The sequence below is a fragment of the Cryobacterium flavum genome (assembly GCF_900103805.1).
GTDB classification, from domain to species: domain Bacteria; phylum Actinomycetota; class Actinomycetes; order Actinomycetales; family Microbacteriaceae; genus Cryobacterium; species Cryobacterium flavum.
Map to the genome: position 1 here is coordinate 1 of NZ_FNIB01000005.1, position 57,074 is coordinate 57,074.

Sequence of the window (57,074 nt, forward strand, 5' to 3'; positions counted from 1 at the left end):
GATTCGGCTGCACTGCCACATGCTGCGCAAAACGAAAGCGATGGACCTTTACAAACAGGGCATCCCGTTGCCGATCATCATGCAACTCCTCGGCCACGAAAGCATGAGCACCACCTCCGCGTTCTACGCCTTCGCCACTCTTGACATGATGACCGCGGCAATGAACGCCGCCACTCCTGAAATCAACATCGCCGACAACACCTGGCTCAGCGAGGAGAAACTGCAAATGCTCTACACACTCCGCTGATCGACGGAGACGCTAATCCGATAAAACAAACGCCGTTCCCTGCAAACAACCAGCATCAACACGGTTCCTCGGCTTAACGTCATCCTCGGCATAATCGCTGTTAAGCCGAATTCGGCTTAACTCCGACCGCGGATCGCAATTCCGGTCTAACGCCTTCGTCCGGGTGCTAAAGAACAACGGCATCACTGGATCGATGGGCCGGGTCGGCGCATGTGGCGACAACGCCGCGATGGAATCGTTCTTCGCGTTGCTGCAGAAGAACGTCCTCGACCGGCAGCGCTGGGCTACCCGGGACGAACTCCGCCTGGCGATGGTCGTGTGGATCGAGCGGACCTACCACCGAAAGCGTCGGCAACGCCGCCTCGGAAAACTCACCCCGATCGAGTTTGAGACAATAAACATGGCCCTCAAGGCCACCTGAAACCACTAACCCCCAGAGTCAACTGAACTCGGGGCAGTCCCCTTCGCCGGATTGTTAGGCGCTGGTGAGGGCTGTTTGCTCCCTCATGTTGTAGGTGCCGGTCTCAACCCAGATGGTGTTGTGGATGATGCGGTCCATGATGGCGTCGGCGTGAACACCGGAGCCGAGGCGCTGGTGCCAGTCCTTCTGCTGATACTGGGTGCAGAACACCGTTGAGCTCTCCCCATAGCGGCGCTCCATCAGCTCCAGCAGCATTGTCCGCATCGATTCGGTCGGGCGATCGAGCAGCCACTCATCAATGACGAGCAGAGTGAATGAGGCGTATTTGCGCAGGAACTTCCCGGCGCCGCCAGGGGTGTCTTGGGCAGCGACCCAAGCTTCCTCGAGATCGGGCATCCGGACGTAGTGTGCGCGGATGCGATGCTCGCAGGCGCGTTTGGCGATCGCGCAGCCCAGATACGACTTCCCCGACCCGGTGAACCCCTGGAAGACGACGTTCTGCTGCCGATTCACGAACGAGCACGTCCCGAGCTGGGTCAGCAGTTGCCGATTCAGGCCCCGCTCGTCGAGCAGGTCGATGCTGCGCAGATCCGCGTTGGGATAGCGCAGCCCTGCCCGCCGGATCAGCCCGGAGACCTTGGCGTGCGTGAAGGTGGAGTAGGCGTCATCGACGACCAGCCGGACGCGCTCTTCAAACGACAAGCTGATGCTGAGGGTTTCGTCTTGGGTGTCGATCGCCTCCAGCAGCTCGCCGGCGTTCATCTCCCGCAACTTGCGTTTGGTCTCGGTATCGAGCCGACTCACCGAATTCCTCCGGCGTAGTAGGCGCTGCCTCTCACGTATCCGCCATCATTAGCTTCCGGTTTGTCGGGGACGTGGCCGGTTTTGTCTTGCCCGGTGTCCAGGATCGGCCGCAGGTGCGCATACCGCGGAGAGCGGATCGGTCCCTGCAACGCCAGCGCGCAGGCGGCCTCGACCCGGGTCGGAGAGAACCGGCGTGACAGTCGAAGCACCGCCAGGGCGGGGTCGTAGCCGGCTTCCTCGATGGAGGCGGCTTCGAAGATCTTCCCGATCACCGTCACGGCCGATGGTCCCATCCGCGCCGCCCATTCCTCGATCCGGGCCCGGTCCCAGGCTTGGAAGCTGCGCCCTGCGGGCAGGTCCGCGTCGTTGGTCTGATACTGGTTCGTGGCGCTGGCCGGCAGCAGCAGGTGACTGGTCAGGCGCTCGTCGTTCCGATAGACCTCCAGCATCGTGTCCGTGATGCGAAGGTTAACGTAGCCGCCGATATGGCTGAAGGGAACGGAGTAGAAGTTCCTCGCCCAGACCACATGTGCGTTCTTATTCACCTTGCGTTTGTAGGACCACGTGCTGATCTCGAACGGGGCCGCTGGCAGCGGTTGCATCAGCGGCTTCTCCTCGGTAGTGAAGACGCTCAGCCTGGACCCGTCCCGTTTCTGGAACGGCTGCCGGTTGTAAGCATCGATCTGCTCACCGATCCGGACCCGCAACTGCGGCAGCGACGTGAACTGCTCCTGCCGGAGCCCAGCGATGACCCAGGTCGCGACATGAGAGACCGTGTTCTCGACGCTCGCCTTGTCCTTCTTATCCCGAATTCGGGATAAGAAAGACTATCCCGAGGATTCTGTTATCCCGAGTATCGGCCGCGATGCCTTTGCGGTCGCGGCCTGAGCGCCCACTTGCTCGGGATAATCACTTCAGCCCAGCGAGCTGTAGCATGAGGTCGTCGCCTCCCGTCCAGAGCGGTGCGAGGTCGGGTGTTGCGCTGCCTGCTTTCTGGATTGCTTCGCGGACCATCCGGTTATCGGCCGACGCGTAGACGCTCGTGGTCGCGATATTCGCGTGACCGAGGAACTCCTTGATGTGGGGAAGCGGAACTCCGGCGCGCAGCATCTGTATGGCGCGGGCGTGCCGAAGCTGGTGGGCATGGATCTTCTCTGGGAGTTCCGAACACTGTTGTCGTGCTGCGGTGGCGTGTTTGTTGAGTAGGTAGGTGATGTTGTCCTGGCTCATCTGGTGGCGGCGGCCTGCCCGGGCAGTGAAGAACAGCTTGCCTGCGATGTCTGTGGTGCTGGGGTGGAACTCGCTTAGGTATTGATCGAGATGCCGTGCGGTTTTGTCCATTAGGGGAACGGTTCTGCTTTTGCGTCCTTTGCCCGTAAGCGTCACCCGGGCGGCGCCGATCGTGGTGTCGATATCCGCAGGGGTCAGGTCCAATATTTCCTGGATCCGTGCGGCTACGTCGAAGGTGAGCAGGATGAGGGTCGTGTCCCGGCGGCCGCGGCTGGTGTCCTGACCGGGGTCGCGGATGAGCGCGTCGACGGCGGGCATGCTCAGCCCGTCCGGTGCTCGCGTTGATGTTCTGGCGGGTCTGACCTGAGTGACGTCGAGCCAGATCGATACCAGAGCGGGATCCTCGCCGGCGCAATACGACAGGAACGACTTTATTGCCGCCAGGCGCTGATTCGCGGATGAGGCACCAAGATGCTGGCTGTCGAGCAGCCAGGTGAGAAAGGCGGTGATGGTAGAGCGGTTGATTACCTCGAAGCTGACCTCGGCCAGGGAGAGGTGCTGCGACTGGCGAAGGTAGTCGAGCAGTGCGTTCAAGGCGGTTTTGTAGGAGCGGATCGTGTGGGGGCTGAGCTGGCGGGACCGGGGCAGGTGGATGGTCAGCCAAGAACGCACTAGGCCGAAGAACTCATCGGAGGCCATCGGATGCCTCCAAAAGATCAGATTCGATACTGGTGTTGGCGATCCGGCGCAGGTCGACGTGGAAGTCCGCGGCGAGGTGAAAGTAGTACCAGGTGTCCTCCGTGTTAGCGTGCCCGAGGTGCAGGCTCAGGTAAGCGACCAACGCTTCCGGATCTTTTCCGGCGAGCACCCACCGGTTGATGTTTTCGATGACGTGGGCGTGGCGGAGGTCGTAAACGCGCGGCGGAGAACCGGCGCTGGACACGATGTGCGGGGCGGCGGCGGCCAACAGCTGCTGGAACCAATAGTCGATCGTGCACTGGCTGTAGCAGTTTCCGTAACGGTTCGGGAAGAACGGCATCCGATCCGGATAGTGGGCACTGATCGTCGCGTCATAGGTTCGGCAATATTCGTGCAGGCCCGACGACATATAGACGATGCGGTCCTTGTGCCCTTTGGACTGCCGAATACTGACGGTGCCGCGAACCAGGTCAACGTCGTTGCAGCGCAACGTCCGAGCTTCGCTCGGCCGAAGTCCCAGGCAGTAGATCATGCGGAAAATCACCGGGATAATCGCTTCCCGCCTGCCGCCATAACCGGTGGTTTGGAGGTTATCGGCGGCGTTGAAGAGGGACCGCAACTGCGCGTGGGAGTAGATGTGCGGGCGGTAGCGGATTTGTTTGGCAGGGATCCCCGACGGAATGACGAAGGCGGCCAGACCGAGGGCGCCCATGTGTTTGGCCAGTTGCCGGATCGGGGTGATCCGCCGCATCTGCCCGTTGACGTGCTCAGCAGGCCGGGCGACAGCCCAGGCCATGGCCATCTCCTTCGTCAGCGTCACCTCGCGCGGGTAAGTTTCAGCACACATCTTGTCGAAGCGGCGCAGGTGCGACTCGGAGTTCACGTAGGGCAACCCGATCGCGTGCTTGACCTCGAGCAGCGACTGCAGCGGCGCGGCGAGGCCGCTGACAAAGCCGCTCACGACCGTGTTCCTTTCGGCTCGATGCCGACGAAGTCGAGACAACACGCCCGCATGTGGATTTCATCGGCGGACAGATAGTGTTTCGCTGACGTGATACTCCGGTGACCGAGCGCGCCGGAGATTACCGGCAGTGGTGTGCCGTCTGCCAGCAGCCGGGTAGCGAACGTGGCCCGCAATACCCGGAAGCCGCGGCCCGTGCCGTTCTGGGTGATGATGCCGGAGCGGGCGAAGGCCCGCGAGGCCACCCAATACAAGCTGTCGGCCGGGGTCAAGCCAACATAAGGGGCCTGGGAGCGCAGGAACACGTGGTCATCCTCTCCACCAGCGGGTCTGCCGTGCAGCAGGTAATCCGCGATCGCCTCACCGACCTCGGCTAGCAACGGCAACGTCACCAACGCCCCTGTTTTGTGCTGGGTCAGAGTGATCTGAGCGTGCGGCCAATCGATATCGCGCAACCGTAACCCTGCGATGTCGACCGGCCGCAGACCCGTCCTTGCGCCCAGTATCAATAGCGCCCTGTCCCTTAAACCCATCGGTGTGGAGACAACCACGGAGTTCACTAACGCGTCGATACCGTCGGCAGAGACAACTCCCACCGAGCGGACACGCCGCACCATCTGAGCCGGGACCGCCTGCGAGAGTCCGGCGCCGTAGCCGGATTCTTCCCAGAAACGACACAACACGCGCAGCGCCGAGACCACCGTCCTCATACTTCCCGGCTGATACCGACTACCGAGAAACACCACCCTTGCCGACACGTCTATCCTGGACAGCGCCCGCGCATCAGCCACGCCGCGTTCGGACAACCACGCCAACGCGGTGCGGGACATTGTGGCATACAAGTTCTGGGTCATGACGGCCAATGACTGGCCCTGCAACCATTGCTCGAACTGTTCCTGGACCGGACGGAAAACACCGTTTAGCGTGTCATTGGGATGCGTCTGACGAGACAGCCGCCATTCGTAGGACCCAGTCCGCGCAACCTCCGACAGCACCAGGGCGGCCTTGCGCAGGAGCCTGCGTTTCCAATCCTTGTATCGGCCGGCCCGATGCTCCGCCGCAACGAATTCGATAAACGCGGCGACTGCCTCCTCGGAGAACTCCTCGATACCGTCGCGGGAACAGAATCGCCTGAATTGGGACCACGCCCACCGGTACTGCATCGTCGTCGGCGGCGCATGCTGCAGCCCACTCACCGCACCATCCGCCTGCGCAATCAACTCCTGTATAGAAACACTCATCTCCGGCTCACCTCCAGTGAAATCGAAAGAGATGAGCCAGCGTAGGCGGGCCGCGATTATCCCGAGGAAATCAGCCTTCAGGCGGCGACCGCAAAGGCATCGCGGCCGATACTCGGGATAACAGAATCCTCGGGACAGTCCTTCGGCGCCCGGACCCGGCCCGGCAGCACCGCGGCCGAATAGTGCGCCGCCATCTCCCGGTAGGCGTCGTTGAGAACAACCTCGCCCTCGCGCGGGTGGGAGATCACCCCAGCCTTCACGTTGTCCGGCACCAGGCGTGGCACGCTGCCACCGAAGAAAGCGAACATCGCCGTGTGGGCGCGCAGCCACGATTCCTGCCGCATATCCAACGTGGCTTCCACGAACGCATACCGGCTGAACGGCAGGCACGCGACGAACAAATACACCTTGGAAATCTCGCCCGTCGTCGGATCCAACAGCTGCATCGTCGGACCGGACCAGTCGACCTCGATGCTGCGGCCAGCCTTGTGGCCAACGCGGGACGTCGCACCCGAGACGGCGGAGTAGTCGCCATAAAGCCGGCAGAACCGGTCATAACTCATCACAGCCTGCGTCGGACCGGATGCGTCGACGTATTCCTGGTGCACCAACTTCAACGTCACTCCGACCCGGGCCAGTTCGGTGTGAACCCGACTCCAGTTCGGCTGCGCGAACACGGACTCGTGCACTCCGCGACCCGGAAACAACGCCGCATACACCTCGGCCTCCGGCATCTCCTCGACGTCAGCCCAGCCGACGCCGAGTCGGTCCGCCGCCTCGAGCACCACCTGGACGCTATTGCGAGCGATGCCCTGCCCCGACGCGATCGCCCTGCCAGACAAGCCTTGGTTTCGTAACTGCAAGACAAGCTTCGCCTTGATCTTCCGTACCATTATCGGTACTCCTTCCACCACGTGGCCCTCACGTGGTGGAAGGAGCTTTGCAGGTGGTTCTCAACCACGCCAACTATGGCTCTGAACGACACGATTCATGATTCCGAGGGCTGGCCTTCAGGCGCACCGCCCCTGGCTCCCCTGGAAGCCAATATTCAACCGGTCTGTGATCGCTGGACTGGGCACGTGCTCATTCATCGACCGGCAGCAGAACGTCGTGTTCCAAGGATTCACAGGGTCGGAAAAATCGTATCTGGGGTGCGCGTTAGCGAAGGCCGCCTGCCTGCACCGGGTGCGGGCGCACTACATACGGATGCCGGAGCTCGAAGAGGCCTGGCAGATGGCCCGCGATAAACCCGCCGGGACGACGAAGTTTCTGAACAAGTACACCGCGTTCACGCTCCTAGTGATCGATGAATGGCTCCTCGACGAACCCGACGAGAGCACCCGAAGCATGCTCTTGGAACTCCTCGAGCGACGCTACGACCAAGCATCAACGGTGTTCTGCACCCAATACGCCCAACGAGATTGGCACCAGCGCCTCGGTTCCGGGGTTCACGCCGACGCGATCATGGACCGCATCGTGCACAACACCATCTGGGTCGAGACCGGCGGCCACAACATGCGAGAACACACCGCCGACTTGGTCACGGTCTAAACCTGCCGCGCTGGTCGAGGGGCACTGGCCCCCGACCAGCGCGGCTGCCCGGCATCCCCAGGCAGTACCAGCGGCCCCCGAAGGCAATATTGGACGGCCCCCAAACCCTCAAATACTCAGAAGGCGTCCAGCTGGCGCATGGAGGCCTCGGACAGGTAGCGGCGGGACCCGGCCTCCCACTCATCGTGCTGCTCGACGAGGACCGCGCCGGCGAGGCTAGGAGCATCCACTCAGAGGGACGCAACCCTTCGTCCAGGTAAAAGATCCGTAGCATGCAGTAGGACTTTGGAACGAACTGCTGTAACTAAGGAGCCGCGATTAGTCCAACAACAGCGGATCTCTTCTTCTGCCAGCTCCGCGCCGGGCTTAGCCGGGCATCCGAGGATGCCCAAAGAGCGGAAAGCTCGTTAGCTTGCTAGCCCTTTCAAATGCATCGGCTACTCATCGGAAGCGGCAATCTTCCGGCTGTAATCAACCCAATCTTCAGCAATCGGAAATGCATCGACTAGCGTCTCAGGGTCTAGGTTTTCAATTGGCAGTGAACGGAAGAGGTGCAAGTCCTTGAAAAGTCGGCCTACGTCCTCGAAGAAAGCGGGTACGCCATCCGGGAAATGTGTAAGAGGTCGGACAATCTTCACGGTGCCATCGTAAAAATGGTTGGAGGCGAGTCCCACCGTCATGTCACTCATAAGGCGCAACGCCCGGAATTGAGTGTTGTCAATTCCAGAAATCAGGATTCGGGAGAATCCGAGGAATCCGGCAAGCGAAAGGGCACTGTAGACAGTCATGCTGAGGTATCCGCGCGGCCTTGTGGGATCGATCGATTTGCTGAAGCCTTCGAGCCCAAGGCTGTTGAAGTAGAACAGGCGCTGAGGCATCGCGTCGGCCGGCGCGTCGTATCGCTCGGGCACAAACACCGTTATTTCAGGGTGTGCGCTCAGATACTCCCAGACGTCATGCCAGTTTGTGCCGCGAGCACTATGCTTTCCAAAAAAATACGGATCAGCAAGGACATAGTAATCGGGTACCATCTTTCTGGCGAATGAGCTTTCAAAGAAGTGATTGACGGATATTACCTTCAAATTCCCGGCGGCTTGCCGCTCGCATATGGCCTCGATGGACAAGTTCCCGGCAGACGGGCCAAGACCGAGAACGAGTATGGATTCGCCGCCCTGAGTACCCCGCAGTCGCCGGAGGGCGAGGAGCCGTTCTCGCCGTTGGCGAGGGTTTTTTAGGAGCATGACGCAAAACTTGGCAAGGACTCGAAGTTTCAGTCCAATCAGCTTCGTTATGCTCAGACCACGATACGAGTGTTGCGTAGGAAGCGCTCCTGTCGGCCGTTCCAATCAAACCACCTCATTCTTATGACGGAATCGAATCGTCAGAGCAATCCCTGAGAGAGAAACAATGACGAGCAGAATGCCCACGATAGCGTGATAGTCGACGCCCAGCAGCGCAATGAGGCCTACAGCCAACCACACGGGGAGGCTTGCAATGTACCATTCCACGGGAATACGAAGCATGCCGGTATGCCGGCGGGCAAGGTTCCAGACAACTAACGCTTGTATCAATTGAAGCGTGAAGAGCGCAATGCAGGGTCCAAGATACCCCAAGTGGGGAATCAGGAACGCGCTCAGCGAACCCTGGACAAGCGCACAGGGGAGCGTGCGGGCCACGAGCATTCTGGTAAGTCCTTCGCGATAGAGCGCGTTAAGCCCCGCCAAATAGAGAACTTGGGTTAGAGCAAGGGAAGCAAGCAAGCTGATGGCGACGATCGGCAGTTGCGTATCCATTCCTGTGCCAATAGTCAACTCGTATGCTGGCTTCCCAAGGACTATAGCGACACCAGAAAGCCCGGTGGCAATGAACGCAAGAATCGCCAAATCACGGTGCTGAGGCGCCCACGGGCCCACGTCGGACGCCTTGAAGAGTCGGATGGCCCAGGCATTATTTATCGCCACCAGAACTATACCTGGAGCAAGGCCGAAGAGGTAGATCGCTTGGAAGTACGCGACATCTTCTCCCTCTGAGAAGCCAGCCAATAGGGTGCGATCGGAAAGTGAAATTGCGCTGCCTGCCAATGCATGCAGTAGAACAGGCAGACCAAGCTGAACAGCACTTTTGTAGCTCTCGCCCACCCTCTCAGTATGCGTTCCTCTCGTCTTTCGATGAGTTGCCGATAGGAAGGCAAAGAGCGCGGCACCCAGGAGGGCGCTTGACCACCCCACAATGTATCCGTTAAATCCGAGACCGGAAAGCGCAAGCAAGAGGCCAATGATAGGACTGACGAGGTGCCAGAGTGCAACATTGCCCAGGAAGGACCACGCTCTCTCATCAGCGCGTAATGACTGCTGGCAGATAAGCAGCGTGCAAGTCGCAAGACCGCCCGCTGCGCCGGCCACTAGAGCTAGAACATGGTTGGGAGCGACCAGCGGGGCGAGGAACATCATGCCTATTGCAGCGGCGAGCACGACCGGTGCACCTGCCAACGGAGCGAATTTCACAAGTCGCATGGCGTCGTGCACCGAAATATCACCTGAAAGACGCCGCCGTACGACGGCGTCGGCAACTCCCATGGTCGCGAATAGACCGGTGAAACTGGCGATAGTGGCTGACAAAATTGCAAACCCTAAATCGTCAACGCCCAGTACGATCCGCTGAGCGGGCAGGAGGAGGATCGGACCAGCAGCCTGAGCCACGGTAGACAGGAGGTAGACCGGCGCGCCGCGAAGGTGCTTCCTAATAGTTGCGTCTCCTGACTTGCTGGCACTGTGGATCCCAAGGGAAGAGCGTCGTGGCAACGCCACAGATTGCGCCTCGTTGCTTGACCTTGAAAGCTAGACGCTTGAGTGTGCACGCCAGAAATGCGCGCACCATCACAAAGCTTGCCTCTCTTGGATCAGCCCTTCAATCAATCCCGTGAAGCTATTGATCGCGCCTTCTTCTCCCAGAACCTCCAATCGATACTGAAGCCCATTCTTTCCTAGCGTTGACGCGAAGACTGTGTCGCTCCTCAAATGAAGTATCGCCTCCAGAAGTTCTCGCGGATTGCCAGAAGGCACTATGAGTCCGCCTTGCGGTGTATGGACCTCACCGGCAGTTGTGCCGGACGGATCGGTCGCAGCTACCACGGCTCTACCTGCGCTGAAGTAAGAGGTGAGTTTGCTTGGCACCGCCATCTCGGAGACGCCCGGCATCTCATTCACGAGCAGGATGTCCGCGGCAGCCAGGACGCTCGGAAAGTCCGCACCCTCCAATGGATCTAAAAACTGCAAACGCGTGAGACCCGAAGCTTGTGCCTCGAGCTGAGCGCGGCGGCTACCGTCGCCCAACAAGACAAAACGCACGGAATGCTCTTCGGCGTCGGCCAAACGCGCAGCTTCGATGACGTTCTCAAGACCTTGCTTTACTCCCATATTTCCCGCATGTAGAGCAACAGTCTCGTGTTTGCGCCAGCCGTGCAAATTGCGGGCCGCTTCCGAGCTCGTGTTCCTTGCATAAGGAACATGTGACCAATTGCGAATGACGGCAATGCGCGAAGGATCGACCGACAGCGACTCGCTCACGTACGATGCGAAGCGCGGATGAATCACGACGACACGGTCTGCTGTCCTGAGCACAATGCTCTCGATCATTCTCGCGACTCGTGTTATGAACCGTCCCCCTGTGCCCGTCTCCGCGATTCCGAGACTATAAAGGTCCTGGACCCAAACGATGATTGCAGGTCGGCGCGGGCTCAACTTCGCTCGTATTATTCCAATGGCCATAGCGAACAGTGCTGGCGAGACCAAAATTACCAAAGATGGACGATGCCACCTTGCGAATAATGTTCGTAGACCGAAGGAAATCTCTGACACCAACCGCGAGGCACCAGTGGGCGAACGCGGGACGAAATGACGCAGGCGCACGACTTGTACACCTGCGATCGTTTCACGCCGTGTCCACTGGCCGTACCCTTCTTGAACTGCCCAAGTAGGGTAGTGGGGGTGAGCAGTGATTACCGTGACATCAAACCCCGACGAGTTCAGCCCCTTCGCCAAGGACCCAGTGTATGGCGAAATGCCGCTCTGCTCTGGCGGATAATTGAGTCCGAGGATCGCTACCTGTAGATGCGTTAACATTAGTGCAACCATATCCGAGGTCGGGAAGATGAAAGGCAGGACGGTGCTGAAGCGATGAACCATGATGACTCGGCTGCGACGGAGGTCCCTGTAATCGACCTTTCCAAGGCCCCGGGTCGAGGAGAGGCTTGGGACCGATCTCGGGCAATCGTGTATTTGTGGGCAGTATGCGAATTGCTTTTCGTAACCAACGCCTGGCAAGTCAGCTCCACGATACGAGTGAGAGTGTTGCGAGCATTCGGGGCTGAAATTGCAGAGGGTGTCGTTTTTCGCCCGAGGACAAGGGTTAAATTTCCGTGGAAGCTTCATATCGGTGCACGGTCATGGATCGGCGAAGGGGTGTGGTTTCACAATCAAGATCACATCTACGTTGGCAACGACGTAGTCATCTCTCAAGAATCGTTCCTCACTACGGGCAGCCATGCTCACCGCAGGGATATGGCCCTCCTCACCCGCCCAATCCGAATTCAGCCAGGGGTATGGATTGCGTCCCGCTGCATAGTGTTGGGAGGAGCGCAGCTTGGAACGTCGGCGCTTATCGGCCCGAACAGCGTGGTAACCGGGACAGTGGCCGCCAACATGGTTTTTCGTGCAGGTCCGATGGAGCCCGTTGGTCGGCGGTTTCGGGAAACAGACGGAGCCGATGTGGGCGATCAAACCTTATGAGAATATTGCACGTCGCCACGTTAGTTACTCCAGATGGCGCCTATGGTGGTCCTATTCGTGTTGCGTTTAACCAGGCTGACGGTCTCTCGATGCGAGGGCACACGGTGACAATCGCGGCAGGCACGAGGGGCTTCGAGCCTCAACGACGCCCGCAATCAGAGCAATATGACATCCGGTTGTTTCCGGCGGTCAGCGTGCCGGGGACAGGGTTCGCGTCAACGACGGCGCCGCGCATGATCCCTTGGCTCCGTAAGACAATTAGCAACTATGACGTCGTACATGTCCACCTAGCTCGAGATCTGGTGACTCTGCCTGCTGCACTCCTTGCGTTGCGTTCCAATGTTCCTTTGGTGGTACAGACCCACGGAATGATTGATGTATCGGACCGTATGCTGGCGAAGCCGGTAGATTACTACGTCCGTCGCGTCTTGCGCGCCTCCTCCCGAGTGCTTTGTCTCACCCCTGCTGAGATTAGCGCTCTCGAGCAAATTGCCGGGAGCGCCGAGAACATGCAACTAATAACTAACGGCGTGCCTCCAGCTGATTTCGCGCCGGTGCCAGAACGCCAAGAAGTGCTCTTCCTGGCGCGCTTGCATAAGCGAAAGCGGCCGGTGGAGTTTGTTGCGATGGCCGCCAGGCTCCTCGATCGAGGAGCAGATGCGCGCTTTGCATTAGTAGGGCCGGACGAGGGTGAGGGTCAAGCGGTACGCGAAGCAATAGCAGCATCCGGTCATCCCGAATCGATCGTTTGGGAAGGACCGCTGGCATTCGGGCAGACACTCGAAAGGATGGCTAAGTGCTCGGTCTATGTACTTCCGTCGGTTGGTGAAATCATTCCAATGTCAGTTCTCGAGGCAATGTCGATTGGTCGCCCGGTGGTGATCACGGAATCGAACGGACTGGCGGACATGATCAGGAGCACAGGCTCAGGAATTGTCGTACAGACCACTTTGGATAGTCTCGCAGCAGGAGTAGAAACGTTGTTGCGGTCACCTGGCGAAGCGCACCGGATGGCTACAAACGGCTTTTCAACCGTGGATCAGAACTTTTCCATTGCCGCTGTGGCTTCAGTGCTCGATGAGGCGTACGTTCATTCATTCGGCGCATCAGCGGACGAGTTCGCCCGGTGACAATCTCACGCGGATCACATGGCTCCACGAGGCACAAGATCGAAGCGCAGAGAATGGCGTCATTAGCAGTCATTCCATCCTTCGCGCTAGCTGGCTTCGTCATGTTGTCATGGCTGGCAGCCCTCATTTATCGAGGGGTGGCAGATTTTTCGGTGGCCAATCCGTTTTCAGTAATTTGGGAACCGTATGACTTTATGCAGAGTCTACCGATCCTATTTGCGGCGGTTTCAGGTTTACTTTGTGCCTCAGTATTTCCCTCACGAGGCCCGACCGTGGCGGATCTGACATCTGCTTTCTCGGGTCAGTTTGTTGCCCAATGGAGGACATGGTTTCTAGTGTCGGTCGCGATAGCCGCGATGCTCGTGTTCGCCAAAGGGGAATATCTGTTCGAGGCCGATTCCTATCTGCAATTTGACCGCGGCGGCACCATCGCGAGCGTAGCCAACATACTCACTCCGGTGAGTCTGGTGGCAGCCGGGCTGGTGGCAGCGCGAAAACGCATACTTGGCATCGCTATTACTGCGAGCCTGATGGTGATCATTTTCGGTTATGGCAGTCGGATGCTGGCCGTGGCACCATTATTGCACCTACTCGGAACGCACCTTGCTGGTGCTCATGTAAGGGTTAGGGTCTGGATCAGCGCACTTGCAGCTTCAATTATACTCTTGCCTATACCGCTATTCAGCAGGACTCTCCCGGTCCACGGGCTAATCGCATACTGGGAAGGTCTCTGGAGCAATCTGAGCACCATTTATCTTGTGACCTTGCCTGCATCGCTGGGGAACATCGGGTTCACAGCACCGCTCGCCGCACACGTCTCGAAGAGTGCGCCGATCCCTATCGAAGCATTTTTTGCATCACTGGATCCTCGACTGTCGGACGGAACCAGCTGGGACGAGTGGGCTCCGATCCTACGAGTACACACGTATATCCCGTATTCTATGATGGGTGAATGGGCGAACCTCGGACTTCCTGCGCTTTTTATCGCGATGCTGGGCTGGGGACTCGTGTCACGAGCGTGTATTACGTTGACTGCGCTCGATCGTTCTGCACTGGGGCGTGCAAGCATGATTGCCGTGGTTGGCTTGTGTGCGCTGAGCGCGCTTTACAGCACGCAGTACAACACCCGGTCGGTGAATCGGCTGATTACAATCATGATCCTGATCACTATCATGGCCTTCGTGCGGGCTGCTGTGGCTCGGCAGTTTCGATACTCCACGGCCGGCAAGGTCAGCAACCTTCGGTCATCAGTGTCTCAGCTTGAGCATCGGCCGCCAAGTCCAGTCGATTCGTCGAGTCATTCACCCACCCGCCAGGTTTCTCCTCCGCCTCTTCCTCCCAAGGGATGATCCCGCTGTAGTATCACGGGTTGTCTTGTGGCTACGACAGTCAGAAAAACTGGGGCTAGGCTAGATTACTTGGGGTCCAGAAGTCGGGCGTTTGTACCGAGTTTTGCAATCCAGTCGTGGACGGTGATGAGGCTCATGCGATCTCTCCGGTCACGGTGTTGTTGGTAGTGAAGATGTCGGTGGTGAAGATGTCATAAACACTCAAGTCCACGTCCGCCGCCGCCGGGGTGGTGCCGTCGGCGAGCCTTCGGGCGAGCATGCCCAACGCGGCGATGTCCGGGGCATCCCCGCGCTGGATCAGCAGGTCAGCGGCACCGATTGCGGCGTCGAACCCGGCCTACCCTGACGCGGCATCCACGGCGCTGAGGACTCGACGCCGATTGGTGGCGGTGTCCAGCCCGTCCCGCACCGGCTCGGGGACCAACGGCCGAAGCTGGGAGTGACCCCAGGCGCCGGGCTTGGTCGCCAGCAACGGCAGCAGCGCCGCCGGTTCGAAGATCGTCTCACTCTGGTGGCCGAACGCCCGCGGGAACGAGCGGACGGGGGCGGCCTGCTCATCGAGAATCTCGACGACATCCTGGCGCAATCCGACGGTGAGGGTGCGGCTGTGAAAGGAAGACTCGGCCGCATAGGTGTTCCCGTCAATGAGCAGGTTCCCGGTCTTGTCAGCGGTGCGGGACTTGTAACGCACGGGGTCGAACCTCACTCCGGGCAACGCCAGAGACGCGGCGACGTCCTGGGCGAAGAGCTCGCCCACAGGCAGGCCCTTGCGGTAATGTGTGGCTGCAGCCAACGCCATGCACCGCGCCATCAGCACGTCGTTGACCCCGCGCACGGTGGCTGCTTCCAGTTCGGGGACCATTCGGTTGCGGCGGAGGAACCCGACCGCGTTTTCCACGTTTCTCGAATGGATTCGCCAGCTGCGAGGATCCGGCCCGCTTGCAAGCGATCTGTGATCGGCTCACATCCACCACTATTCAACAGTTCTTCGACCGGTGGATGGACCTCCTGCCGCTGCCGTTGAACGAGTACGACCGCACGTTCGGCTACTGGTGGGAGCTATCGATGCGTCAGATTGAAACGTCTCGCACCTTCGTCTTCGACGCTCCGCGGCACGCCCGCGGGTTCTTTGAATCTCTCATCGCCGACAACCTCGATATCGGACGTCCCGAAACTGTCGAGCTGCTCTTCACCGGTTATGCACCGCATTCCCGCCGCGCGCATCCGATCGTGAACCACACCCCGTGCAAGACAAAAATCGTGACTCAAGGCACCCAAGTCACCGCGAACGCCTTCTTCAAGCATTCCCGCATCAAGCAATACCTCAAGGACGGTCGAGCCTTACGAATCGAAACCGTTATCAACTCCCCCCGAGATCTGCAGTGCCTCCGGCGCTTGGAACATCTGGAGGGATTGCAAAATAAAGCCCGTGACATCAACGCCCGACTGCTTGATACTGAACGTGTCGGGCAGCGCTGTGTCCTTGCGAGCCCAGCCTTTGAGCGGGTCGCATCCCCAACACTCACAGCGGGAGTGTCTCAGTAACGGTGTTTCCGGCGTTTTTCATTAGTAGGATTCTGCGTTCGGCCAGCGGTCTCGAAGGGTGATGGCGAACGCGTTGAGAGCTGGCTTCCAACGCATCGTCCACCGGGCTCGGCCCACTCCAGTGGGGTCGAGACTCCGCGTGACCAGATACAAGTATTTTAGAGCGGCTTGCTCGGTGGGGAAATGTCCTCGAGCCCGCACTGCCCGCCGATACCGTGCATTAAGCGACTCGATGGCATTGGTGGAGCAAATCACTTGGCGAATCTCGGGATCGTAGGACAGGAACGGGGTGAACTCTTCCCACGCCGACTCCCACAACCGGATGATCGCACCGTATTTCTTCCCCCAGACCTCGGTCAGATCATCCAACGCCGCCCGCGCCGCATCAACGGTCGGAGCGGTGTAGATCGGTTTCACCGCTCGTTTCATCGCATCCCAATCCTTCTTCGACGCGAGCTTGAACGTGTTCCGAATCAGATGAATGATGCACGTCTGCACCGTCGTCAACGGCCACACATTGCCGACGACGTCTGGCAGTCCTTTCAACCCGTCACAGACCAGGAAGAACGTGTCGGTGACACCACGGTTTTTGATGTCCGTCAGGACAGACATCCAGAACTTGGCGCCCTCACCGCCGGTGCCGGCCCACAACCCGAGAATGTCCTTCTCACCGTCCAAGGTCACGCCGATGGCCGCATAGATGGGCCGGTTGGCGACGTGCCCGTCGCGGATCTTCACCACGATCGCATCGATGAAGATCGCCGCGTAGACGGCGTCCAACGGGCGTGACTGCCACGTCTGCATCTCCTCTATCACCTTGTCTGTGATGCGGGAAATGGTCTCTTTCGATACCTGCGCACCATAGATCTGGTTGAAATGGGCGCTGATCTCGCCGGTTGTGAGGCCGTGGGCATACAACGACAGCACGATTTCATCGACCCCGGTCAGGCGGCGTTGTCGTTTCGGCACGATCACCGGAGTGAAGGTGCCGTCTCGGTCACGGGGCACCTGAATAGTGACCGGCCCGGTCGTCGGACTGATCACCGTTTTGGTGCGAGTCCCGTTGCGCACGTTGCTGTCGTCGCGCTCGTCCGGGGCACGGTTTTTTTCATGGCCGAGGTGATCGGTCATTTCCTCGTTCAGCGCGGTCTCGAGAAATGTTTTCGTGAACTGGCCCAGCAGCCCATTCGGACCGTCCAGGGCCAGGCCCTGCTCCTGAGCCAGGCGCACCCATTCCCTCGCCGCCACCGCCTCACGGCTGGGCTCAATTCTCGTCTTTTTCGTCACAGCATCAAGTGTCGTCATCACGGCACCTTTCCCGCCAGACCCACGTCCAGCGCGTCAGGCCGGAAACACCGTTTAAGAGACAGTCCCGATGATCCCGGTGCCTTACACAAGGTTGACAGAGAGGGGAATGCCGTAGAGTTAATTCATCTAGTTTTCGCGGTTCAAAGTGCCGTGGCAGAAATGGAGCGGCACATGAGTCGGAATGAAATCCCAATCGATGGTCTCAAAATTGGTTCCGGGCATAAACCTCTTGTGGTGGCCGAGATATCCGGAAATCACAACGGTGATTTGCAGCGAGCCCTGAGCATCGTTGACATGGTTGCTGAATCCGGCGCCGGCGCCGTCAAGCTCCAGACATACACCGCGGACACACTCACGATCAACGCCACGCAGCCTCACTTTAAGATTTCTAGCGAGCACCCATTGTGGGGTGGGTCGACTCTCCACGACCTGTATTCCGTTGCGTTCACGCCGTGGGAATGGCATGAGAAAATCTTCGCCCGAGCGCGTGAGCATGGATTGATTCCCTTCTCGAGCCCGTTCGACGACACCGCCGTTGATCTGCTGGAAGATTTGGATGCCCCGCTCTACAAAATCGCGTCGCTGGAAATCGGCGACCTGGCGCTTCTTCGACGCGTGGCCAGAACAAACAAACCCATAATTCTTTCAAATGGAGCGGCAACACTGGCCGATTTGGATCTCGCGGTTCAGACCATTCGTGCCGAGGGTAACGACAAAATCGTTGTGCTCGCATGCACCTCTTCGTATCCGGCATCGCCGGCCGAGTCGAATCTGCGGTCGATCCCAATCATTCGCGACGCACTCGATGTGCATGTCGGTCTCTCGGACCATACGCTCGGCATTGGAGCTGCCATCGCTGCTGTCGCGTTTGGCGCTGCAGTGATTGAGAAGCACGTCACACTTTCGCGAGCGGATGGGGGTGTCGACTCCGATTTCTCGCTGGAACCAGCCGAGTTGGGCGCCCTTGCCCGCGAATCGGAGACCGCGTGGCTTGCTTTGGGCGAGCCAACGCTGCGTCCCACCGCAAGCGAATCGGAAAGTCTGCGTCTTCGACGATCACTGTATATCGTCGAAGATGTTAGGGCTGGCGATGTTATTTCGCCGCGCAATGTTCGCTCCATTCGACCTGCCGGTGGCTTGGAACCCCTGTTCCTTCCGGTAGTCATGGGGCGGACCTTCTCCAAAGACTGCAGCCGCGGAACGCCCCTCTCGTGGAGCCAGTTCTAGTGTCTTGCGTCGGAAGTTCGTCGTAGAAGTCGTTTGAGGGATTCCAGGATTTGTTCTGCGGATTTGGTCCAGATGAATGGCTTCGGGTTTTCGTTTCATGCTTTCACCCAGTTGCGGACGTCGGCTTCGAGCGCTTGGACGCTGCGGTGGTCTGATCGTTGGGGCAGATCGGCGGTGACGTAAGCGAAGAAGCGTTCTACCTGGTTGATCCAGGACGAGTACGTCGGGGTGAAGTGCATCGTGAAACGGGGGCGCGCTTCGGGCCACCTCTTGATCGTGGAGCGTTGTGGGTGCTGTACTTGTCACAGACCAGATGCACGGCCAACTCGACAGGGACGTCGGCGTTGATCGTGTTCAGGAACTTCTGGAACTTGACCGAGCGGTGCCGGACGTGAATGTTGAAGGCGGCGAAGAGGCTGGTCGTGCCGTGACGCATGTAGTCATGGGTGCGTTTTCCGGCATGCCCGCATCATAGGAAACGCTGGCTGCGATCTCGCTAACGCTTGGACCTGCGTCTTCTCGTCCACACACTAGACAACGGCCATTTCTGGCGGGTTCAAATACAGGCCAACAACGTCATACACCTCCTCCACGAACAGCGGATCATTGGACAGCGTGAACCCGTTCTGCCGGTGCGGTTTGAGCTCGAATGCCTTCCAGACTTGTCCGATCGTGGACTTGGACAGGCCACTTCGCTCGGCCATCTTCGCTCGGGACCAGTGCGTCGCGTTCTTCGGCGTCGACTCCAACGTCGCCACAACCACCTCCTCGATCTGGTCCGCGCTGGTCAAAGCCGGTCGCCCGGGCCGTGCCTCGTCCACCAGCTGTTAACGCCGACCCAAAACAGGGCCAATAGTGCCGTTTGAAAACAGGACCACTATCTGTGGTTTCTACTATGCCGGATCAGCGGCGGGCTGGTGGCTTTTGAGCCGATAGCTGACGCCTTTGAGGCTGAGAACGTCGGCGTGATGCACGATCCGGTCGATCATCGCGGAGGCGACGGTCTGGTCGCCGAATACGTCGCCCCACCGAACTGAAGTTCCCATACGTTCGTTCCGACTCTGAGTGCCGCATTCCCTGTGGGGAGTAGATCGAGCATGGTCGGCGTGGCGAGGTGCGATTTGCTCGATCGAGGAGTGAAATATGAGGCAGCGCCTCACGAATCGAGGCGGGCGGGAGGTATGCAATGACGCCGCGACCCCGGCTGCGCGTGGTGAGCGACAATTTCCCAGGCGCGCAACTGGCCGAGGACATGGAGCCGCTGGAATTCCAGCGACAGTGCGTCGATGGATTCATCGCTAGCCAAGTGGCCCGCGGATTCAGCGCCCTCACCATCGATAACGGCACGGGCGTGCTCGAGCGATTCCTCACTCTGGCGGAGAAGCCAGCATGGGAGCTAACCGCCTTCGACGTCGACGCAGTCGTCGCCGCGCTTATCGAACGCGGCGTGGGACCCGTCACGCGCAGGGACTACGTCAGCACGTTTAGGCACTACTTCCAATTTCTGCAAGCCCGGCACTTCGCCGACGTTGAGGCCCGATTCGGTATCCGTCTGGCCGACCCGATCGACGTGTTCCATGCCGGGCATCACGTGACCAGCGAGTCGCCCGCGACCCGCCCACCCCCAACGCCCGACGCCCGAGCGCATGGAAGACTTCTTTGCGTTCCTGAAGGCTCGAATGGATCAGTCACGAAAATGGGCTCCGATCGCTCGGGACTACGCACTCTTCCGGACGCTTTATCACGCAGGTCTTCGGTCTGCAGAGTCCTCGACGTTGGAAATCCGAGATCTTCATTTTGACCGCGGTCCGTTCGGGAAGATTCACGTGCGATTGGGTAAGGCGGCGAAGGGCTCCGGTCCCAGGCCACGCTGGGTGCCTATGCTCGACGATCTGGGCCTGATCCTGCATTGGTATCTTGACGAGGTCCGCCCCAAATTTCGCGGAAACAGCCCGGCCCTGTTCTGCGACGAGGGCGGCCGATTCATGAATTCAGGATCGATCCGTAACCGGTTGGCGACCCTGTGCAGGGCGGAGGGCCGGCCGGTCCACGAGCAGTTCAGCCCTCACAGTCTGCGGCACGCCTGTGCGACCCGGAATTACGAGCGCGGTGTTGATCTCGTCGCCATTCAGCAGATGCTGGGCCATTGGAACGTCGGCGCGACGATGCGATATGTGACGCCCTCATCCACGTTCGTCGAGGACGCCTATCGTCGTGGCATAACCACCACTCTCGCCGAAGCGACCAAGGAGGAATAGGACATGGCAGAGTTTCGTTGGCGGCTCCGGATGGCCGCCGCTCAACGAGAAGTATGGACCGGTGCCCAGCTGCGGCGCCTGCTCGCCGACAAGGCCGGTCTGGAACTCTCATCCGCGTCGATCTCCGCCTTGATGACCCAACAACCTTCGCAAATTAAGCTCGCGACACTGGCCGCATTGTGCCAAGCGCTGGACTGCACCGCGAACGACCTCCTCGAACTTGACACCACCACCAGCAGTACCAACTCGGCTCCGTCAACTCCGGCCCTGCAGGAGCCCCTTCGAGCGGCGTCCGGTCAGAAGCAGCCTCGGGCCTCCCGCAATACCCCGCCACCCTTCTGATGACGCTCGTCGGCAACTGCATCGACTGTGGAAGCCCCCATCTCCATGCTCGGGGTCGCTGCACCCCGTGCTACTGGAAAGCCAAACGCGAGGCCACGATGGAACCGTGCCCACGGTGTGGCCAACGGCGGGTGCTCCGGCCCGAACAGAACCTGTGCGGGATGTGCGTGCGCCGCGCTCGTCCCCGGAAAGAACCGACACCGCGAAACTGCGACCAGTGTGGCCGTCTGGCCAAACACGCAGCTCACAGACTATGCACGGCCTGCTATCAAAGAACCCACAACTCCCTGATCGACCGAACAGCCGCCGCCCTTATCCGGCTCGGCGCGAGCATTCCCGACTGGTTCGAACCCCTGGTCGAGGACATCGGCGACCGATTCGTCAGCGCCGTAGCGGTGCGACACCTGCGGCAGATCGAACACCACCTAATCCAAGGAGCCTGCACTCCCGAAGCTTTAGTCCGCGCGCTGCGTTCACCCGGACGATCGCCGGGCGACACCACCCGAATCGTCAATGAGTATTTCGACACGAATGGGCTCGGATCTTTCCTCCAAGACGAGGAAGACCGCCGGAGCGCCGGGCGCCGAGAACGCCGCGTGGCCCGCGCCCCCCTCCCCTTCCGCCCGGCCGTGGCGGCCTTCTCCGACTATCTCCTGCGTTCGCGCGCTCGAGCAAACTTGGTCGGCGGCCGCGGACTCAAAGACGCCACGATCGAAGCCCGACTCGCTGATGTCGCGGCCCTGGCCAATTTCCTCGAGAGACGCGGCATCAACGATTGGGCCGCCGTCACCGCCGGCGACATCGAGGAGTTCCTCGGCAGCCGCTCCCGACACCGGCTAGCCAGCTTCCGCATGTTCTCCACCTTCGCCCGCAAGAAAAAACTCATCCTGATCAACCCGGCCCTCGGACTGACTCGACCACGACCAACAGGCTTCGCCGGACGAACGCTCAACAGCACTGAACAACGCCGACTCATCCACCGGTGGAGACTCACCACCATCGACCCAAGAGAGCGCGTGGTCGGACTGTTCGCCCTTCTCCATGGAATGACCAGCAGCCAGATCCGCACTGTTCTGATCTCGGACATCAACACCAAGGCAGGGACGATAGTCATCGCGGGACGGCCCTATCACGTGCCGCTGGACCCGATCACGCTCGCTGCTATCGACGCGGTGCTGACGACGCGGCTGACGCTGCGAACGAACAACCCGCACCTCATCCTCACCAAAGACTCACGCGCTCACGAAACCGCAGCCTCGCCCTACTTCATGACTCATATTCTCGATCCGGCCGGCGTCACGCTAGCCGTCCTGCGCCAAACCCGTCTCGCCGACCTCGCCCACTCCCACGACCCGAGACTCGTCGCCGCCGCATTCGGCATGACAGCCGGCGGTGCATTGCACTACGTCTTCGATGCTGTCGACCGCGAGGAAGAAGTCTTCGCTTCAACCCATGAAGATTAGGTACCAACTCGCATACGTCGGGTGGAACGTATGCGGCTTCCCGAAGGCCAGATTGCTCGTGAGGATCAGCGATGCGTGTTCATATCGGCTCGCGACGAGATGGAAGAACAGGTTCGCAGCGTCCTGATCAAACGGAATATAGCCAACTTCATCGCAGACTAAAACGCTATAACGACGCAACTTCGTTAGTTCTGCGGCGAGCTTGCCACGCGAGTGTGCTTCCTGCAATCGGGCAACCCAACCGGTGGCGGTATCGAAGAGCACGCGGTGGCCGTGCTTGGCCGCCTGAACGCCGAGTGCGACGGCGAGGTGGGTCTTGCCGGTGCCGGGCGGGCCAAGAAGCACTACGTTCTTGGCTTCGGTGACGAACGTGCTCGTGCCCAGGTGCGCGAGCAGGTTCCGGTCGGCTGTGGGCTGGTGGTCGAAGTTGAAGTCCTCAAGGGTCTTGTAGCCGGGGAACCGTGCCGCTTTGATCCGCAGCGCCGCGCCCGACGCTTCCCGTTCGGAGACCTCCCGAGAGAGGACCGCGGCGAGGTATTCCTCGTGCGACCAGCCCGCGTCACGGGCCTGGTCGCCGAGACGGCGGAACGCGTCGCCGATCCGTGGGGCGCGCAGCGCCCGGGCGTAGTACTCGATCTGTGAAGCCGCGGTGCCGCTCATGCGACCACGTCCAAGTCGCGCAGCTCGGGGCCGGTATCCACGCCGAACAGGGCGTCGTAGGACGCCAGGCTGGCCGTCTCGACGAACGCGACCACCGGCTGAGGGCGGCGATGCCGCAGCGACTGGAACTGGCGCCGCAGCACGTCGGCCTGCGCGACATGCTCCGGGTCGGTCACCGTCAGCGCGCGGGCCCACTCTCGTTCATGAGACGTGACGTTCACCCCGTTGTGGGTGACGTTGACCGTGTCGAGACTCGCGGTCACATCGACGAGCCGGCCGATCATCGCCGGCGCGACGGAGTAGTCGTTGGAGAGCACCCGGACGTAGTAGTCCCGCGGCAGGCGCACGGTGTTGCGAAAGAGCACGTCCGGCGGCACCGGCGACAGCGGGCGCATCGCGGCGCGGTCCTGCTCGATCAGATCGATCGGGCGCGCCCGCCGCGACCGGGAATGACGCGCGTTCGCCAGCGGCAGCCAGTCCGTGATCTGCTCGTTGAAGTCCTGCGGCGACGCGAAATGCCGCCCCGGCATGAACGACGACCGGAAGAACCGGTTGCGACGCTCGACCATGCCTTTGGACTCCGGATCGCGGGCCTTGAGCAGCTTGATCTCCGTGCCCAACGTCCCGGCGAACGCAGCGGTGCGTTCGGTGAGCTTGCCCTTGCCAATGCCGGTCTCGTTGTCCCAGGTCAGCCGGGGCGGCACGGCGGGAGCTGCTTGCAGCAGCGACCACATCCCACCGAGCAAGTCCGGTGTGGTCCGTGACGGCAACATGAGTGCTTGGAAGAAGCCGGAGAACGTTGACGTCATCACCAGCACCGGCGGCATGCCCTCCTGGCCATGGCCCAGCGGAAGCGGATCGTGCGGGAACCAGAGGTCGCACTGCACCTGCCGGCCGGGCTCGTGCACCAGCCGATCGGCCGGGTCCGGCGGCACATACTCCGGCCGGATCGCGGCGACCTTGTCGCGGAACACCGACGCCGACCCCAACCAGCCCACTCGCTCCGCCAACGTCGACGCCGGCATCCGCGGCGTCACGGCCAACAACACCCGAACCTGCGCCGCATACGCGTCAAAACTCGAGCCGGTCGACGCCCGCTGATACGTCGGCAGTCGGTCCGCCTCCAACGCCCGATCGACCGTTCCCCGCGAGACGCCGACGAGTCGGCCAATCTCCCGCTTCGAGTGCTGGCCCGTCGAAAACAGCTGGCGTATCTTCGCCCAATCATCCATATTGATCACCCTCCATAGTGGCTGGTGGCCCTGTTTTCAATCGGCGATACTGGCCCTATTTTCGGTCGGCGTTAACACCAGCCCGTCCAACTGAGACGCGAGAAAACGGGCACGCCATTTACTGACGGTGTTCGTTGAACAGCCCACCTGCGCGGCAACCGACGAGTTATCGAGCCCCTCAGCGCAGCCAAGAATGATCCGGGACCGCAACGCCAACGCCTGCGCCGACGTCGGCCACCGCGACCAACGTAGAAGCTGCTCCCGCTCCTCATCGGTCAAAATCAGCTCAGTCTTCGGTCGCCCAATTCGTGACATGACTCGTTATAGCATTTAACCAATGAATTTGCGACGCAGGACACTAGATCAGTTTGCGCATTGACAGCAGTGGCGACGTACCATCGTTCTCTTGTGCCTCGTATCCGGCCGCGCGGAACAGGCTTGCTGAAGCGTGATTTTCACGTCGCATGGCGGCATAGATTGCAGTGGTTCTGTGGGGCAGATGACGGAGATATTCTTCCGCGGCAGCAAGCACATCGGAGCCAAGTCCTTGTCCCCTCAGACTGGGGGCGACAACGATTGATACCTCCCATGCGTCGATGGGGGGTCCTGCGAGATCAAATCTGACTGTGGCGACGGGGCTGTCGTTCTTCGTTACGAGGAGAAGGTGGCGGTCAGGGTCTTCCATCGCCCTGAGGACCCACGAATGGTGGCTGGTCCATTCCAAGGGACGTGTCTCGCGTGATGCGGCCCGGACCATTGCATCGTTTCGCCAGTCAAATAGAAGGCTGGCGTCTCCCTCAGACACGTCCCTTACGTCGTAGCATGCTTTCGGCTGGAGCATGCTCTCCCAGGCCGATACGATGCGTTCTGATCCGAGTCCGTCCACGAGGAGTTGCCCCCGTTGAGCGGCTTCTACCCGCGGCCGGAGGTCGGTCCCGAGGGTCCTCACCAGACGCCCCCGAGCTTCTTCAGTTACGGATACATCGGTGATCGGGCCAAGCCCAACGACCAAGCCGCGCGAGGCCACGAATTGGTAGTTGTCGCGCTGGTTGTCGACGAGCTGGATGAGAGCAGTCGGCACTCCCATGCAGAGAAGTTCCCAGAGGGACGTCCCGGCGGCTGAAACGGCAAAATCAGCAGAGTGAAAAAGTTCAATCGCTGCCGCGCTTGGTTCATGGAGTACGAATTTGACGTCGTGTGTAGAGGACGGGAGGGAACTCCAACGGGCCCGATCGACGATCACCGAGCACACTGCGGACAGCCCGCTCTCGATGACGACGCGCATGATCTCGGCGGTCGCGTTCAACGCGTCGGTGCCGCCGAGCATTACGACGATGCGCACGGACGCTGAGTGGTCCGGCTGGTCACCGCCTACGTGTCTGCTGGCCGCGACCCGCCTCACCGACTGGCGCAGGGGAACAAAAGATGCTCCGCGCAGAATGCGGTCCGAGCCATCATCAGGCCGATAGCTCGCCGCTGCCGAGGGGCTTGGGTCGACTACAAGATCTGCCGCCCGCCGACCATACTCGGTATCCTCCATAGAGCTAAGCAGGATTCCGGCGTCATTGAGGCTGGCACGGTAGTCCCCGATCAATCCGTAGTGATCCACGTGGACAACGTCCGCACCGATCTTTGTCGCGGCTTCGGCGAGACCATCGGGTGTTACTTCCGCCGGGACGCGCCGAATGCTCTTCAACATGTCCCGGCCGAACGGGACCGTCACGTCTCCGCTGAAAGAGACGTCCCAGCCGCGGGATATCGCTTCGTCAATTAGGGACATCGACCGAATCAAGTGCCCGACGCCGCCCTCTTTGCTTGCGTCGCAGCGAACTAAAACATGCATTATCCCTCTATCAAGGTCTTCTGTTCGACTCCCGCGTTGATAGCGACGATTTCGGGATGCCTGACGAGTGCGTTGACGACGTCGCGCCATGCTGGAGGCTGATCGCCGAGTATTTCCACTAGCTGCGCCAATGCTATAGCGTCAGCTTCTTCGTCAAGAGTAACGCGGAACTGGTTGTACGCCGGTCGGAACATTAGTCCCGCGCACGCGTACGGGGCGTCCAACTCGTAGAGCGAACTCGTCACGTGAACCCGGTGATAACCAACAGCTCGCGCATCAGCCTGCCGTAAGGCCCCCGCCGCGGCGAGCTCAACATCAAGTCCACGTGGAAGGGTACGGTTCAGTGTCGTTGATACGTAGTCCAAGGTTGGATTACATCTCCAAACTGCAACCACTTGGTTTATCAGCTCAGGATCCAGCAGGGGGCAATCCGACGTGAGCCGGACCACAGCGTCCGCTCCACCCGCCTCGAGAGCGACGATGTAACGCGACAAAACGTCCTGCTCGTCGCCGCACACGACTCGAACGCCCAGTTTCCGGCATAAGTCGACAATGGCCTGGTCGTCACCATGAACCGACGTCGCGACGATTACATCGTCCACGTTGGATGCTCTCGCTGCGCGAATCACCCACTCGAGGACCGGCCGACCACCGAGGTCACTGAGGACTTTGCCGGGAAGTCTTGCCGACCCCATCCGAGCCTGAATTACGGCGATGACATTCATCGAATCCGATACTTTCGCGGTAGTGCTCATCCTTCAACGATCTGAAGAACTGTCTCAATCACGCGTTCAACTTGATCGTTGGCAAGGCCCGCGTACATCGGTAACGAAATCTCTTGGCGGTAATACTCCTCGGCGACGGGACACAGGCCCCGCCGGTATCCCAAGTCCGCGAAAACGGGATGCCAGTAGACAGGAATATAATTCACCTGAACACCGACGCCGGCAGCTCGAAGTCGATCGAATATCTCCCGCCGCCGGTCGGCAGGGACTCGCAGTGGATAGAGATGCCACGTCGGACTAGCGTCGGTGGGACATCCGGGGATTCGCAAACCGTCCACTGTGGCAAACGCCTCATTATATTGGCGGTGAACCTCGGCCCGACGTTGTTTGAATGTCTCCAGCCTTTTGAGCTGGCTAAGTCCCAGCGCCGCGAGCACATCGGGCAGTCGATAGTTCAGTCCAAATGAGTGAACTTCCTGATGCCACGCGCCCTCGTTCGGCCACCGCAATAAGTCGCTCTCACGAACTAACCCATGGTTTCTGAATCGGCGGCCAGCCAGCTCGACCTCACTATCGAGAGCGACGACCGCGCCACCCTCTGCGGTGGTCATGTTCTTCGTTGGAAAGAACGAGAACGTAGTGATGTCTGCCTGCTCACCGACTCGTCGACCCGCCCGCGTCGATCCAATCGCGTGCGCGGCATCCTCAATAAACAGTGCATTTGACTCGTGGGCGAGGTCCGAGAACGCTCGACCGTCCACGGGAACGCCGGCGTAGTCGACTGCAGTGATGGCTCGAGTTCTCGGCGTGACAGCATCACGCGCTGCCTCCAGAGACAGGTTCCCCGTCGACTCGTCGATATCAGCGAAAACTATCCGCGCGCCTTGGAGCGCAGCGGTGGCGGCGGTGGCCACAAAGGTGAGGGGCGTCGTGATGACCTCATCGCCGCCACGAATACCTGCCGCCGCGTACGCAACATGCAACGCTGACGTCCCTGAGTTCACTGCAATGGACGCCCTCGCTCCCACATACTCCGCGATGGCCTCTTCGAACTGGATCACGGCCGGACCAGTTGTTAGCCAGTCGCTCTGAAGCACGTCGGCCACTGCCTTCAGATCGCTGGCGTTGATCGACTGCCGCCCATAGGGAATCATCAGGTCGGCCTCAATCCACGTTCTCCATCAACTCGCGAAGTTGCTCGACGGACAGCCACATTTCGTTCGAGTCCGATTGGAAGCTGAATCCGTCCGCAACGGGAATTGCGCCTTCCGGCACCGTATAGCCCCAGCCGGCGATGTGCGGCATCACCACATAACGGTCACCAACCGCCACGGTGCGACGCGAGTCATCCATGGCGATCATCTCTTCGTGGAGCTTTTCTCCCGGGCGAATACCGATCTCGTGAGTCTTGGCTCCTGGAGCCACAGCTTCTGCCAAATCAGGAATGCGAATCGAGGGGATACGCGGGACATACAGTTCGCCACCGGACATGATCTCGAACGAATCGAGAACAAACTTCACGGCTTGTGGAAGAGTGATCCAGAATCGAGTCATTCGATCGTCTGTGATGGGAAGGGACTTTCCCTCGGAAGCGAGCTGGCGCCAAATGGGGAGAATACTTCCCCGCGAGCCGCTCACGTTACCGTAACGAACTACGCTGAAACGCGTTTCGTAAGCTGCCGCATAATGATTAGCGGTAATGAAGAGACGGTCTGCACACAACTTCGTTGCCCCGTACATATTTACCGGGCTAGACGCTTTGTCCGTGGACAACGCCACGACCTTCTTCACGCCGCTATCAATTGCCGCGTCAATGACATTCTGTGAACCGCGAACATTGGTTTCAACGAATTCGAACGGGTTGTACTCGGCCGTATCGACCTGCTTCAGCGCTGCTGCGTGAATGACAAAATCGACTCCGTGAAAGGCTCTCATCAGTCTGTGGCGGTCACGAACGTCACCGATGAACCACCGGAGCCTGGGGTCATCGTTGAACAGCGTTCGGCACTCTAACTGCTTGAGCTCATCTCTGCTCAAGATGATAAGCCGTCGAACATCGTGATTGTCCAAAAGCTCTCGGGTGAGAGCCTTCCCCAACGACCCAGTACCACCAGTAATGAGGACAGTTGCCCCAGTAAGCATTGACATTTGTTTCCTTTATTTCTGCGCGCACGTAGGGCAGCAGACGCTCCCCCCAAAATCTTCAGCGATTGGCCCAGTCTATTGCAGCGAACCTCGGCGGTCTGTTCATCGTGCCCGAGCAGCCTCCACCGAGATAAGGGAAACGAGTCGCGCGCGCTCAGGCGTGAATATCAGGAGCCTCTAAACCTCGATCCACCGGCCGACCTGTGACGTGCTGTCGAGTTTGATTTGAGTGTGATTCGCGTTTTCGGGCGCGTTTGAACGTCGGCCTCGATGCCGGGTGTTCCACTTTCAGTCCTGTTGATGCCGATGTCGGCTGGTTGGTCAGGTGGAGGCGGGTTGCTCGTGCCGGAAGTTACGGTTGAAAAGGGTGGCCCACGGTTTCTTCCACGGCCAGTCCTGGGGCAGGTGCAGAGTGAGGCGCCGCGCTGAGGTTGAGAGACGTGCAGGGACGCTGACCAATTTCCGGCGGATCGTCGCGGTGGTGGCACGGGCGAGACCGTTGCCGGCGATCGTCGCGGCGGCGCGAGTGAGGTTGAAAGCGATCACGGCCAGGACCAGCCAGGCGGCATTGGCCGTGAAGACCCCCGACGGCAGGTGAGCCAACGCACTGTTTTTGACGTCGGCGTTGACGAGCTCGATGCCGGCATGAGCGCGGTGGGTTTTATCGGCGGTGACGGTGTCGAGAGTGCTGGTGGTGAAGAATGCATGGAACCGGTGCGTGTCGAACAGGGTGGGCTGGTCAACGTCTTTCTTGTTCAATTCGGGGATTCGCCGCACGACCAAACGACCGGTGATGTGTTCGCTCTTCTTGCGGGATGTGAACGCGGTGAAGGGAATTTCGGCGACTTCCGCGGTGCTGATCCACGTTTTCGTCGCCTCGTCGTAGATCGCGTTGGTGTATTCAATGGCGGTCCAGCTCGTGTCGGGAATCGTCTCGATGGCTTTCTTCACGGCGGGATCCATCCGGGCCGTCACTGACACGTCCGCGCCAGCGGTGATGGCCGCGCTGATGGCGGCGTGTCCGTAGAAGGCGGAATCAGCGCGAAAAAGTACGAGGGCTTCTTCGAGTCCGCGGAGGCGTTTGATGGTAGCGAGGCTATCGCTGACCATGCGACGAGCACCGCGCGGTGACCCGCAGGCGCCGCGGCGTAGTCGTTGGCCGATGATGATCGGTGCGGACTCCTCGGTTCGGACGGTGGCGAGGAGGGCGTTGAGGCCGCGCACGCCGGAGTAGCCGTAGCCGGATCCTTGCTTTTGGTAACCATGCACTTCGATGATGGTGTCGTCAACGTCGAGAAAAACGTAGCCGTCGGTGCTGCTGTTGCGGGTCAGTAGGGGTGTTTCGGTGGCGAGGTTGCGGACGAATCGTGAGGCGACGGCATCGAGCTGGCGGATATGCCCGAAGGTGAACGATCGCAGGAATGATCCGAGCGTGGACGGGGCGTAGCAGGCGGTGAAGATTTTGCGCATACCGCCATGTCGGAGGATCGCCATGTCATCGATCGAGTCCGAGCCGGCGACCATGCCACCAACCAGCGAGGCTACTTTCAGGCCGGCGTTGGCTCCTTTATCGGTCGGGACCGTGAGCCACTGATCGGCCAAGCGCTGCAGGCCTGCCGTCGCGGCCAATTTCATGATCGGGACCAGCCCGGCCGCCGACACCAAATTCAGGTCGTCAAATGAAGCGGAAACAGCGCCAGTGGTGTGAGAAACTTGCATCTACGAGATGCCTTCCGAATCGTTGAAAATTTGTTCTAGACAAGCTAAATTTTCCCTGATCCGAGAGGCATTCTCGGTTTAACGCGCCGCTAGATCCCGATCCCGATCGGTGGATCGAGGCTAAGGCCAATACCGTTCAGTTAAGCACTTGAATGGTGATTTCTGGCTCGTGAGCGGGTTGTGGCCAGTGGGCGTGGTGGAAGCGTTTGGCGGGCCATTTCGAGACCTTGCGTTTGATGACGCGAGGGCTTGATCGTCGTCGGCGCGCGGGATTCAGCCTTCGAACGAGGGCGCGGATGGCATGACGCCAGACTGCTTGGGCGTGGTCAGGGTGCGGAGGGGGAAAAATCGCCCTGTGCCACGGAGCGGCGGGCGATGTGGAGTGCGGCAACGAAAGAGACCCGGTCAGGGTCGCGGTGAGCGTGCTGGGCGGCCTCGACCATGAGGGTGCGGATCGCGTAGTGGCAGCACAGATGGCCCCAGATTTCCTGCTTGACCAGGTCGGGGGATTTGGAGCGCAGCACCGTGCGCGGGCCGCGTTGATGGGTTTTCAACTCGTCGAACACCGTCTCGATCTCCCACCGTTCGGAGTACGCGGTCGCGAGTTCTTCGGCCGAGGCCTCGGCCGGATCCAGGATCGTGGTCAGCAGCCGGTAGGAGTCGGGATTGTCGCGTCCGTCGTCGATCGTGTAGTCCACGACGCGAACCGTCAACGGTGTCGTCGACTGCCGCCCCGTGCCAGAGGTCGGAATGATCGTTGCCAGCCAGGACCCGTCATCGAGGGTCTCCTGGAACCGGGGACGGAGGTTCGTCTTGACCCGCCAGAGCAGATCAGCGCCCGTCGCTGCCGCCTGAGCCCACAACCGGAAACCGTAGAAACCGCGGTCGGCGAGGACCAGCATGCCCGGCGTGAAGCGGCCGGCCAGCTCCCGGGAGAGTTCAATTTCCGATGTCGTGCACGGGCCCATCACCGCGTCCAGAACGGCATGCGTTCCGCACTCGGCCAGCGCCACCAGGCGTGCCTGCGGAAAAGCAGACTGCTCCCCACGACTCACCGGTGGCCGGCCAAAGAACTCCGTATTCACCACGCTGTCGGCCAGATCCAGGATCGTTCCGTCAATGGACATCAGACGCCGCCCAGCCAACCACGACCCCGGCGTGTCAGGCCCAGCCAGCGGCCGGGCTACGCGGGCAAACAAGTCCCGCACCGGTTCAAACCCCAGCCGTCGACGCGCCTGAAAGATGGCCGACTTTGACGGCGGCGCAAACGTCTCCGACCAGCCCGTTGACCACGACAACCCATCCGTCAGCTGAGCAAAAACATCCTCGTAGGACGCTTCGGCATACAGACCCATCCCGATGGAGAAATACGCCATCACCCGCGCTGGCAACGCCCGGTTACGCTGCTCAGTCCGCCCCGCGGCCTGAACCACCTCGTCGATGACATCAGCCGGGAACACACGGGTCAACAAACCCACAGACACCAAATCCGACAACCGACGGTCAGAGACCGGCTTCACCCACCCTGTACGCGCCATAACCACAACGTAACACGAGAATGCTTAACTGAACGGTATTGAGGCTGAGGGCTTTCGTGCTGAGTCCACGGAGCTGATCGCGCAGTGCTGGCTCTGCGCCGACAACGAGGCCTTTGAGCTGGTTGATCGCGGTCGTTCGTGCCTTCACTGCTGACGATTTCACCAACCGCATTTGGCGTAGGTCTTCGGCGGCACCGATACCGGTTTTCGGCGTGGCCAAGGACCGGCCGGCGATGACTGCCCGGGCCGCGGCTTCAGCGTCAACGGCATCTGTTTTCCCGGCTTTGCGCCGCAGTGCTCGGTCTGGTTGATTCACCTCGAACACTGTCACGTTCTGGGTTTGGAGGTATTTCATCAGTGCGGAACCGCTTGAGCCGGTGCATTCGATACCGGCCGCGTTCACGTCCCCGAACCGGTGGGCCCACTCCAATGTCGCCGCGTAGCCATCGCGTGTCGTTGGGAAGCTGTGGGTCGCTAGAAGAACTCCCGCGATCGTCAGGATCGCCGCGACGTGGACATCCTTGTGTGTGTCTACGCCAAGGATCACCCCTTCACCGTGGAGCGCTGGTCGCGACTTTCGCGGGTGCTTCAGAACGGGTGATCTCATGGCTGCCTTTCATGGGGTGTTGACGAGCAATTCCACGAGAGGAAGTCAGTCAGGACTGTGACGATACACGCCGGCAGCGAACGCCCACGGAAAGGCCCCTATTGGGACATGGCTTGGCCAGGTGAAACTTCAGGCACCAGACCCGGTCGCGGCCGACAGATCAACGCAAGGACACGCCGGCGATGACGCCAGCTGTCAATCCCAACACGGGTCAAGCCGCGACCCGGCCTGATGCGTTGATCGTCTCACAGTCCCAACATACGCCCGTGCGGCCCATGGACGAGCGCATCCCCAGACGGGAAGTCCCGCTAGGACCGGCGGGAGTTGCAGCATCCGCTTTGATTGTCGTGGCGAAGGCAACTAACTGACCCAGTTTGTTGCATGCGTGAGGGACGCGGGACGACGACGCAGCTGAGGCACGTTGCATCCGTCATAGGGCCCGTCGTCAAAGGCGTGCCATAAACTGATCGCATAACTGAACACGCGATTGGCATATCGACGCGCTGACCATAGAGAACTTTCACTGCTTCGAACAGATAGAGCTGAACACGTGTTAACGCTGAACGAAACTGGGGCCAGTGTCGCCCCGGCTCTAACGACGAGAGCCCTGTGAATTAATGCGAGCCTCTCGGGGAGCGCCAATGGCCGGCCACCTCGGCGCCGTCCCTCAGGTGCGGCGAGACCCACACGGCGCCAGCAGGAGCCGTTTCCGCGGGCCGCACCAGGTCGACGACTGCTGGCGTTGCTCCTGGTGAGAAGTCGCGCGCCATAGAAATCTGGTGAGTGTCGAAGGCTCGAGACATCGTTTTCTGCTGCTGCGCGGGAATTCCCATCGAGGCCGCGATAGTTGGCCATTCTTCGACGTGAACAGCCACGTTGTGGATGATTTCGCGGGCATGGCGCTTGGTGAGGTTGAAGCTCTCGGCCACGGAGGCGAGGTTTCGAATGTCACGGTTTCTCGGGTCGTCCGTCTCATTGATCGCCCGAGAGCTCACCGAATGGGAGGTGCTCGGGTTCACGTCGAAAACAGGTGAAAGCCGCCAGCCCGACCCGTCATGCAAGAACCCGTGGTTGCGCCAATGGTCGTCCACGTTGTTGATGAGCACGGTGAGTGCAACCCGTGTGAACAACTCATGCAAGTCGGTTGTGGGTTGGGAGCTGAGTTCACTGACGGTGTCTGCGAAGTCTTGATAGCTGGCGCTGCCCTCGCTAAAGGAGCCGACCTCCATCGCCGTCGACGCGGACATGTATCCGAGGCGACGGTCACCGATACGGTCGAACCGGTGAACAACAAGAACCGACTTTTCGGTTCCAGCCCGCCTATGGATGAACCCCGGTGTGCGGATTCCGATTTTGGCGGCCAGTGTCAGCGCGAGAGCCTCCCAACTTTCGACGTCGATGTTGCCGTCTTTCGAATGCGGCAACTTGGCAATTGCTAAGTTGCCGGACTCCATGATGACGTTCGCTTTGGGACGCGCTCCGCCAGGGCTAGTAGCAATGTCCGCGAGATACGCCAGGTCTTCGTCGCTGGCGATCTGGTCCTCATAGCGCCGTGCGGCCGCTATGACTTTCTCGAGCTCGTGAATGTTCGCAGCCTCGGAATCACTCGCCAGCCATTTACCTCCGGCTGGCGCTCTGAGGCGCAACGCTCCCATGCGGGTGAAGTCGGAGACCTTCACGAGGAAGTCGAAGTCCCCCAGTCCGCGCTCAAGACCGGGCTCCTCTTCCAACCTCAATGAATGATTGGCCTGGATGATCTTCTTTCCCCACATGTCCGGAGACGCGTCAGCGAAAGCACCGAAGATTGCCATGTTCTCTGGCGTGAACGTGCGCTTGGAGCCGAGGGGAAGCTCTGGCGAGATCGCATAGGCGCGCGGGTGCGACAGGTAGGCGGAGTCATACTGGAATGACGCGGATGCCACGTTCCTGCCTCCGCCGAACGACGGCTTGAGCACACCCACGAAGGTCGGAGTGTCATCGCCAAGTGCAAGGAAAACGTGTGCCTCATTGATGGCAGGCACAATCACCCTCCGGTTCCAAGAAGGTCGTCGATTCTGGCGCGGGCGGCGTCGTTGTTATAGGGGTCAACCGCCGCGACGACTGTATCGGCGATACCAAGTGCGGTCAGAACCGCGAAAAGAGAGTCGATTCGAGGAGTTCCGATTCCGGTTTCAATGTTTCGGAGTGTCTCACGGGTAATGAAGGCCCTTGCCGCGAGGGTGGTCGCGGACATGCCGTTTACTCTCCGCCAGCGTCGGATGTTCGACCCGAAGTTTCGCATGAGCCTTTCTTGCCGAACGGAACTGCGTTGGACCAACTAGCTCGCCTCCTTCTGATAGCTATAGCTTTCACTATATCGGAAAAAACGGACTTGAGCTATCAAAACATTCTTCGCGACACCGTGCCGTTGTGAATATCTCGGACGCCAAGGCCGTTATGGCACTGCATGCAATGACCCAGTTTGTTGCCGACGGTGTCGGCAGGGCTGGCGGGTTCCGTGGGCAGGTCGCGTTGGTCGATGGCGGTCTCGGCTTCGCTCGACCAGCGTAGGGGGCGTTTCGCAGGCAGGGTCGCGTTGACAGCGGGAATGCGTCAGACTTCCACGATTGACGGGCACGACATGGGGCGACCTGCTCGGGAAGGGCACGTTCGCAGGCGCAGTCGCAGCAGCTGACCGCGGCATCGGCATCTGGGTCGCGTTTGACTTGAAGCCCATGGCGGGATTACTGGCGTGTTCGCTTGATCGTGGGGACAAGTACCCGACGTTCTCTCACGGGCGGGGAGAAGCTCGATGGGTCGCAATTCCATCGCACCGGGCAGGGCCTTCTCGCCACCAAGTGCAGCGCGAGACATGAAAGAAATGCAGCGTGGAATGTGAGCAAAATCTATCGTGGACTACGAGCGCAGGAAGGACGTCAGATTGAAAGCCGTGATCAATGGGGGTGTTAGCGAGAATAACCAGACGGGCTATTCACGCCGAGTCATCGACACAGAGCTGGACGATCTGTTTCCGGCGCTGTCGGCAATCGCACTCGAGGGTCCCAAAGGCGTCGACAAGACTGCTACCGCCGAACGTCGCGTCGCGACCATATTTCGGATGGATGCACTCAACGACCTCGAGCGCATCCGCGCGTCCCCCCGACATCATCAAGACATCCCAGCAGCCGGTTCTCATCGACGAATGGCAGCGGCACCCGCCGGTCTGGGACCTCGTTCGGCGTGCCGTTGATGACACACAGAGAACCAGCCGCTTCCTCCTGACCGGGAGCGCAGCACCAAAAAATGCACCAATCCATTCAGCAGCGACGTGCGCCGCCTTCTGTGGCTCAAAGAGCAACTCGGAGAAGACCTCACCGACATGGTGCTCACTTACACCGGTTCACACGCGTACCGCCGGCAGGACGGCGTTGCCGTCGTGCCACTGGCGCTGCTTGGACCCTGACCAAGCTGTTTCGGGGACGCGAGAATCCATCCGGCTCTGTCGCCGGTTCCACCGGCAAGTTTCTGGGCATCCTGAACCCACCGATTGAGCACCGCCGCGCTTGAGGGTCGCCTGTCCTTGTCCGGGAGATCATTCAATGGATTCACGGTCATGCTCGCTCTTCTAATGCCCGGACCAGCCGGGAGTGCTCTTGGTCGGTGACGCGGCCCAGAGCCCGGGCGTTGCTGATGGCTTGGTCCAGAAGTCGACTGGGAACGCCGCTCTGAATCCCTTGGTCGATAGCCGTAGGAACGGTGACCGTGCGGATGCCCTCCCACCAGCCGATCTGGTCCGGAGCGAGGTCGGCACGATGCAGAACGTAGTCGTCTCCACCGTGGCGCCGTATCCGGCATTCTTTGGGGACGACCAGGTGGATCTTGTTGGGATTAATGTCACACAGGTCGTACGCGGCGAGAGCCGTGTCATGACTCAACGCGGCCTGAAGGGACCCGGTCCAGAGCACCGCGAGCATGAACTCATCACGAGCGGTTACCGGGAGTTGATCAAATCGGTAGACGCCGTGCGCGACACGAGCGAGTTGCCCGCGATGGGCCAACTTGGTCAAGTCGATCGCGCCAGCCCCGATGGTTTTGGCATCGCGCGTCGTCACGTAGCCATACTGCTCGATGGCAATGTCCCACAGGCGGTCCTGGACGCTCATCTCACATCCTCTCGAGGAGTGTCAAACCAATACCATTTTCGGTAGAGCTTTGACTTCGAACTGTGCATGTGTCCGGGCGAAGGGAGCTGGCGGGGTTTCGTTCGCTCGTACCTCGTACCTCGCGCCTCGACCAGCGGGTGGCGGCATCGTCGGAGCTGCGGCATCCGCTCTGATTCCTGTGTGTGATCAACTCTTTGTAGGCCGTTTCGGCGCTGGATTCCTGCCAAGTTAGTGGCTGGTTTCCTGCCGAAAGAGCGCTAATTATCAGGCCAGGCAATTCCCCGCCACGACGGTGGTTTCGGGGGTGCGCAGGGTTTGAGATCACCCGGTGGCCGGGGCCCTCTCCAGAGTGTTGGAGACATGGGCCCGCCACCCCTCGATAGGTTCCTTAAGGCGTAGCTACTGCCAAGCGGTCGCGCCGGAAGGAACCAGGAAGCAGATGACGGTACCCATGTCCGTGCAAGAAAATATCAGAACTCTCGACTCCCACGGAATCGCGGGCCGTGAAATCGCCCGCCGGTTGGGGGTGAGCCGTGATTCGGTGACGAAATACACCGTTCAGCAGGACTACTCGCCAAAGCCGCCGACTCCCGTGCCGAGGCCGGCCGGGTCGGTGTTAACCGGGTTTGAAGAGACCATGGAGCGGTGGCTGGGCGAGGACCGGCGGCGGCCGCGTAAGCAACGCCACACCGCCCAGCGGGTCTTTGACCGGTTGGTCGCCGAGCGAGCTTACCTCGGCAGCTATTCCCCGGTGCAACGCTTCGTCAAGAAGTGGAAGGCGCAGCACCGGCACGCCGGGGAGGGGTTCACGGAGCTGGTCTGGCCGGCCGGCACCGCGCAGGTCGACTTTGGGCAGGCCGAGGCCATCATCGCCGGGTCCGGCAGGTTCTGCACATCTTCGTCGTCACGTTCCCGTTCTCGAATATGCGCTTCGTGCAGGCCTACCGCGGCGAAACAGCCGAGTGCGTCTGTCATGGGCTGCGCACCGTGTTCGATCACATCGGCGCCGTACCCCGGACCCTGGTTTTTGACAACGCCACCGGCATCGGGCGCCGGGTCGGCAGGAAGGTCATCGAGACGAAACTGTTCGGTGCGTTCAAGCTGCACTACCGGTCGGAGTCCCGGTACCAGGGGTCCTGACATGGGCAGCTTGATTCGATATATTTCGGTAAAACTCAGAGCCGTTCTTTGATGGCGTATCGCAGGATTAGGTCGGTGCGCGGATAGCGGGTTTGGGTTTCGGTGAGGCTCGTGCAGAGCTCGCTGACGGCGATGGTTTCGCGTTGGGTGGGCATCGGGTCCAGGGTGATGGTCAGGATGCCGGGCTGGGTGGGGTCGATGTCGCCGGGCTGCTTGAGGATTTGCCGCACGAGGTTGTGGGCTTCGCGGTCAGCGCGGCGGAAACGGGTGTTGGTGCGGATCTCCCGTGCGAGGGTGACTGTGGTGTTGAAGGCGGCCATCCGGATGATGTGCGTGAAGCGTTTCATCTCCTGGTCCAGGACCTGCTGCCCGGGCCGGCTCTCACCCAGCGGAACCTTGGCCGGCAGTTGCCGGTAGGCATCTTCGGCCGCGGCAGCAGTGGTTTCGGCGGCCAGTAGGGGTGCGTGGATGTCGTTGTGCATCTGATTCGTGATCCTGATGCCGGCGGCACCGGGTGCCGGGGTGTTGATCGCGAGCATGGCGGCCGTCACAGCGCCGGCGACCCCGTCGCGGTAGTTGTGAGCGTTGTCTTGCACCAGTTTGACTTTCGCCTTGGCGGGATTGGGCACGAGACGTGCCTTGTCGTCGTCACCGCTGGCGTAGGAATCGTGGGCGTCGAGCGCGAAGCGTTCCCGGCCGAACCGGAAGTAGTTTTCCTGCCGCCACCGGGCAGCCATCCGGAACACGACCTCAGCGGTGCTTATGGTCTTCTGGGTGTCGAGGGTGGTGAGGATGTGGATCTGGCGCGTGCCTGTTCTCGTGGTGAGCGGGACGATTTGGGACACTTGCCGCATGGTGAAGGTTTCGCAGGTCTTAGCGCTGAGGAGCACGTCGACCTCGGTGTCGGAGACCCGGTCCCAGGTGTGGGTGGTTCCTGCCTCGTCAACATAGGTTTCCGGGTTGAAGAGGGCTTCATCGACATCGGCGGTGGCGCCCTTGCGCCAGGTCAACACGTCGAATCCAGCCTTGTGCAGGTGGGCGAAGAGGGCTGGGGACCAGCCGCCGCGGTCAAAACCGACCAGCATGCGTCGGTCGTCGCCGATCATCGCGCGAAGCTTGGGCATGAGGGCTTTGAGTTCGGAGACGAGGGAGGCGCGGGGCTGCGCCATGACCATGAACAACGGGTCCCCATTTGCCGCTGATACCCAGGTTTCCTCGGTGGCGGGGACGGGCATCTTCAACCGGGTCGAATGCAGCCGGCCGATCTTCTTCCCGCCCTCATAGGCACGGGTATGCCCGTCAACATAAACGATTCCGAGCAGTCCGGTGTCCGGGTTGTTGTCGGCGGCGAACCGTTCGAAGGCGATCATGCTCATCAGCTCCGGGACTTTGCCGGTGTCCACCAGCCCCTGATATTGCCGGCGGATGGTTTTCACCTCCGGAGAACGGTCCATCCCCAGGATCCGGCCGAACGCTGTCGGGTTCAGCCGGGTGGCGCCTTCCGCCCGTGGTTCCCCGACCAGGGTGCGCAGCACACCCTCCAGCAGCAGGGTATTCAACCCATAAACCCGATTCGACAAGCCGGTAAAGACCTTCGGCGCGCAGCGCAGCAGCAGGGTCGTTTCCAACGCTGGCAGCGCGAAGAACATGCCGGCGAGTGGGACGCGTGCCGCCGGTGCGAATGCCGGCGGCACCTCCGTCAGCGCCCCGAACGATGCTGACATGCGCTTCGAGGTGCGATCCGTCGGGGCCGGCAGCACGGGCAGTTCCTCCTGCACGGCCGCGGCTGAAACGGCGGGTTCTGCCGGTTCGAGGGGGGCGGGCGCGACCACCGGGTTCCAGGCGCCTTCGGCGGCGGGTGTCAGAGTGAGGGCGCGGCGGACACTGAATTCCGAGACGCCGACCTGCGTGCCGATACGCCTGTTCGACAGACCAGTCTTCTTCTTCAATTCCTGGATGTGGGTGATGACCAGCGCGGTGAGTTTGGAGCCGCCTCTCGGGCCGGGTTTGTCGCTGGACAACGCCGCGAAACCCTCGCTATTGAGGGTGCGGTGCCACTTCCACACGGTGTCTTCATGGACCCCGAACGCCGAAGCGATCTCAGCGATCTTGGCGGTTTTCATGTCCCACAACTTCACCGCCACAAAGCGACGCATCGCGTCGTCACCGGCATCCCACACATAGACCAACATGCCGTGCAGGAACACCTGCCCGCCGTCGTCGTCCACGACGAGGTCCACAGCAGCACCAATGTGCTTGGCGTTAGATACCGGAGCGAACGGGAGGGGAAGTTGCGTCGTCATCGACTCCATCTTCCAACCCTAATTGAACCACGTGATTGTACATCTCGATTCTATCGCAAAACGGGCAAAATTAAAAGCCCAGATCAACCAAAAACCGCATGAATCCGCGAAATGGGAATCCAGCGCTACCGCCCATGTCCAGACCCCTGGGTTTCTCACTGTTTGCAACGCTACGCAGATGCATGTACGTAGCATGATGCCAAAGCAGGCTCAGGATTCACGGCAGATTTCGGCCCGCTAACCACAGGATTGACCCAGTTTCTTTGGCCCCCATAGTGGGCTTTACTCCCGTAATGGACGCGTGAAACTCTAGTCTGAGTCCATGGAGAGAGATCAGGCACGCCGCGACACAGGTCGAGCCCTGCTGGAGTTTCAAGGCGCCGTGTTCGGGGCTCTGGTAATCGTCGGCACGGCGGTACTGCTCAGCCAACCGGCTGCCCTCAACCCGTTTCTCTACGCCGCCGGCGCTGGCATCATCACCGTGATCACCGTGATCACCCTGATCTGGCACAATCGGCCGGGTCTGCAACGCTTTGCGGTGCTGCTCCCGCTTCTCGACCTGCTCGGTATTCGGTTAACCGCGCACGCGGAAGACGCAACGCTCTCGGGCGGCGCCCTGCTGCTGATTCTGCCCATGATTTGGATCGCGTACTCGTTCGGCGTGCGGGGTGTGCTAGCTGGCGTTGCCCTTCTCGTGGTCACAAGCCCGGTGGGACTCTTGCAGGCCTACGGCGGAGACATGGAACCGGGCAATTTCACCCGCATCGTGGCCTACCCGCTGACGCTACTGATTTTGGCGGGGGCTGCAGGAGTGTCGGGAGCACGCATCCGTCGAAAAAAGGTGCAACTCGCGGCGCAGACCGCTCTCACCGAGCAAGCGGTGCAGGCCCGCGACGACCTGATCGAAGCGGTCACGCACGAGCTGCGCACTCCACTCACATCGATTCTGGGCAATGCCGAGTTGGTGCTGCACACGAATGATGCGCCGGCGGTTGAGCGGCGCGTCGGGGTAATCGTGCGCAACGCCGAGCAGATGGACACAATTCTCGCGGACCTGCTCCTCGCGCGCAGCACCGGCACGGCACTGCTGGGGCTGCACATCACGGCCACCGACGTGCGCGGGCTCATCGAGAACTGTGTCGCGGCAAGTCGCACAGCAGCCGACGCGCGCGGGGTGTCGATCGACGTGATCGCGTCCGACACGCTCTGGGCCGACGTCGACCCCAATCGCATTCGGCAGGTGTTCGACAACCTGCTGACCAATGCCATCAAATACAACCGGGTCGGCGGCACGGTGGTCGTGAGCGAAACCCGCACGGTCACCATGGCAACCTTCGCCGTCACCGACACCGGATGCGGCATAGCCCCCACCGACCATGCACGGGTATTCGAGCCGTACTATCGCACCGAATCGGCGCGGCGCTCGTCGCAGGACGGCTCAGGGCTAGGCCTTGGCATCAGCCGTGACATTGCGCGGCAGCACGGCGGCGACCTGCGCCTAGTCGAGTCATCCGCGCGCGGCAGCAGGTTCGAGCTGACCCTATCGCTCGCACCTGCTGGTCACGAGGACACCGTCTGGACGCGAGAATGAGCAAATTGTTGCGTGAGCACCCGTGAAGCAACATTTTTCTTATTCTCACGTACTGGGAGACCTTGGGTAGAGTTAGCTGACAGAGCAAACCGGGGGTTCGCGTGAGTACTGACCGCATCGCAGTCGTCATCGAAGACGACGCTGATGTCGGCGAAGTGATCGAGGCGATCCTCATCCAGGCCGGCTTCGACGTGAAGCTCGCCAGCACAGGCGCTGAAGGCATCGAGTTCGTTCGAGTTCATGCGCCGACGCTCACAACCCTCGACGTGAACATGCCCGGCATGGACGGCTTCGAAACCCTCAAACGCATTCGCCAAATCACCGCGAGCAGCATCATCATGATTTCGGCCTGCTTCGACGAGATCGACGTCGTGCGCGGCCTCAGCGCCGGCGCCGACGACTTCGTCGCTAAACCGTTTCGCATCGGCGAACTGCGCGCCCGCATCGACGCAGTGCTGCGGCGAGCGGCAACCGTGGCCGGGCTCGGCCCGGCCGATCCGACGCCGTTCGAAAACTCGCCGGGGCTCGAATCAAGCGGATGGCTACACCACGACGGTCTGCGCCTCGATAAAGCACGGCGCATAGTGGAGGTAGATGGGGCATCCGTTGTGCTGACCCGCAGTGAATTCGACCTGCTCGCGCAGCTGTTGCAGCCCGCCGACCAGGTGCACAGCAAAGCCAACCTGATTCTCGAGGTGCGCAGCGACAGTTACGCGAGCGGATTCCTGACCCACTCCGACAAGCGCGCGCTTGAGGTGCACGTGGCCAACCTGCGCAAGAAGATCGGGCCCGCCGACCGCATTGAAACGGTGCGCGGGGTCGGATATCGGCTCGCCGATGGTCCCTTCTGACCACGTACACGCTGCGCAGGAGGCGCGCTAGTACATGGGAGTTCGGGCCTGGCCGGAACAACTGCACCCGTGTAGTGAGTCGAGACAGAGGTAAGGAGAATCATGATTCATGACTAATCGTCGTAAGTTCACTGCCGAGTTCCGGGCCGAGGCCGTGGAACTGGTCATTTCATCAGACCGGCTGATCTTTTTACGCACATTCGCCACGTGCATCTCGAGGAAGCGCGGGTCGGAATCCGTCACGAGACCGCCCGTGGCAAAGCTATCGCCGCGCAGCTCGAGAATGGTCTTCGCCTTGGTGTGCACCCAATTGCCGGGTTGAAACAGGCTCGCCAGCAGGTCGAGCTCGCTGCGCATTAGCGAAACGACCGTGTTCGCTACCTCCACGATCCGACGGTCGACGTGCAAGCACAGGCCATCGCGCTGTAACCACCCGTTCTGTGTGGGCTCGGGCACTTCGACGTGTTTGGTCGGCGCACGTCGCAGGACCGCCTGCTCGGTCTGCTCGGTCTGCTCGGCGAACAAGGCCCCTCGCGACGCATAGAAGCGCCCGGTCTTACCGGTGCGGTGGCCAGAATGACCAGCGTCAGAGGAAACGCCGTGAGTTGGGCGAAATAAACGCCTCCCGTTGTAACGCCGGGCGATGACGCCAGAAAGCGGCCGGCTGAGCACCACTCCAGTTCCCACAAACACCAGAGCCCCGAACACAACACTCTGACATTCCAAAAGAGAACGGCCCGTGTGGTTCCTTGGCTGACCTGTTCCCAGGGGCTCAGCCCACGGTTACAGCAACTGATACGACAATTTTACCCCAGATGAGGGGGTAATTAAATTATGTTAATCCTGCGATCCGCAGGCTTAAATCTGCCGCAAATCCTGAGTCTGATCTGACACGCTCAGACGGCGACGTCAACTTGGTGCCGCAGACAGTCAGGAATTCTTGCGATGACGATTCTTCCCACCCGCCGTCGCTTCGCAGCCATCATGACCTTCTTCTCCCCTTGCAGGTTGGGTATCCACACGCGAAGCACAAGACGTTGTTCATTTGCGTCATGTTGTGACATTCCAAGCAGCTTCTGCTCGACGAGCAGCAGCACAGCTGACGCCTTCCCGACGACGCCTTCTTCGTCAGCGGGGCGAGTCGGCACGTTTCATGAGCGCTACCCCACGACGGGCACTACCTACGCGGTCGTAGTTGAAATAACTTCTTTTCTGGCCACGATTGGTAAATTTCGCCGTCTGGGTACATTTCACGGATCCACCTTTCTGAGTGGACCTCACGCCGCTGCCCGATCGCATATCTGGAGTGTCCTTGCGTAAACTCAACAATTTTGATAACCGAAAACACCAACTTGGGTCAGAAAAATCAACGACCCCACTGCCCAGCGTACATCCGCGCCCCAGCGACGGAAAGCTACTCCGAGGACGCCTGGGCATTGTCGCCACGATCATTTTCTGGGCGGTTTACGTCATCTACACAGTGGTGCGCGAGTTTCTCAACTCGGGCACGGCCGGTTTTCGTTTCACCACCGAGGCCCTCGCTTACGTAGTGATCGTGACCGTTCTCATGTTCTCGGCGCTCATGTATCTCATCTCACGCCAGGGTGCTCTGCAACGGTTTCGACATCACCAACGAGTGCCACGCAGCGTTCTCGACAACCATTTCACCGAAAACCACAGTGCACTGACCGTTCTCGTACCGTCGTATGCCGAGGAACCGTCGGTCATTCGTGCAACTCTCTGGTCGGCGGCACTTCAGGAGTACCCCACGATTCGACTCGTACTACTGATTGACGATGAGCCCAATCCGGCCGACCCTGCAGTGCAGCGTCGGCTGAACGAGACACGCGGAATTGCCAGCGAGATCAATGACGCATTGGTGGAACCAAGTCGTCGTTTTGCCGACGCTCTGCATCTGTACACACTCGAACTCAACGACTTGCCCGAGGTGACCGGCGACGCCGTCAGACGACTGTCCGCCCACTATCGATGGGCTGCACGCTGGCTCAAAACCCACACCAACGCAAACGATACGCGGGATCACGTTGAGAAGTTCTTCGTCGACGAGGTACTGGGCGGACTCGCTAGCGATTTTGGTCTCATCAGTTCGGCGCTCGACGCTGCCGCTTGGGAAGACCTAGCGCCGACACCGAAACGCATGATGGAGCTTCATCGTCGTCTCGTCTGGACGTTCACGGCTACCGTCGATACCTTTGAGCGCAAGCAGTTTTCATCGCTCTCGCACGAGGCCAACAAAGCTATGAACCTCAACGCCTATATCGGCCTCATGGGCGGCTGTTATCAGCGCGAAGAAGGCCCAAACGGCAGTATTCTCTGGCCGGTACTCGACGCGACCAATTCCAACTTCATTGTGCCCGATGCTGTCTACCTGCTCACGCTCGATGCCGACTCAGTGCTACTACGCGATTACTGCCTGCGGCTTGTCTACTTTCTGGAACAATCAGAAAACTCACGCGTGGCCGTCACCCAAACGCCCTACTCATCATTTAGGGGCGCACCGACCCGACTCGAACGGTTGGCCGGCGCCACTACCGACATACAGCACATTTTGCACCAGGGAATGTCGCACTACGGCGCGGCCTTCTGGGTCGGGGCCAATGCCGTCATTCGCAAACGCGCCCTGGAAGACATCGTTGAAGTCGAAACAGTCGGCGGCTTTGAGGTACGACGCTACGTGCAGGACCGCACCGTCATTGAAGACACCGAATCGAGCATCGACCTCGGCGTGCACGGCTGGAGTCTGGTCAACTACCCGGAACGCCTCAGCTACAGTGCCACCCCCCCGGACTTCGGATCACTCATCGTGCAACGCCGGCGATGGGCCAACGGCGGTCTGCTCATCCTTCCAAAATTTCTCAAGCAGGTGCGTGCCCGGCATGGAACCGACAACCCGGTGACACTTCTGGAGCTGTGCCTTCGGCTGAACTACATCAGCTCGATCGCCTGGGCCAACGTCGGGCTGCTGTTCCTGCTCGTTTACCCCTATGACAGCCGCCTGCTCAGCCCAACCGTGCTGCTGGCATCGCTACCATATTTTCTGCTCATGGGCAGCGACCTGCGCTACAACGGCTACAAATTCTCAGACGTTCTGCGCATATACGGCCTCAACCTCATTCTCTTACCGGTGAACCTCGCCGGAGTACTCAAATCTCTGCACCAAGCGATCACCGGAAAGAAGATTCCTTTCGCCCGCACTCCGAAGGTCAAGAGCCGCACGTCAGCACCCCTCCTGTTCGTTGTCGCACCCTACGCGATTGTCGCGTTCTCCGCATTCACCGCGTGGCGCAATACCTCGTCTGAGAACTGGGGCAACGCTCTCTTCGCCGCCGTCAACACGGTGCTTGCTCTCGCCACCATTCTTACCACCATCGGAATCTGGAACTCAATCGTTGACGTCTGGCTCGGTCTTACCAACTGGCTGTGGATCGAGAAGAAACGCAATCGCGATTTCGTTCCAGCGCAGACGGCGCCGCTAAGCCCTTCGCTCAATTGGCGTTCCGTGCTCTATCACGGTGAAATAACTGACCACCCACAACTCACCACACCCGTGCCAAAAAGTAGCGAAGTAGTTCGCTGGTCCAACGAAAAGGACTTTCTCATGCCATCAACCAGTCGCGAACTGCACTCGCGCGTCGAAGAACTTTCATGACCGAGCAGAGTGTCGCCGCGCCCACCTACGTTCGACCGACCCGCCGGCTAGGATTCTGGCGAATGACATTGGCCACCTTCATCGTGCTCGGCCTCACCGCCGGCAGCTTCGCTGGCTGGCAGTGGTGGACGGCCACCCGCGCCGTCGCCTCCTACGATCCGTGGTTCGCCAGCTATGTCGACGTGACCGCGACCCCGAGCTACGCCTTCGAATCGCCAACCACAACCGCACGAAAAAACGTTGTACTCTCATTCATCGTCGCCGCCACGGATGACCCCTGCGAGCCGACCTGGGGAACGGCGTATTCACTGGACGAGGCATCCGCATCCCTCGATCTCGATCGTCGACTTGCACGCCTCAGCCAACTAGGGGGCCATGCCACGATCTCGTTCGGTGGCGCCATCAACGACGAGCTAGCCACCGGCTGCTCCAATACCGCCAAACTTGCCCAGGCATACACCACAGTTATTGACCGGTACCAGACGTCGAACATTGACCTCGACATTGAGAACACAGCCTTATCGGATTCGGCCGCCGGTGAACGACGCGCCGCCGCAATCAAGACAGTGCAGGATGAGCAGGCAGCTGCCGGCAAACCCCTGGTGGTCTGGCTGACCCTTCCCGTGGCTCCACACGGACTCACTGGCGATGGCAAGCGGGCCGTCGAGCAACTTCTGGCCGCCGGGGTCGACCTCGCGGGTGTCAACGTCATGACCATGGAATATGGCGAAAGCAAGAAACTAACTGCGTCGATGGCGGATGCGTCGATCGACGCTCTTAACGCCACTCACGCCCAGCTCGCCGCACTGAACTCGGCCGCTGGCATCGCCATGACCGATGCCGATCTCTGGTCACGTATCGGTGCGACACCGATGATCGGACAGAATGGAACGGTTGACGAGGTCTTCGGACTAGCCGATGCGCGCACGCTGAATGCTTTCGCACAAGACAAGCAACTCGGCCGTATGTCGATGTGGTCGCTCAACCGGGATCGCGCCTGCAGCCCGAACTATGTAGACATTAAGCAGGTGTCTGACGCCTGCAGCGGCGTCGACCAGAACGACCAGAGTTTCTCCGACGTTCTCGGCGCGAAGTTCACGGCCATTCCCGGAAGCGCCCCGCCCCTCACTGGAGCAGCAGACGCGGCGCTCAAGCCTCAGGCAACGACGGCGCCAGTGGCCATCATCAAAGACAACCCTCTGACCAGCCCGTATCCGATCTGGTCAGCCGACACGACATATGCCAAAAACACCAAGGTTGTGCGCAACAGCAACGTGTACGAGACCAAGTGGTGGAGCCTGGGCGATATCCCCGACAACGCCGCACTGCAAGCATTCGAAACTCCGTGGGAGCTCGTTGGCCCCGTGATGGCCACCGACACGCCGCAGGTGCAGATTCTTCTACCAGAGGGAAGCTACGCTAACTGGTCGCCGACCAAAATCTACGAGGCTACCGAGCGCGTGCTACTCGCAGGCGTGCCCTACCAGTCGAAATGGTGGAACCAAGCCGCCAGCCCGAGCGCCACAGCACTCAACGGCGAGACCGGTCCGTGGCGCCTGCTGACAGCGGCCGAGGTGACGGAAAAACTGGCGCAGCAATAAGAGCATCCGGCTCGACGAGAGCACTCTCACGCGCTTGAGCTGAAGCATCCCCTCGGAAACCGTCAAGGCGAATGAGGCCAGTGGGAGTTTAGGCAGCTGGTTCGAGCCCGGCATTCTCGGTGGGTTTATGGGCTGGTTTGTTGATCCATGCCGTCGCGGGAATGGACAGGATCTTTGGTGCGTGGCTGGTTCATGGTCGCTGTTCGGGCGGTGCTGATGGCGTTTCGGGCAGTCAGCAGCACGCCCAACGCGGCGTGGTCGCCGGTGTGTGCGCGGGACGCGATCACCCGTTCGACGGGCAAGGCGAGCGCTTGGCGGGCGGCGAGTTCAGCGTCGATCTGGTCGGTCTTGCCGACACGGCGAACACCGCGCTTGGGAGGTCGTGTTTCGGCGACGGCGATGCCTTCCCATGTCAACAGATCATTAAACTGGGCGCCATAGGACCCGGTGCCTTCCATCGCCACCAGCATGCGCCCAGGCGCATGGCGCAGCATCCAGGCGTGGGCGCGTTTGAGCCCGGCCGGGCTCGTCGGGAACGTGTCCCCAGCCTGCTTGGCGCCGTCGGAATCGAGCACCACTAATGCGTGGGTTTTGGCGTGCGTATCGACGCCGATGACATGGTCGAACACCTGTGAGACGATGGTCACCATAACTTCTTCATCATTGAAAATGCGGGTGCTATTACGTGCCGGTCTGGGATTCCTCCCGGAGAACGGTCAGAGGCTTAGTGAGTCACACTCCTGCAAGCATCAAGACCAACCTGCCAGCCGATAACCATTACAGAGGTTAAGGAACATCCGGTCGAGCTTCAGGTCCGCGTTCTCTTTGCGCAGCCGAAGCAGTTCCCTCGACGAGCACATGTTCTGGATCGCTCATGATCCTTGTCCTTCCTCATAGATGAGGACAAGTATCAAATGGCCGGCTGGATTGCCCAGGTTCGTGGCCATCACTCGCCGCTGATCTGGGCTTTCAGGCAAACATCGGCATAATCCGAACACCAGAACAATTCAAGAATGCGGTCTCCGCCCGCAACTTGTGAACTTCCCGCTCGAGTTCCTTCAAACGAGCTCGCTCCGACATTGTCAAATCAGTCTCTGTAACGCCCTTGGCCTCGCGGTACTTGTTGAGCCAGTTCCGGAGAGTCTCGGGGCCGACGCCGTACGCGGTAGCGACGGCCTTGATCGGTTTGGACGTGTCGATCACCTCGCGGCACAGCTCATCTGTGAACTCCTAAGTGAAACGCCTATGTCCTGCGGTCATGATGATCTCCACTTTCAGTGAACCCTCATTCTAAGAGGGCCCACTGTCCAAGATATCCGCGGCAGTTCCCACTAACCCAGCATGCGATAACTGCGTGGACAAATATTACTCACTTTTTCTTCTGCGCCGTACTCCCCGAACTGGGTTGTTCATACGGAAATTTGACCCGTCTTATTCTGCTAAATTTTTTTTTAGAAAGTTAATTAGCTTACTTAGCAAAGTTTGTCACTCTGTTTTATACCAAGCGTGTCTTGTGATGAATATATGTGCGGCGCATCGGATACAGATTAAGTTTTTGGTGGAAACTTTTTGGCAGGTGCATGACGCTTATTTGTCTCGTTTTACATGGTGGGGAGAGGGCACAAGTCTGCGGCTCTGGTCGGTCCTGCGTGTGCCACATCTCGTCTGATCTTCTGACTCACGCGTTCCTCTTGTAGATACCGGGTGTTGTCGAGCCCTTCTTCGACATGCCTGTGCAACGAGATGCACCGGCTCGGTTTTACCTGTTGACCTGTCAGTGACGTGGCGAGGGACCCGCGGCGGTACCCGGGAGTGATCTCGTTGGGGAGTTGCGTAGGGACTCGTGTAGACGCCGCTCGGCAACATCTTCGACTTCACAAGGAGAACGTCTCGTGCGTACACAACCTCAAAATGACATAGCTGAGGTGAAAATGTTCGCCAAGCGCAGATCGGCGCTACGGCACACAGCCACGGAAGCCAACATCACCTCAACGACTATCCACCCCGCTCAGATCGAACCGGGATTTCACACGAGCACAGTCTGGACCACCACCCTCGCTATTGCTAACGGGCTACCGTGTGCGAAACTCTCATGACGACGTATATTCCCGACCCTGACGCTTTCTTCCGAGATATTAACGCTGGTATATGGAAAGATATCCGCCAGTTTTTCCCTGCCGATGAATGCCAAGCGGGCATGTTGTCGACACTCACTGGCGGTGAAGAATTACGGTCTGCGCATATTTTCACTGACGCGTCTGGTGTAGCGTACTTTCGTGATGCTGGCAACTTGATGTTCAGCATTAACGACATTGAACGCGCAGAAAACGTGCTGGTCATCGCGTCCACCTACAACGAAGCATTATCAGACGTGGACGATGACACGCTGGGTGGCGCCGTGTTCACACACATGGCGTGGGTGTGTAACGGTGTTCACAGCTCACCGGTCAGTGTGGGGTTGCTGCGTCAATACCTCGGGAAGCTCATAGACGCCAGAAAAACTGCACGCCACATTACACACAGCTCCTTCGTAAAAGGATGGGAAATCACTGGCGAACCGGGCGGTCGTTGACAGGTACCACGATGGCGCATGATTTAGGTGTACAGCCGCGCAACACCCTCGCCGAAGACACGTCCGCCTAGCAATTACGAGACCTTTCAGTGCGTCTCATTCACCCCAACCTGCCCTGACATCGAGCAACACTCATTAACACGTTTCTTTATCCCGAACGGGGGGAGAATCGAAGAGATTCAACCTGCTTAATATTGCTATCCCTGTAATGGAAAATAAACGATCTAATTAGGTACTATCTCTGCGCGATATACACCATTCGCGACGTCTGACGACAATGCGAGCGGTACACCGAGAGCAGATGACGAGTCCCCGTCGGAATTCTTTGACTGCATATGGTGCTGCGCTTTATCGCCCTCACCTCCCTTAGCTTCGACGACGATTTTCGTCCCGTTCGCCTGCCCCGGTGTGTCCGTCATTGAGATGCGCAGTAAAGCGCCGGCCTCAATCATGCGCTGTGCTATGCGCCGGGGGCACAGGATCATTTTTTCCGCTTCACCTCATCATCAACCAATATGAAGTTCCAAAATGCGCAAAATTACCAAGGTCAGCGGCATCGTTGCCACCGCGGCTCTCCTCCTTGCGGTAGGTCTTTCGCCTGCGATGGCAGCAACCGAACCCGTGAACGCGACTATTGCCGGCGGCGCCCTGGTCGCGAGCACTCCGAGCCCCACCATGAGCAGTGTGTTGCTGGACGGAACCACCACGACCTCAACGGGGAGCACTGCTACAGACTGGAGCATCAGCGACCCCCGTGGAACCGGGGCGGCATTGAGCCGCACTACCGCCGCCACCGCCTTCACCAGCGCGGCTGGCGCCGCGGACTCAGTAGACTACGCCGAGGATTGATCATCCAAAGTGCCACCGTGCAGGGCGACACCTCGGTCGTGGACGGCGAAACCGCCTTCCGGGTGGACGTCGTTCATCGCCAAGGGGTGCGCATTTACCTCACTGTTGCGGGCACCGCTGTCAAGTCCCTGGAGCCTGGCGACCTGAGCTGGGAACAAACCGGCGGGGCAATCACGTTCACGCTTCCCCTGCACAACACGGGAAATACCATCCTGCACCCCACCGCCACCCTTGACGCCAGCGGATGGCTTGGAGCGGACCGTGAAGTCAACTTTGACCAACCCGAAAGTGTACTGCCGGGGTCGAGGGTGGAGCTGAACGCCACACTCGAAGGAATACCTCCCATCCAGGTCGGGAGCGCAGTCGCAACTATCGTCTCAGAAGCCGGCACGGATCACGTTCGGACCCAGATCGGCTATGCCCCGTGGGCGATGATTGGTGTAGCCGTTCTCCTGATCGCCGCTGGCTGTTACGGCACTGTGCGCCTGGCCCGTTTTATTCGTCGCGCGCGACACGCGATCGCTGAAGTTGCCCAAACGGAATCGGATGCCCTGGCGGCAGAGGATGCGATACTGCCCAGTGGCCGCGTGAGACACCGCGGCACATAGTTCGTGTCGATGCCAGAGCCTTGCGGCAGGAGTCATAAGCCATCGCGAAACTACCGGTTGGGTCGGTATCCGCGGTCAGCCGGGACGACGCGAGATGCCGAACGGCTTCCTGCAGCATGAGGTCGGCCAAGGCGCGGTCGGCTCGCACTCTCTCGATGTGACCTCGAGCGATGAGATCGTCGACTCCGGCTCGGCCCTGGTGCCAGCGCGTAATCACGATGCCCGCAGATCGAGTTGTACAAGTGGCCGAGCCTGCACCGTTCTGATAAATCCGTCGTCAGCACGCTGCCATCGGTTCGGTGAGATCACGTTGATGCTCACCTCACGACCCAGCATTTTCGTCGCCTCGAGTGCGATGGGGTAGAACTGGCTGGGTTCTACATCGCCGACCACCAGCACGTCAATGTCGTTCGGATCGGTCCCCGGCTCGCCGTTCAGGCGAGCGGCCCACGAACCGTAAATGTAGGCAGCATCGATACCGGGCCGACCGCGCAGCAGATCGGGAATGACGACAGTCGGCCCATAGCCGTAGGTGACTATCTGCTTCAGGGCTGCGTAGAGCGGATGCTCCTCGTTGGCACGGATCATGCGGTTGCGTCCCACGCGGCGTTCGGTCAGATAGCCACCCCGTACGAGACGATCGACATCTCTGAGGGCAGTGGGCAACGTGGCCTCAGCCAACCGCGCAAGCTCACTCACGGTGACCTCGCGCTGGGGGTGCGCGAAGAGCTGAGCCAATAGACGTCCTTGGGTGTCAGACCGCAGGATTGGGCTCAGCAGAGGGACAGACGGTTTCATAAAAGAAAGCATATGCAATCTTTATTGAAAGTCAACTGGGCGCCGCGTAATCTCGAATCACTCGTACCAACGAAGCCGTTCCGTATTGCGCGCCGGCGAGCGGTCGCTGCCGCGCTAGGTGCTGGCCAAGGGCAAGGACTTGGGCTGCGAGACCGTCAGGGTCCTCGACCAGCGCCCGAGCGTCGATTGCCTGGTGAAAGTTCGGCCCGCTTCGGGAGAGCAGCGCAAGCCAGACGTCTGCCACCGTGGGGCACAATGCCATCGAACCGGTGGCACTCGTCACCGACCACCCGGCGGCGAGCGCCGCAATGCGGGGTGTGCCGGGCAGCCCGGCACAGACGGCGGTCACCGTCTGTGCCACCAACATGCGCTTTCTCTGGGTGTGTTCGTCGCCCATCACCGCGTCGGGATGGACCGTCGTACCGCATGCTCCGCACACTCTGGGGTTCCTAACTGGCCGGGTGGCCCGCGTTATTGCATCACATCGCCGGAGTTTGGCCCCAGGTTCTGCCCCACGTACAGGTTTCCTCCCGGTTCGCTGGCCAGCAGCAGGGCTGTTGGGGCGACTTCGGCCGCGATGCCGAACCGCCCGAGGGGCAGCTCGGCGCGCTTGGCGATCTTCCATTCTTCGGAGATGCCCTGCACGAGCGGGGTTTCGATGGGGCCGGGAGCAATGCTGTTGACGAGCACGTTGTCGCCCGCGACCTCGAGTGCCAGCGATTTCGTGAAGGCAACGACCCCGGCCTTGGCAGCCGCGTAGTGGCTCAGGCCGGTACCACCCTTAATGGCGAGCTGGGAGGCGATGTTGATGATGCGGCCCCATTTCTGTTGGCGCATCTCCCCCACTACCTCTCGGCAGCACAGGAACACCCCGGTGAGGTCGACCGCGAGGGTCTCGTTCCACATCGCGAGGGTCATGTCTTGTATCGGTGACTCGGTGAGCAGGCCGGCGCTGTTGACCAGGATGTCGATGGTGCCCAGGCGTTCCCGTGCCAGCGCGAAGGCCGCCCGCACGCTGTCTTCCTGCGAGACGTCGACGCCGATTGCTAATTCGTCGGTGCCCGCGCGATCGAGTACGACCACACGATCGCCGTTGGCGATGAATGCCTGGGCGATGGCCCGTCCGATTCCGCTGCTGCCGCCGGTCACGACGACTCCGCGCCCGGTGTGATTCATTTTCAGGCCCTCATTTTCACGGTGAGCCCACCGTCGACGATCAGGGACTGTCCGGTGACATAACCGGCATCTGCCGAGGTGAGAAACGCGATGACGCTCGCCACCTCGGCCGGCGTGCCGACACGGCCCCACGGAATGTCCTTGCCGGCCTGGGCGAGACCGTCGGGGCCGAGCGAATTCACCGGGTCGAGTGACTGCGGGGTCTCAATGAGCCCGGGAATCACCGCATTGACGCGAATTCCCTGTGGTCCCAGTTCTACGGCGACACTACGGATCAGGCCGAGTACGCCGGCTTTCGCCGCTGCATAGTGCGCGTGGCCTTGCCACCCGTAGACGCCACCGGCGATGGACGAGGTCGCCACCATCGCACCGCCCTCGGTCATGCGATCGGCCGCAGCTCGCAGGGTGCGCAGCACGCCGGTGAGGTCGACGTCGAGCATGTCGGTCCAGCGGGCATCCGTCATCTCCGTGAGCGACGAATTGCGCAGGATGCCCGCATTCGCAACCGCATAATCGAGCCGCCCATACTCGTCGACGGCCCGCTGCGCGAAGGCATCAACGGATGCCGTACTGCGCACGTCGACCTCGTGCACGACTGCTTCACCGCCGGCGGCTTGCACCAGCCGCAGCGTTTCTTGCGGATCGTGCGGGTCTCCCGAAAATGAGCCAATGATGCTGCGCACCCCCAGACCGGCGTAGTGCACCGCTAGCGCCCGACCTATACCGCTCGCAGCTCCGGTGATGATGGCAACGCGGGGCTCAGGCACGCTGGGCTTCCCGCTCGTTTTCCGACTCGATGGCGAGCGGAGCTTCTGCCATGGGCTTGGCGGCGATCATGAGCACGCCCGAGATGAGGGTACCGAGGGCGCCAACCCAGAGCGCGGCGGTTCCCGTGTTGGCTCCGGCAGCGACGGCGGTGAAGAGCGCGCCGCCGAGGACGATTCCGGGCTGGCTCATCGCGCCGATGAACGCCGTGCCGGTGGCGCGGCAGCTCACCGGATAGCACTCCGCCATGAAGTACTGAATAGCCGCGTACGGGCCAACGAGAAAGAAGAGGCCGGCGCCGAAGCTGGCGACGATGGTCACGGGGCTGTTAGCGAGGGGGCTCAACATGATGGTGAAGGCGACCGATGCGAGAATCCAGCCGCTGATGATGGTGCGCTTGCGGCCGATCTTGTCGCCGAGCCACCCGTGAAACACGTAGCCGAAGTAGGCCAGGGCGTTGATGACGATGAGCATCCAGAAGGCGTCGGAGAGTTCGACACCCTTGGCATTCTTGAGCACGGAGCTTCCCAAAATGCTGAAGATCATGATGCCCATGAAGTTGAAGATCCAGGCGAGCGAGAACACGATCGTGTTGCGTCGCAGGTGCGGCTGCCAGATGAGTTTGAGCGGCGTGGTCGAGGAGTGCTCGACGCCATACGACCCGGCGAGCAGGTGGGCCTCTTCGGTGCGCCCGGCCTTCTCGAGGCGGGTGAGTTCACTATGCAGTTCGAACTGGGGAGTTTCTTTGAGCTTGCGCGCGATGGCCCACACGATGAGCGCGGCGGGGATGGTGGCCATCAGATATAGGGCGCGCCAGCCGAAGGTCGGAAGAAAGGCCAGGGCGAGCGCACTGGCGAGCAGAAAGCCGAGCGGCCAGCCGCCCTGAATGAAGGAGTAGCTCAGGCCAGGGCGCTTGCGCTTCTTCTCGTCTTCGGTGACCTGGTAAACCTCGTTCATGTAGGTCGCGTTGACGGCCTGCTCGGAGAACCCGAGACCGCCAAAGGATCGCACGATCACGAGCAAGCCACTGCTGAGGAAGGCCATTCCGGTGGGGATGATGGCGGTGAGACCGGAGACGATGGCCGTACCACCGACGGTGACCATCATGCCCTTGCGGCGTCCGAGGCGGTCGATGACCGGGCCGACGCCGAAGCACACGATCGCGGTGCCCACGGCGATCCAGGTGTTGATCGCGTAGGCTTCCGGCGCCGTCCACCCGAAGGATTCCTGCATGGCGGGAAGGAGAGTGCCGAACAGTCCGTAGTCGAAGACGGCAACGGTCCAGGCCAACAGCGCCAGAATCGTGGCGGTGCGGGTCTGCTTCACGGTGAAGGCGGGAAAACGACGTTTCTCATTGACGCTTGGCGCCGTGAGATCGAGGGTGGAGGATTTCAGTTTCATGCGGAGGGGACCTTTCGGGGGGAACGGGCGAGGAACGAATCTGCAATCTGGTCGAAGGTGTTCCAGCTGACGCCTTCGTAGGAGTTGAAATGCTCGATCAGGCGCTCGAGCATGAGGAGCACTTGCGGTCGTCCGGAGACGTCGGGGTGGATCGTCATCGTGAAGACGGCCTGATCCATTTCCCGGTAGACCCAGTCGAACTGGTCTTTCCACATCTGCTCGATATCGCGTGGGTTCACGAAACCGTGCGAGTTCGGGGCGGCCTTGATGAACATCATCGGCGGCAGGTCATCGAGGTACCAGTTGGCGGGAATCTCCACGAGGTCGGTCTCGATGCCGCGCACGAGCGGCTCCATCCAGGTCTGGGCGTCCTTGGCGTAGTCGATCTTCTTCCAGCTGTCACCAACACGCACGTAGTACGGCTCGAAGTCCTTGTGCATGAGCGAGTGGTCATATTTAATTCCGCGTTCGAGCAGAATTTCATTGGTCACCGAGGAGAACTCCCACCACGGGGCGACATACCCCGTGGGCCGACGGCCCGAAACGTTCTCGATCAGTTCGATGGAGCGGTCAAG

The 57,074-nt window shown here is 60.4% G+C and carries 56 protein-coding genes and 6 pseudogenes (1 of these 62 running past the window's edge); 22 read left to right on the top strand and 40 right to left on the bottom strand.

Annotation, left to right across the window (positions count from 1 at the left end; translation table 11 throughout):
* A partial coding sequence (locus tag BLS91_RS08040; protein WP_244288010.1) for a tyrosine-type recombinase/integrase occupies positions 1–247 on the top strand: 247 nt, incomplete at its 5' end.
* A 109-nt stretch (positions 248–356) separates the two neighbouring features.
* Positions 357–668: pseudogene (locus BLS91_RS08045) on the top strand (transposase); the annotation flags it as partial.
* 54 nt (positions 669–722) lie between these two features.
* Here the strand turns inward: BLS91_RS08045 and BLS91_RS08050 are convergent.
* The 6 genes and pseudogenes from BLS91_RS08050 to istA (BLS91_RS08075) form a co-directional block, all read right to left on the bottom strand.
* On the bottom strand, positions 723–1,472 hold the full coding sequence (locus BLS91_RS08050; protein ID WP_092340226.1) for an ATP-binding protein: 750 nt from the start codon (positions 1,470–1,472) through the stop codon (positions 723–725).
* Entirely contained in the window at positions 1,469–2,179 is a 711-nt protein-coding gene (locus BLS91_RS08055) for a Mu transposase domain-containing protein (protein WP_092340227.1), read from the bottom strand. Before BLS91_RS08055 ends, BLS91_RS08050 begins: the two co-directional genes overlap by 4 nt.
* A gap of 202 nt (positions 2,180–2,381) precedes the next feature.
* On the bottom strand, positions 2,382–3,401 hold the full coding sequence (locus BLS91_RS08060) for a tyrosine-type recombinase/integrase (RefSeq protein ID WP_092340228.1): 1,020 nt from the start codon (positions 3,399–3,401) through the stop codon (positions 2,382–2,384).
* Positions 3,388–4,362 carry a tyrosine-type recombinase/integrase gene (locus tag BLS91_RS08065; RefSeq protein WP_092340229.1) on the bottom strand — a complete coding sequence of 325 codons (975 nt, stop codon included), beginning with the start codon at positions 4,360–4,362 and terminating at the stop codon, positions 3,388–3,390. Before BLS91_RS08065 ends, BLS91_RS08060 begins: the two co-directional genes overlap by 14 nt.
* Positions 4,359–5,603: a tyrosine-type recombinase/integrase gene (locus BLS91_RS08070; protein WP_092340230.1), complete on the bottom strand. Its 1,245-nt coding sequence runs from the start codon at positions 5,601–5,603 to the stop codon at positions 4,359–4,361. Before BLS91_RS08070 ends, BLS91_RS08065 begins: the two co-directional genes overlap by 4 nt.
* Before the next feature lie 80 nt (positions 5,604–5,683).
* Positions 5,684–6,496, bottom strand: a pseudogene (istA, locus tag BLS91_RS08075) (IS21 family transposase); the annotation flags it as partial.
* Positions 6,497–6,653: 157 nt separating this feature from the next.
* Here istA (BLS91_RS08075) and BLS91_RS08080 point away from each other — a divergent pair.
* Positions 6,654–7,154, top strand: a pseudogene (locus tag BLS91_RS08080) (ATP-binding protein); the annotation flags it as partial.
* Between the two features lie 437 nt (positions 7,155–7,591).
* Here BLS91_RS08080 and BLS91_RS08085 read toward each other — a convergent pair.
* The 3 genes from BLS91_RS08085 to BLS91_RS08095 all read right to left on the bottom strand — a co-directional run bounded on the left by BLS91_RS08085 (position 7,592) and on the right by BLS91_RS08095 (position 11,584).
* Positions 7,592–8,395, bottom strand: coding sequence for a hypothetical protein (locus BLS91_RS08085; RefSeq protein ID WP_092340231.1), 804 nt, complete (start codon positions 8,393–8,395; stop codon positions 7,592–7,594).
* 105 nt (positions 8,396–8,500) lie between these two features.
* On the bottom strand, positions 8,501–9,853 hold the full coding sequence (locus BLS91_RS08090) for a lipopolysaccharide biosynthesis protein (RefSeq protein WP_134505240.1): 1,353 nt from the start codon (positions 9,851–9,853) through the stop codon (positions 8,501–8,503).
* A gap of 177 nt (positions 9,854–10,030) precedes the next feature.
* Complete coding sequence (locus BLS91_RS08095; protein WP_338061554.1) at positions 10,031–11,584, bottom strand: glycosyltransferase; 1,554 nt, start codon at positions 11,582–11,584, stop codon at positions 10,031–10,033.
* A gap of 353 nt (positions 11,585–11,937) precedes the next feature.
* On the opposite strand from BLS91_RS08095, the gene BLS91_RS08105 reads away from it, so the two are divergent.
* Positions 11,938–13,071: a glycosyltransferase gene (locus BLS91_RS08105; RefSeq protein ID WP_092340234.1), complete on the top strand. Its 1,134-nt coding sequence runs from the start codon at positions 11,938–11,940 to the stop codon at positions 13,069–13,071.
* Entirely contained in the window at positions 13,068–14,420 is a 1,353-nt protein-coding gene (locus tag BLS91_RS08110) for a hypothetical protein (protein WP_139165814.1), read from the top strand. The genes BLS91_RS08105 and BLS91_RS08110 overlap by 4 nt, the downstream gene beginning before the upstream one ends.
* Positions 14,421–14,553: 133 nt before the next feature.
* On the opposite strand, the gene BLS91_RS20950 is transcribed toward BLS91_RS08110, so the two are convergent.
* The gene (locus tag BLS91_RS20950) at positions 14,554–14,685 is read right to left on the bottom strand and encodes a hypothetical protein (RefSeq protein WP_276326791.1); all 132 of its coding nucleotides are present in this window, start codon (positions 14,683–14,685) and stop codon (positions 14,554–14,556) included.
* A 72-nt stretch (positions 14,686–14,757) separates the two neighbouring features.
* Positions 14,758–15,318: a hypothetical protein gene (locus tag BLS91_RS08115; protein ID WP_092340236.1), complete on the bottom strand. Its 561-nt coding sequence runs from the start codon at positions 15,316–15,318 to the stop codon at positions 14,758–14,760.
* A gap of 101 nt (positions 15,319–15,419) precedes the next feature.
* Between BLS91_RS08115 and BLS91_RS08120 the strand changes: the two genes are divergently transcribed.
* Entirely contained in the window at positions 15,420–15,965 is a 546-nt protein-coding gene (locus BLS91_RS08120; protein ID WP_174774968.1) for a hypothetical protein, read from the top strand.
* 21 nt (positions 15,966–15,986) lie between these two features.
* Here the strand turns inward: BLS91_RS08120 and BLS91_RS08125 are convergent, their stop codons facing one another.
* The gene (locus BLS91_RS08125) at positions 15,987–17,273 is read right to left on the bottom strand and encodes an IS256 family transposase (RefSeq protein WP_420838496.1); all 1,287 of its coding nucleotides are present in this window, start codon (positions 17,271–17,273) and stop codon (positions 15,987–15,989) included.
* Positions 17,274–17,444: 171 nt separating this feature from the next.
* Here BLS91_RS08125 and pseI point away from each other — a divergent pair, with 171 nt between their 5' ends.
* Positions 17,445–18,500, top strand: coding sequence for a pseudaminic acid synthase (gene pseI / locus BLS91_RS08130; RefSeq protein ID WP_092340238.1), 1,056 nt, complete (start codon positions 17,445–17,447; stop codon positions 18,498–18,500).
* 95 nt (positions 18,501–18,595) lie between these two features.
* On the opposite strand, the gene BLS91_RS20565 is transcribed toward pseI, so the two are convergent.
* On the bottom strand, positions 18,596–18,775 hold the full coding sequence (locus BLS91_RS20565; RefSeq protein ID WP_276326797.1) for a transposase: 180 nt from the start codon (positions 18,773–18,775) through the stop codon (positions 18,596–18,598).
* 38 nt (positions 18,776–18,813) lie between these two features.
* Here BLS91_RS20565 and BLS91_RS20570 point away from each other — a divergent pair, with 38 nt between their 5' ends.
* Complete coding sequence (locus BLS91_RS20570) at positions 18,814–18,975, top strand: hypothetical protein (RefSeq protein ID WP_244288011.1); 162 nt, start codon at positions 18,814–18,816, stop codon at positions 18,973–18,975.
* Positions 18,976–19,030: 55 nt separating this feature from the next.
* Here the strand turns inward: BLS91_RS20570 and BLS91_RS20575 are convergent, their stop codons facing one another.
* Positions 19,031–19,291, bottom strand: coding sequence for a hypothetical protein (locus BLS91_RS20575; RefSeq protein WP_244288012.1), 261 nt, complete (start codon positions 19,289–19,291; stop codon positions 19,031–19,033).
* Positions 19,292–19,393: 102 nt separating this feature from the next.
* Positions 19,394–19,531, bottom strand: a pseudogene (locus tag BLS91_RS08140) (ATP-binding protein); the annotation flags it as partial.
* 155 nt (positions 19,532–19,686) lie between these two features.
* Between BLS91_RS08140 and BLS91_RS20305 the strand changes: the two are divergent.
* The 3 genes from BLS91_RS20305 to BLS91_RS08150 are packed head-to-tail and all read left to right on the top strand — an operon-like array spanning position 19,687 to position 21,100.
* The gene (locus BLS91_RS20305; protein WP_208859935.1) at positions 19,687–20,301 is read left to right on the top strand and encodes a DUF1993 domain-containing protein; all 615 of its coding nucleotides are present in this window, start codon (positions 19,687–19,689) and stop codon (positions 20,299–20,301) included.
* Complete coding sequence (locus tag BLS91_RS20310; protein WP_241983094.1) at positions 20,207–20,758, top strand: tyrosine-type recombinase/integrase; 552 nt, start codon at positions 20,207–20,209, stop codon at positions 20,756–20,758. The genes BLS91_RS20305 and BLS91_RS20310 overlap by 95 nt, the downstream gene beginning before the upstream one ends.
* Before the next feature lie 3 nt (positions 20,759–20,761).
* On the top strand, positions 20,762–21,100 hold the full coding sequence (locus BLS91_RS08150; protein ID WP_092340239.1) for a helix-turn-helix domain-containing protein: 339 nt from the start codon (positions 20,762–20,764) through the stop codon (positions 21,098–21,100).
* A 251-nt stretch (positions 21,101–21,351) separates the two neighbouring features.
* Here the strand turns inward: BLS91_RS08150 and BLS91_RS19915 are convergent, their stop codons facing one another.
* On the bottom strand, positions 21,352–21,522 hold the full coding sequence (locus BLS91_RS19915; protein ID WP_159433834.1) for a hypothetical protein: 171 nt from the start codon (positions 21,520–21,522) through the stop codon (positions 21,352–21,354).
* Positions 21,523–21,696: 174 nt separating this feature from the next.
* On the opposite strand from BLS91_RS19915, the gene BLS91_RS08155 reads away from it, so the two are divergent.
* Positions 21,697–22,563: a tyrosine-type recombinase/integrase gene (locus tag BLS91_RS08155; RefSeq protein WP_134505238.1), complete on the top strand. Its 867-nt coding sequence runs from the start codon at positions 21,697–21,699 to the stop codon at positions 22,561–22,563.
* Here BLS91_RS08155 and istB read toward each other — a convergent pair.
* The 12 genes from istB to BLS91_RS08220 all read right to left on the bottom strand — a co-directional run bounded on the left by istB (position 22,546) and on the right by BLS91_RS08220 (position 35,313).
* Positions 22,546–23,223, bottom strand: coding sequence for an IS21-like element helper ATPase IstB (istB, locus tag BLS91_RS08160; protein WP_092340241.1), 678 nt, complete (start codon positions 23,221–23,223; stop codon positions 22,546–22,548). The genes BLS91_RS08155 and istB overlap by 18 nt on opposite strands.
* The gene (istA, locus tag BLS91_RS08165) at positions 23,220–24,464 is read right to left on the bottom strand and encodes an IS21 family transposase (protein ID WP_420838497.1); all 1,245 of its coding nucleotides are present in this window, start codon (positions 24,462–24,464) and stop codon (positions 23,220–23,222) included. Before istA (BLS91_RS08165) ends, istB begins: the two co-directional genes overlap by 4 nt.
* Positions 24,465–24,491: 27 nt before the next feature.
* Entirely contained in the window at positions 24,492–24,770 is a 279-nt protein-coding gene (locus BLS91_RS21160) for a helix-turn-helix domain-containing protein (RefSeq protein ID WP_092340243.1), read from the bottom strand.
* A gap of 43 nt (positions 24,771–24,813) precedes the next feature.
* Positions 24,814–26,235 carry a bifunctional UDP-2,4-diacetamido-2,4,6-trideoxy-beta-L-altropyranose hydrolase/GNAT family N-acetyltransferase gene (locus BLS91_RS08175; protein ID WP_159433835.1) on the bottom strand — a complete coding sequence of 474 codons (1,422 nt, stop codon included), beginning with the start codon at positions 26,233–26,235 and terminating at the stop codon, positions 24,814–24,816.
* 62 nt (positions 26,236–26,297) lie between these two features.
* Entirely contained in the window at positions 26,298–27,053 is a 756-nt protein-coding gene (locus BLS91_RS08180; protein ID WP_241983087.1) for a cytidylyltransferase domain-containing protein, read from the bottom strand.
* Entirely contained in the window at positions 27,050–28,177 is a 1,128-nt protein-coding gene (locus BLS91_RS08185) for a DegT/DnrJ/EryC1/StrS family aminotransferase (RefSeq protein WP_092340245.1), read from the bottom strand. Before BLS91_RS08185 ends, BLS91_RS08180 begins: the two co-directional genes overlap by 4 nt.
* Positions 28,178–28,187: 10 nt before the next feature.
* Positions 28,188–29,171 carry a UDP-N-acetylglucosamine 4,6-dehydratase (inverting) gene (gene pseB / locus BLS91_RS08190; protein ID WP_092340246.1) on the bottom strand — a complete coding sequence of 328 codons (984 nt, stop codon included), beginning with the start codon at positions 29,169–29,171 and terminating at the stop codon, positions 28,188–28,190.
* A 318-nt stretch (positions 29,172–29,489) separates the two neighbouring features.
* Entirely contained in the window at positions 29,490–30,887 is a 1,398-nt protein-coding gene (locus BLS91_RS08195; protein ID WP_092340247.1) for an IS1380 family transposase, read from the bottom strand.
* Between the two features lie 326 nt (positions 30,888–31,213).
* Entirely contained in the window at positions 31,214–32,425 is a 1,212-nt protein-coding gene (locus tag BLS91_RS08205; protein WP_092340506.1) for an IS4 family transposase, read from the bottom strand.
* Positions 32,391–32,972 carry an IS110 family transposase gene (locus BLS91_RS08210; protein ID WP_159433836.1) on the bottom strand — a complete coding sequence of 194 codons (582 nt, stop codon included), beginning with the start codon at positions 32,970–32,972 and terminating at the stop codon, positions 32,391–32,393. The genes BLS91_RS08205 and BLS91_RS08210 overlap by 35 nt, the downstream gene beginning before the upstream one ends.
* Before the next feature lie 674 nt (positions 32,973–33,646).
* Complete coding sequence (locus BLS91_RS08215) at positions 33,647–34,993, bottom strand: type II toxin-antitoxin system HipA family toxin (RefSeq protein WP_159433837.1); 1,347 nt, start codon at positions 34,991–34,993, stop codon at positions 33,647–33,649.
* Positions 34,994–35,055: 62 nt separating this feature from the next.
* On the bottom strand, positions 35,056–35,313 hold the full coding sequence (locus BLS91_RS08220) for a helix-turn-helix domain-containing protein (RefSeq protein WP_092340251.1): 258 nt from the start codon (positions 35,311–35,313) through the stop codon (positions 35,056–35,058).
* A gap of 609 nt (positions 35,314–35,922) precedes the next feature.
* Here BLS91_RS08220 and BLS91_RS19580 point away from each other — a divergent pair.
* Positions 35,923–36,261, top strand: a complete 339-nt coding sequence (locus BLS91_RS19580) for a hypothetical protein (protein WP_134505237.1) — start codon at positions 35,923–35,925, stop codon at positions 36,259–36,261.
* A 78-nt stretch (positions 36,262–36,339) separates the two neighbouring features.
* The gene (locus tag BLS91_RS20955) at positions 36,340–36,474 is read left to right on the top strand and encodes a hypothetical protein (RefSeq protein WP_276326792.1); all 135 of its coding nucleotides are present in this window, start codon (positions 36,340–36,342) and stop codon (positions 36,472–36,474) included.
* Between the two features lie 148 nt (positions 36,475–36,622).
* On the opposite strand, the gene BLS91_RS08225 is transcribed toward BLS91_RS20955, so the two are convergent.
* Complete coding sequence (locus BLS91_RS08225) at positions 36,623–37,174, bottom strand: type IV toxin-antitoxin system AbiEi family antitoxin domain-containing protein (protein WP_092340252.1); 552 nt, start codon at positions 37,172–37,174, stop codon at positions 36,623–36,625.
* Between the two features lie 451 nt (positions 37,175–37,625).
* On the opposite strand from BLS91_RS08225, the pseudogene istA (BLS91_RS20585) reads away from it, so the two are divergent.
* Positions 37,626–38,302 (top strand): annotated as a pseudogene (istA, locus tag BLS91_RS20585) (IS21 family transposase); the annotation flags it as partial.
* Between the two features lie 47 nt (positions 38,303–38,349).
* Here istA (BLS91_RS20585) and BLS91_RS08235 read toward each other — a convergent pair.
* Positions 38,350–40,617, bottom strand: coding sequence for a putative transposase (locus tag BLS91_RS08235; protein WP_159433838.1), 2,268 nt, complete (start codon positions 40,615–40,617; stop codon positions 38,350–38,352).
* Between the two features lie 322 nt (positions 40,618–40,939).
* Here BLS91_RS08235 and BLS91_RS08240 point away from each other — a divergent pair, with 322 nt between their 5' ends.
* Both BLS91_RS08240 and BLS91_RS08245 read left to right on the top strand, forming a co-directional pair.
* The gene (locus BLS91_RS08240; RefSeq protein ID WP_092340255.1) at positions 40,940–42,208 is read left to right on the top strand and encodes a sensor histidine kinase; all 1,269 of its coding nucleotides are present in this window, start codon (positions 40,940–40,942) and stop codon (positions 42,206–42,208) included.
* 101 nt (positions 42,209–42,309) lie between these two features.
* Positions 42,310–43,059 (top strand): response regulator transcription factor, encoded by a 750-nt coding sequence (locus tag BLS91_RS08245; protein WP_092340256.1) that lies wholly within the window; start codon positions 42,310–42,312, stop codon positions 43,057–43,059.
* Positions 43,060–43,086: 27 nt separating this feature from the next.
* Here the strand turns inward: BLS91_RS08245 and BLS91_RS08250 are convergent, their stop codons facing one another.
* Positions 43,087–43,584 (bottom strand): response regulator transcription factor, encoded by a 498-nt coding sequence (locus BLS91_RS08250; RefSeq protein WP_092340257.1) that lies wholly within the window; start codon positions 43,582–43,584, stop codon positions 43,087–43,089.
* 371 nt (positions 43,585–43,955) lie between these two features.
* Positions 43,956–44,156, bottom strand: coding sequence for a hypothetical protein (locus BLS91_RS08255; protein ID WP_134505235.1), 201 nt, complete (start codon positions 44,154–44,156; stop codon positions 43,956–43,958).
* Between the two features lie 386 nt (positions 44,157–44,542).
* Between BLS91_RS08255 and BLS91_RS08260 the strand changes: the two genes are divergently transcribed.
* Positions 44,543–46,729, top strand: coding sequence for a glycosyltransferase family 2 protein (locus BLS91_RS08260; RefSeq protein WP_338061555.1), 2,187 nt, complete (start codon positions 44,543–44,545; stop codon positions 46,727–46,729).
* Positions 46,726–48,330: a hypothetical protein gene (locus BLS91_RS08265; protein ID WP_092340259.1), complete on the top strand. Its 1,605-nt coding sequence runs from the start codon at positions 46,726–46,728 to the stop codon at positions 48,328–48,330. The genes BLS91_RS08260 and BLS91_RS08265 overlap by 4 nt, the downstream gene beginning before the upstream one ends.
* A 125-nt stretch (positions 48,331–48,455) precedes the next feature.
* Here BLS91_RS08265 and BLS91_RS08270 read toward each other — a convergent pair whose 3' ends face one another.
* On the bottom strand, positions 48,456–48,980 hold the full coding sequence (locus BLS91_RS08270) for an IS110 family transposase (RefSeq protein ID WP_092340260.1): 525 nt from the start codon (positions 48,978–48,980) through the stop codon (positions 48,456–48,458).
* Between the two features lie 346 nt (positions 48,981–49,326).
* Positions 49,327–49,545 (bottom strand): annotated as a pseudogene (locus BLS91_RS08275) (transposase); the annotation flags it as partial.
* 877 nt (positions 49,546–50,422) lie between these two features.
* Here BLS91_RS08275 and BLS91_RS08280 point away from each other — a divergent pair.
* The 3 genes from BLS91_RS08280 (at position 50,423) to BLS91_RS08290 (ending at position 52,359) form a co-directional block, all read left to right on the top strand.
* Positions 50,423–50,902: a hypothetical protein gene (locus tag BLS91_RS08280; protein WP_134505234.1), complete on the top strand. Its 480-nt coding sequence runs from the start codon at positions 50,423–50,425 to the stop codon at positions 50,900–50,902.
* Between the two features lie 528 nt (positions 50,903–51,430).
* Positions 51,431–51,751, top strand: a complete 321-nt coding sequence (locus BLS91_RS08285; RefSeq protein ID WP_092340263.1) for a hypothetical protein — start codon at positions 51,431–51,433, stop codon at positions 51,749–51,751.
* Positions 51,748–52,359 (top strand): hypothetical protein, encoded by a 612-nt coding sequence (locus BLS91_RS08290; RefSeq protein WP_092340264.1) that lies wholly within the window; start codon positions 51,748–51,750, stop codon positions 52,357–52,359. Before BLS91_RS08285 ends, BLS91_RS08290 begins: the two co-directional genes overlap by 4 nt.
* Positions 52,360–52,572: 213 nt before the next feature.
* Here the strand turns inward: BLS91_RS08290 and BLS91_RS08295 are convergent, their stop codons facing one another.
* From BLS91_RS08295 to BLS91_RS08320, 6 genes are all read right to left on the bottom strand, one after another.
* Complete coding sequence (locus BLS91_RS08295) at positions 52,573–53,097, bottom strand: hypothetical protein (protein WP_092340265.1); 525 nt, start codon at positions 53,095–53,097, stop codon at positions 52,573–52,575.
* Positions 53,098–53,188: 91 nt separating this feature from the next.
* Entirely contained in the window at positions 53,189–53,524 is a 336-nt protein-coding gene (locus tag BLS91_RS08300; protein ID WP_134505233.1) for a hypothetical protein, read from the bottom strand.
* A gap of 104 nt (positions 53,525–53,628) precedes the next feature.
* The gene (locus BLS91_RS08305; RefSeq protein ID WP_092340267.1) at positions 53,629–54,333 is read right to left on the bottom strand and encodes an SDR family NAD(P)-dependent oxidoreductase; all 705 of its coding nucleotides are present in this window, start codon (positions 54,331–54,333) and stop codon (positions 53,629–53,631) included.
* 2 nt (positions 54,334–54,335) lie between these two features.
* Positions 54,336–55,100 carry an SDR family NAD(P)-dependent oxidoreductase gene (locus BLS91_RS08310; protein ID WP_092340268.1) on the bottom strand — a complete coding sequence of 255 codons (765 nt, stop codon included), beginning with the start codon at positions 55,098–55,100 and terminating at the stop codon, positions 54,336–54,338.
* Positions 55,093–56,499: an MFS transporter gene (locus tag BLS91_RS08315; RefSeq protein ID WP_092340269.1), complete on the bottom strand. Its 1,407-nt coding sequence runs from the start codon at positions 56,497–56,499 to the stop codon at positions 55,093–55,095. The genes BLS91_RS08310 and BLS91_RS08315 overlap by 8 nt, the downstream gene beginning before the upstream one ends.
* A protein-coding gene (locus BLS91_RS08320) for a polysaccharide deacetylase family protein (protein WP_092340270.1) crosses the window boundary here: on the bottom strand, positions 56,496–57,074 show its 3' portion. 312 nt of this gene lie beyond the right edge of the window; the window shows 579 of its 891 coding nt (coding positions 313–891); its start codon lies beyond the right edge, outside the window — the gene reads right to left on this strand; the stop codon is at positions 56,496–56,498. The genes BLS91_RS08315 and BLS91_RS08320 overlap by 4 nt, the downstream gene beginning before the upstream one ends.

What these genes read in the sequence shown, in the direction of transcription:
- BLS91_RS08060 (WP_092340228.1), bottom strand. Translation starts at nt 3,401, where the DNA reads ATGGCCTCCGATGAGTTCTTCGGCCTAGTGCGTTCTTGGCTGACCATC.
- BLS91_RS08070 (WP_092340230.1), bottom strand. Translation starts at nt 5,603, where the DNA reads ATGAGTGTTTCTATACAGGAGTTGATTGCGCAGGCGGATGGTGCGGTG.
- BLS91_RS08085 (WP_092340231.1), bottom strand. Translation starts at nt 8,395, where the DNA reads ATGCTCCTAAAAAACCCTCGCCAACGGCGAGAACGGCTCCTCGCCCTC.
- BLS91_RS08095 (WP_338061554.1), bottom strand. Translation starts at nt 11,584, where the DNA reads ATGAAGCTTCCACGGAAATTTAACCCTTGTCCTCGGGCGAAAAACGAC.
- BLS91_RS08105 (WP_092340234.1), top strand. Translation starts at nt 11,938, where the DNA reads ATGAGAATATTGCACGTCGCCACGTTAGTTACTCCAGATGGCGCCTAT.
- BLS91_RS08120 (WP_174774968.1), top strand. Translation starts at nt 15,420, where the DNA reads ATGGACCTCCTGCCGCTGCCGTTGAACGAGTACGACCGCACGTTCGGC.
- pseI (WP_092340238.1), top strand. Translation starts at nt 17,445, where the DNA reads ATGAGTCGGAATGAAATCCCAATCGATGGTCTCAAAATTGGTTCCGGG.
- BLS91_RS20570 (WP_244288011.1), top strand. Translation starts at nt 18,814, where the DNA reads ATGCACGGCCAACTCGACAGGGACGTCGGCGTTGATCGTGTTCAGGAA.
- BLS91_RS20305 (WP_208859935.1), top strand. Translation starts at nt 19,687, where the DNA reads ATGACGCCGCGACCCCGGCTGCGCGTGGTGAGCGACAATTTCCCAGGC.
- BLS91_RS08150 (WP_092340239.1), top strand. Translation starts at nt 20,762, where the DNA reads ATGGCAGAGTTTCGTTGGCGGCTCCGGATGGCCGCCGCTCAACGAGAA.
- istB (WP_092340241.1), bottom strand. Translation starts at nt 23,223, where the DNA reads ATGAGCGGCACCGCGGCTTCACAGATCGAGTACTACGCCCGGGCGCTG.
- BLS91_RS21160 (WP_092340243.1), bottom strand. Translation starts at nt 24,770, where the DNA reads ATGTCACGAATTGGGCGACCGAAGACTGAGCTGATTTTGACCGATGAG.
- BLS91_RS08175 (WP_159433835.1), bottom strand. Translation starts at nt 26,235, where the DNA reads ATGTCCCTAATTGACGAAGCGATATCCCGCGGCTGGGACGTCTCTTTC.
- BLS91_RS08180 (WP_241983087.1), bottom strand. Translation starts at nt 27,053, where the DNA reads ATGAGCACTACCGCGAAAGTATCGGATTCGATGAATGTCATCGCCGTA.
- BLS91_RS08185 (WP_092340245.1), bottom strand. Translation starts at nt 28,177, where the DNA reads ATGATTCCCTATGGGCGGCAGTCGATCAACGCCAGCGATCTGAAGGCA.
- pseB (WP_092340246.1), bottom strand. Translation starts at nt 29,171, where the DNA reads ATGTCAATGCTTACTGGGGCAACTGTCCTCATTACTGGTGGTACTGGG.
- BLS91_RS08195 (WP_092340247.1), bottom strand. Translation starts at nt 30,887, where the DNA reads ATGCAAGTTTCTCACACCACTGGCGCTGTTTCCGCTTCATTTGACGAC.
- BLS91_RS08205 (WP_092340506.1), bottom strand. Translation starts at nt 32,425, where the DNA reads ATGGCGCGTACAGGGTGGGTGAAGCCGGTCTCTGACCGTCGGTTGTCG.
- BLS91_RS08220 (WP_092340251.1), bottom strand. Translation starts at nt 35,313, where the DNA reads ATGCGAAACTTCGGGTCGAACATCCGACGCTGGCGGAGAGTAAACGGC.
- BLS91_RS08225 (WP_092340252.1), bottom strand. Translation starts at nt 37,174, where the DNA reads ATGAGCGTCCAGGACCGCCTGTGGGACATTGCCATCGAGCAGTATGGC.
- BLS91_RS08235 (WP_159433838.1), bottom strand. Translation starts at nt 40,617, where the DNA reads ATGACGACGCAACTTCCCCTCCCGTTCGCTCCGGTATCTAACGCCAAG.
- BLS91_RS08240 (WP_092340255.1), top strand. Translation starts at nt 40,940, where the DNA reads ATGGAGAGAGATCAGGCACGCCGCGACACAGGTCGAGCCCTGCTGGAG.
- BLS91_RS08265 (WP_092340259.1), top strand. Translation starts at nt 46,726, where the DNA reads ATGACCGAGCAGAGTGTCGCCGCGCCCACCTACGTTCGACCGACCCGC.
- BLS91_RS08270 (WP_092340260.1), bottom strand. Translation starts at nt 48,980, where the DNA reads ATGGTGACCATCGTCTCACAGGTGTTCGACCATGTCATCGGCGTCGAT.
- BLS91_RS08280 (WP_134505234.1), top strand. Translation starts at nt 50,423, where the DNA reads ATGACGACGTATATTCCCGACCCTGACGCTTTCTTCCGAGATATTAAC.
- BLS91_RS08285 (WP_092340263.1), top strand. Translation starts at nt 51,431, where the DNA reads ATGCGCAAAATTACCAAGGTCAGCGGCATCGTTGCCACCGCGGCTCTC.
- BLS91_RS08300 (WP_134505233.1), bottom strand. Translation starts at nt 53,524, where the DNA reads ATGTTGGTGGCACAGACGGTGACCGCCGTCTGTGCCGGGCTGCCCGGC.
- BLS91_RS08305 (WP_092340267.1), bottom strand. Translation starts at nt 54,333, where the DNA reads ATGAATCACACCGGGCGCGGAGTCGTCGTGACCGGCGGCAGCAGCGGA.
- BLS91_RS08315 (WP_092340269.1), bottom strand. Translation starts at nt 56,499, where the DNA reads ATGAAACTGAAATCCTCCACCCTCGATCTCACGGCGCCAAGCGTCAAT.